At 65.8% G+C, this 52,303-nt stretch carries 62 protein-coding genes and 1 pseudogene (2 of these 63 cut by a window edge); 38 read left to right on the top strand and 25 right to left on the bottom strand.

The genetic code is table 11. The annotated features are described in order from the left end of the window. The 3 genes in view from AVHM3334_RS09155 to xrtH are tightly spaced (at most 60 nt apart) and all read right to left on the bottom strand, a layout consistent with a single transcriptional unit that may run on beyond the window. On the bottom strand, positions 1 to 1,184 hold the 5' portion of the coding sequence (locus tag AVHM3334_RS09155) for a carbohydrate porin (RefSeq protein WP_284411593.1). The gene continues 268 nt to the left of window position 1, outside the view; the window shows 1,184 of its 1,452 coding nt (coding positions 1–1,184); the start codon lies at positions 1,182 to 1,184; the stop codon falls past the left edge of the window. 60 nt (positions 1,185 to 1,244) lie between these two features. Beyond that, a complete protein-coding gene (locus AVHM3334_RS09150) occupies positions 1,245 to 2,102 on the bottom strand; it encodes an exosortase H-associated membrane protein (protein ID WP_284411591.1) in 858 nt (285 codons plus the stop codon). 13 nt (positions 2,103 to 2,115) lie between these two features. Further along, positions 2,116 to 2,679, bottom strand: coding sequence for an exosortase H (gene xrtH, locus AVHM3334_RS09145; RefSeq protein WP_284411590.1), 564 nt, complete (start codon positions 2,677 to 2,679; stop codon positions 2,116 to 2,118). A 180-nt stretch (positions 2,680 to 2,859) separates the two neighbouring features. Here xrtH and AVHM3334_RS09140 point away from each other — a divergent pair, with 180 nt between their 5' ends. Continuing rightward, positions 2,860 to 3,141, top strand: a complete 282-nt coding sequence (locus tag AVHM3334_RS09140; protein ID WP_284411588.1) for a hypothetical protein — start codon at positions 2,860 to 2,862, stop codon at positions 3,139 to 3,141. Further along, positions 3,132 to 3,602 carry a hypothetical protein gene (locus AVHM3334_RS09135; protein WP_284411586.1) on the top strand — a complete coding sequence of 157 codons (471 nt, stop codon included), beginning with the start codon at positions 3,132 to 3,134 and terminating at the stop codon, positions 3,600 to 3,602. Before AVHM3334_RS09140 ends, AVHM3334_RS09135 begins: the two co-directional genes overlap by 10 nt. Before the next feature lie 149 nt (positions 3,603 to 3,751). Here the strand turns inward: AVHM3334_RS09135 and htpG are convergent, their stop codons facing one another. Continuing rightward, positions 3,752 to 5,740 carry a molecular chaperone HtpG gene (gene htpG / locus AVHM3334_RS09130; protein WP_284411584.1) on the bottom strand — a complete coding sequence of 663 codons (1,989 nt, stop codon included), beginning with the start codon at positions 5,738 to 5,740 and terminating at the stop codon, positions 3,752 to 3,754. Between the two features lie 245 nt (positions 5,741 to 5,985). Between htpG and AVHM3334_RS09125 the strand changes: the two genes are divergently transcribed. After that, the gene (locus AVHM3334_RS09125) at positions 5,986 to 7,281 is read left to right on the top strand and encodes a polysaccharide lyase family 1 protein (protein ID WP_284411582.1); all 1,296 of its coding nucleotides are present in this window, start codon (positions 5,986 to 5,988) and stop codon (positions 7,279 to 7,281) included. A gap of 112 nt (positions 7,282 to 7,393) precedes the next feature. On the opposite strand, the gene AVHM3334_RS09120 is transcribed toward AVHM3334_RS09125, so the two are convergent. Then, a complete protein-coding gene (locus AVHM3334_RS09120; RefSeq protein ID WP_502869883.1) occupies positions 7,394 to 8,122 on the bottom strand; it encodes a pseudouridine synthase in 729 nt (242 codons plus the stop codon). A 142-nt stretch (positions 8,123 to 8,264) separates the two neighbouring features. Here AVHM3334_RS09120 and AVHM3334_RS09115 point away from each other — a divergent pair, with 142 nt between their 5' ends. Continuing rightward, positions 8,265 to 8,429, top strand: coding sequence for a hypothetical protein (locus tag AVHM3334_RS09115; RefSeq protein ID WP_284411578.1), 165 nt, complete (start codon positions 8,265 to 8,267; stop codon positions 8,427 to 8,429). 127 nt (positions 8,430 to 8,556) lie between these two features. Here the strand turns inward: AVHM3334_RS09115 and AVHM3334_RS09110 are convergent, their stop codons facing one another. Together AVHM3334_RS09110 and AVHM3334_RS09105 are read right to left on the bottom strand one after the other, a co-directional pair. Continuing rightward, positions 8,557 to 10,893 carry a putative bifunctional diguanylate cyclase/phosphodiesterase gene (locus AVHM3334_RS09110; protein WP_284411576.1) on the bottom strand — a complete coding sequence of 779 codons (2,337 nt, stop codon included), beginning with the start codon at positions 10,891 to 10,893 and terminating at the stop codon, positions 8,557 to 8,559. Further along, positions 10,890 to 11,489, bottom strand: a complete 600-nt coding sequence (locus tag AVHM3334_RS09105) for a methylamine utilization protein (protein WP_502869885.1) — start codon at positions 11,487 to 11,489, stop codon at positions 10,890 to 10,892. Before AVHM3334_RS09105 ends, AVHM3334_RS09110 begins: the two co-directional genes overlap by 4 nt. Before the next feature lie 341 nt (positions 11,490 to 11,830). Between AVHM3334_RS09105 and AVHM3334_RS09100 the strand changes: the two genes are divergently transcribed. Then, complete coding sequence (locus AVHM3334_RS09100; RefSeq protein WP_284411574.1) at positions 11,831 to 13,438, top strand: methyl-accepting chemotaxis protein; 1,608 nt, start codon at positions 11,831 to 11,833, stop codon at positions 13,436 to 13,438. Here AVHM3334_RS09100 and AVHM3334_RS09095 read toward each other — a convergent pair. Beyond that, a complete protein-coding gene (locus AVHM3334_RS09095) occupies positions 13,425 to 14,210 on the bottom strand; it encodes a Crp/Fnr family transcriptional regulator (RefSeq protein ID WP_284411572.1) in 786 nt (261 codons plus the stop codon). The two genes, AVHM3334_RS09100 and AVHM3334_RS09095, sit on opposite strands and share 14 nt — an antisense overlap. A 127-nt stretch (positions 14,211 to 14,337) precedes the next feature. Here AVHM3334_RS09095 and AVHM3334_RS09090 point away from each other — a divergent pair, with 127 nt between their 5' ends. Continuing rightward, positions 14,338 to 15,555, top strand: a complete 1,218-nt coding sequence (locus AVHM3334_RS09090) for an ABC transporter substrate-binding protein (RefSeq protein WP_284411570.1) — start codon at positions 14,338 to 14,340, stop codon at positions 15,553 to 15,555. Between the two features lie 171 nt (positions 15,556 to 15,726). Here the strand turns inward: AVHM3334_RS09090 and AVHM3334_RS09085 are convergent, their stop codons facing one another. From AVHM3334_RS09085 to AVHM3334_RS09075, 3 genes are all read right to left on the bottom strand, one after another. Continuing rightward, entirely contained in the window at positions 15,727 to 16,611 is an 885-nt protein-coding gene (locus tag AVHM3334_RS09085) for a general secretion pathway protein GspB (protein WP_284411568.1), read from the bottom strand. A 106-nt stretch (positions 16,612 to 16,717) separates the two neighbouring features. After that, positions 16,718 to 18,439, bottom strand: coding sequence for an ExeA family protein (locus AVHM3334_RS09080; protein WP_284411566.1), 1,722 nt, complete (start codon positions 18,437 to 18,439; stop codon positions 16,718 to 16,720). A 53-nt stretch (positions 18,440 to 18,492) separates the two neighbouring features. Next, positions 18,493 to 19,680, bottom strand: coding sequence for an ATP-binding protein (locus AVHM3334_RS09075; protein ID WP_284411564.1), 1,188 nt, complete (start codon positions 19,678 to 19,680; stop codon positions 18,493 to 18,495). Positions 19,681 to 19,949: 269 nt separating this feature from the next. Here AVHM3334_RS09075 and AVHM3334_RS09070 point away from each other — a divergent pair, with 269 nt between their 5' ends. The 9 genes and pseudogenes from AVHM3334_RS09070 (at position 19,950) to AVHM3334_RS09030 (ending at position 31,206) form a co-directional block, all read left to right on the top strand. Beyond that, complete coding sequence (locus AVHM3334_RS09070) at positions 19,950 to 21,896, top strand: AMP-dependent synthetase/ligase (protein WP_284411562.1); 1,947 nt, start codon at positions 19,950 to 19,952, stop codon at positions 21,894 to 21,896. A gap of 20 nt (positions 21,897 to 21,916) precedes the next feature. After that, positions 21,917 to 22,702 (top strand): ABC transporter ATP-binding protein, encoded by a 786-nt coding sequence (locus AVHM3334_RS09065; protein WP_092744920.1) that lies wholly within the window; start codon positions 21,917 to 21,919, stop codon positions 22,700 to 22,702. A 10-nt stretch (positions 22,703 to 22,712) separates the two neighbouring features. Then, entirely contained in the window at positions 22,713 to 23,642 is a 930-nt protein-coding gene (locus tag AVHM3334_RS09060) for a branched-chain amino acid ABC transporter permease (RefSeq protein WP_284411559.1), read from the top strand. Positions 23,643 to 23,679: 37 nt separating this feature from the next. Continuing rightward, a pseudogene (locus AVHM3334_RS09055) lies at positions 23,680 to 24,756 on the top strand (branched-chain amino acid ABC transporter permease). Positions 24,757 to 24,835: 79 nt separating this feature from the next. Then, the gene (locus tag AVHM3334_RS09050) at positions 24,836 to 26,161 is read left to right on the top strand and encodes an ABC transporter substrate-binding protein (protein WP_284411557.1); all 1,326 of its coding nucleotides are present in this window, start codon (positions 24,836 to 24,838) and stop codon (positions 26,159 to 26,161) included. 208 nt (positions 26,162 to 26,369) lie between these two features. Next, positions 26,370 to 27,179, top strand: coding sequence for an ABC transporter ATP-binding protein (locus tag AVHM3334_RS09045; protein WP_284411555.1), 810 nt, complete (start codon positions 26,370 to 26,372; stop codon positions 27,177 to 27,179). Between the two features lie 196 nt (positions 27,180 to 27,375). Continuing rightward, entirely contained in the window at positions 27,376 to 28,623 is a 1,248-nt protein-coding gene (locus tag AVHM3334_RS09040) for a phenylacetate--CoA ligase family protein (RefSeq protein ID WP_284411553.1), read from the top strand. Positions 28,624 to 28,908: 285 nt separating this feature from the next. Next, on the top strand, positions 28,909 to 29,898 hold the full coding sequence (locus AVHM3334_RS09035) for a tripartite tricarboxylate transporter substrate-binding protein (protein WP_284411551.1): 990 nt from the start codon (positions 28,909 to 28,911) through the stop codon (positions 29,896 to 29,898). Between the two features lie 213 nt (positions 29,899 to 30,111). Continuing rightward, the gene (locus tag AVHM3334_RS09030) at positions 30,112 to 31,206 is read left to right on the top strand and encodes a Bug family tripartite tricarboxylate transporter substrate binding protein (protein WP_284411549.1); all 1,095 of its coding nucleotides are present in this window, start codon (positions 30,112 to 30,114) and stop codon (positions 31,204 to 31,206) included. 182 nt (positions 31,207 to 31,388) lie between these two features. Here AVHM3334_RS09030 and AVHM3334_RS09025 read toward each other — a convergent pair whose 3' ends face one another. The 14 genes from AVHM3334_RS09025 to AVHM3334_RS24035 all read right to left on the bottom strand — a co-directional run bounded on the left by AVHM3334_RS09025 (position 31,389) and on the right by AVHM3334_RS24035 (position 41,359). Beyond that, on the bottom strand, positions 31,389 to 31,934 hold the full coding sequence (locus AVHM3334_RS09025; protein WP_284411547.1) for a phage virion morphogenesis protein: 546 nt from the start codon (positions 31,932 to 31,934) through the stop codon (positions 31,389 to 31,391). Between the two features lie 99 nt (positions 31,935 to 32,033). Continuing rightward, positions 32,034 to 33,239, bottom strand: a complete 1,206-nt coding sequence (locus AVHM3334_RS09020; RefSeq protein ID WP_284411545.1) for a phage minor head protein — start codon at positions 33,237 to 33,239, stop codon at positions 32,034 to 32,036. Beyond that, complete coding sequence (locus AVHM3334_RS09015; protein ID WP_284411543.1) at positions 33,232 to 34,725, bottom strand: DUF935 domain-containing protein; 1,494 nt, start codon at positions 34,723 to 34,725, stop codon at positions 33,232 to 33,234. Before AVHM3334_RS09015 ends, AVHM3334_RS09020 begins: the two co-directional genes overlap by 8 nt. Positions 34,726 to 34,730: 5 nt before the next feature. Beyond that, positions 34,731 to 36,191 carry a hypothetical protein gene (locus AVHM3334_RS09010; RefSeq protein WP_284411541.1) on the bottom strand — a complete coding sequence of 487 codons (1,461 nt, stop codon included), beginning with the start codon at positions 36,189 to 36,191 and terminating at the stop codon, positions 34,731 to 34,733. Next, positions 36,191 to 36,736: a DUF3486 family protein gene (locus AVHM3334_RS09005; protein ID WP_284411539.1), complete on the bottom strand. Its 546-nt coding sequence runs from the start codon at positions 36,734 to 36,736 to the stop codon at positions 36,191 to 36,193. Before AVHM3334_RS09005 ends, AVHM3334_RS09010 begins: the two co-directional genes overlap by 1 nt. A 3-nt stretch (positions 36,737 to 36,739) precedes the next feature. Beyond that, positions 36,740 to 37,060: a hypothetical protein gene (locus tag AVHM3334_RS09000; protein WP_272550308.1), complete on the bottom strand. Its 321-nt coding sequence runs from the start codon at positions 37,058 to 37,060 to the stop codon at positions 36,740 to 36,742. Beyond that, complete coding sequence (locus AVHM3334_RS08995) at positions 37,057 to 37,407, bottom strand: hypothetical protein (protein WP_284411537.1); 351 nt, start codon at positions 37,405 to 37,407, stop codon at positions 37,057 to 37,059. The genes AVHM3334_RS09000 and AVHM3334_RS08995 overlap by 4 nt, the downstream gene beginning before the upstream one ends. Continuing rightward, a complete protein-coding gene (locus AVHM3334_RS08990; RefSeq protein ID WP_284411535.1) occupies positions 37,404 to 37,910 on the bottom strand; it encodes a hypothetical protein in 507 nt (168 codons plus the stop codon). Before AVHM3334_RS08990 ends, AVHM3334_RS08995 begins: the two co-directional genes overlap by 4 nt. Then, a complete protein-coding gene (locus tag AVHM3334_RS08985; protein WP_284411533.1) occupies positions 37,907 to 38,410 on the bottom strand; it encodes a glycoside hydrolase family protein in 504 nt (167 codons plus the stop codon). The genes AVHM3334_RS08990 and AVHM3334_RS08985 overlap by 4 nt, the downstream gene beginning before the upstream one ends. A gap of 70 nt (positions 38,411 to 38,480) precedes the next feature. Then, positions 38,481 to 39,515 carry a hypothetical protein gene (locus AVHM3334_RS08980; protein ID WP_284411531.1) on the bottom strand — a complete coding sequence of 345 codons (1,035 nt, stop codon included), beginning with the start codon at positions 39,513 to 39,515 and terminating at the stop codon, positions 38,481 to 38,483. A 25-nt stretch (positions 39,516 to 39,540) separates the two neighbouring features. After that, positions 39,541 to 39,900, bottom strand: a complete 360-nt coding sequence (locus tag AVHM3334_RS08975; RefSeq protein WP_284411529.1) for a DUF6232 family protein — start codon at positions 39,898 to 39,900, stop codon at positions 39,541 to 39,543. A gap of 73 nt (positions 39,901 to 39,973) precedes the next feature. After that, on the bottom strand, positions 39,974 to 40,585 hold the full coding sequence (locus tag AVHM3334_RS08970; protein ID WP_284411527.1) for a hypothetical protein: 612 nt from the start codon (positions 40,583 to 40,585) through the stop codon (positions 39,974 to 39,976). After that, positions 40,582 to 40,965: a hypothetical protein gene (locus tag AVHM3334_RS08965; RefSeq protein WP_284411525.1), complete on the bottom strand. Its 384-nt coding sequence runs from the start codon at positions 40,963 to 40,965 to the stop codon at positions 40,582 to 40,584. Before AVHM3334_RS08965 ends, AVHM3334_RS08970 begins: the two co-directional genes overlap by 4 nt. Before the next feature lie 4 nt (positions 40,966 to 40,969). After that, entirely contained in the window at positions 40,970 to 41,359 is a 390-nt protein-coding gene (locus AVHM3334_RS24035) for a helix-turn-helix domain-containing protein (protein WP_284411632.1), read from the bottom strand. A 128-nt stretch (positions 41,360 to 41,487) separates the two neighbouring features. Here AVHM3334_RS24035 and AVHM3334_RS08955 point away from each other — a divergent pair, with 128 nt between their 5' ends. From AVHM3334_RS08955 to AVHM3334_RS08845, 23 genes are all read left to right on the top strand, one after another. Further along, positions 41,488 to 41,727, top strand: a complete 240-nt coding sequence (locus AVHM3334_RS08955) for a helix-turn-helix domain-containing protein (RefSeq protein ID WP_284411524.1) — start codon at positions 41,488 to 41,490, stop codon at positions 41,725 to 41,727. Next, complete coding sequence (locus AVHM3334_RS08950) at positions 41,724 to 41,930, top strand: hypothetical protein (protein ID WP_284411522.1); 207 nt, start codon at positions 41,724 to 41,726, stop codon at positions 41,928 to 41,930. Before AVHM3334_RS08955 ends, AVHM3334_RS08950 begins: the two co-directional genes overlap by 4 nt. After that, entirely contained in the window at positions 41,927 to 42,154 is a 228-nt protein-coding gene (locus AVHM3334_RS08945) for a hypothetical protein (RefSeq protein ID WP_284411520.1), read from the top strand. The genes AVHM3334_RS08950 and AVHM3334_RS08945 overlap by 4 nt, the downstream gene beginning before the upstream one ends. Further along, positions 42,154 to 42,384 (top strand): hypothetical protein, encoded by a 231-nt coding sequence (locus AVHM3334_RS08940; RefSeq protein ID WP_284411518.1) that lies wholly within the window; start codon positions 42,154 to 42,156, stop codon positions 42,382 to 42,384. Before AVHM3334_RS08945 ends, AVHM3334_RS08940 begins: the two co-directional genes overlap by 1 nt. Further along, the gene (locus tag AVHM3334_RS08935) at positions 42,381 to 42,701 is read left to right on the top strand and encodes an IclR family transcriptional regulator (RefSeq protein ID WP_284411516.1); all 321 of its coding nucleotides are present in this window, start codon (positions 42,381 to 42,383) and stop codon (positions 42,699 to 42,701) included. Before AVHM3334_RS08940 ends, AVHM3334_RS08935 begins: the two co-directional genes overlap by 4 nt. Positions 42,702 to 42,749: 48 nt before the next feature. Further along, the gene (locus tag AVHM3334_RS08930; protein ID WP_284411514.1) at positions 42,750 to 43,646 is read left to right on the top strand and encodes a hypothetical protein; all 897 of its coding nucleotides are present in this window, start codon (positions 42,750 to 42,752) and stop codon (positions 43,644 to 43,646) included. A 9-nt stretch (positions 43,647 to 43,655) separates the two neighbouring features. Beyond that, positions 43,656 to 45,428 (top strand): integrase, encoded by a 1,773-nt coding sequence (locus AVHM3334_RS08925; protein ID WP_284411513.1) that lies wholly within the window; start codon positions 43,656 to 43,658, stop codon positions 45,426 to 45,428. Next, the gene (locus tag AVHM3334_RS08920) at positions 45,425 to 46,651 is read left to right on the top strand and encodes an ExeA family protein (RefSeq protein ID WP_284411511.1); all 1,227 of its coding nucleotides are present in this window, start codon (positions 45,425 to 45,427) and stop codon (positions 46,649 to 46,651) included. The genes AVHM3334_RS08925 and AVHM3334_RS08920 overlap by 4 nt, the downstream gene beginning before the upstream one ends. A 2-nt stretch (positions 46,652 to 46,653) precedes the next feature. Then, positions 46,654 to 47,037, top strand: coding sequence for a hypothetical protein (locus AVHM3334_RS08915; RefSeq protein ID WP_284411508.1), 384 nt, complete (start codon positions 46,654 to 46,656; stop codon positions 47,035 to 47,037). After that, a complete protein-coding gene (locus AVHM3334_RS08910) occupies positions 47,034 to 47,654 on the top strand; it encodes an HI_1489 N-terminal domain-containing protein (RefSeq protein ID WP_284411506.1) in 621 nt (206 codons plus the stop codon). The genes AVHM3334_RS08915 and AVHM3334_RS08910 overlap by 4 nt, the downstream gene beginning before the upstream one ends. Continuing rightward, positions 47,651 to 47,842, top strand: a complete 192-nt coding sequence (locus AVHM3334_RS08905) for a hypothetical protein (protein ID WP_284411504.1) — start codon at positions 47,651 to 47,653, stop codon at positions 47,840 to 47,842. The genes AVHM3334_RS08910 and AVHM3334_RS08905 overlap by 4 nt, the downstream gene beginning before the upstream one ends. A gap of 12 nt (positions 47,843 to 47,854) precedes the next feature. Further along, positions 47,855 to 48,115: a hypothetical protein gene (locus tag AVHM3334_RS08900; RefSeq protein ID WP_284411502.1), complete on the top strand. Its 261-nt coding sequence runs from the start codon at positions 47,855 to 47,857 to the stop codon at positions 48,113 to 48,115. A gap of 11 nt (positions 48,116 to 48,126) precedes the next feature. Continuing rightward, on the top strand, positions 48,127 to 48,654 hold the full coding sequence (locus AVHM3334_RS08895; RefSeq protein ID WP_284411500.1) for a host-nuclease inhibitor Gam family protein: 528 nt from the start codon (positions 48,127 to 48,129) through the stop codon (positions 48,652 to 48,654). Next, entirely contained in the window at positions 48,651 to 49,040 is a 390-nt protein-coding gene (locus AVHM3334_RS08890; protein WP_284411499.1) for a hypothetical protein, read from the top strand. Before AVHM3334_RS08895 ends, AVHM3334_RS08890 begins: the two co-directional genes overlap by 4 nt. Continuing rightward, a complete protein-coding gene (locus AVHM3334_RS08885) occupies positions 49,037 to 49,234 on the top strand; it encodes a hypothetical protein (RefSeq protein WP_284411497.1) in 198 nt (65 codons plus the stop codon). The genes AVHM3334_RS08890 and AVHM3334_RS08885 overlap by 4 nt, the downstream gene beginning before the upstream one ends. Then, complete coding sequence (locus tag AVHM3334_RS08880; protein ID WP_284411495.1) at positions 49,231 to 49,953, top strand: HNH endonuclease signature motif containing protein; 723 nt, start codon at positions 49,231 to 49,233, stop codon at positions 49,951 to 49,953. The genes AVHM3334_RS08885 and AVHM3334_RS08880 overlap by 4 nt, the downstream gene beginning before the upstream one ends. Further along, entirely contained in the window at positions 49,950 to 50,246 is a 297-nt protein-coding gene (locus AVHM3334_RS08875; RefSeq protein ID WP_284411493.1) for a hypothetical protein, read from the top strand. The genes AVHM3334_RS08880 and AVHM3334_RS08875 overlap by 4 nt, the downstream gene beginning before the upstream one ends. A gap of 7 nt (positions 50,247 to 50,253) precedes the next feature. Continuing rightward, a complete protein-coding gene (gene rdgC, locus AVHM3334_RS08870) occupies positions 50,254 to 50,670 on the top strand; it encodes a recombination-associated protein RdgC (RefSeq protein ID WP_284411491.1) in 417 nt (138 codons plus the stop codon). 214 nt (positions 50,671 to 50,884) lie between these two features. Then, positions 50,885 to 51,127 carry a hypothetical protein gene (locus AVHM3334_RS08865; protein WP_284411489.1) on the top strand — a complete coding sequence of 81 codons (243 nt, stop codon included), beginning with the start codon at positions 50,885 to 50,887 and terminating at the stop codon, positions 51,125 to 51,127. 2 nt (positions 51,128 to 51,129) lie between these two features. Further along, the gene (locus AVHM3334_RS08860) at positions 51,130 to 51,372 is read left to right on the top strand and encodes a hypothetical protein (protein WP_284411488.1); all 243 of its coding nucleotides are present in this window, start codon (positions 51,130 to 51,132) and stop codon (positions 51,370 to 51,372) included. Next, the gene (locus AVHM3334_RS08855) at positions 51,369 to 51,821 is read left to right on the top strand and encodes a regulatory protein GemA (RefSeq protein ID WP_284411486.1); all 453 of its coding nucleotides are present in this window, start codon (positions 51,369 to 51,371) and stop codon (positions 51,819 to 51,821) included. Before AVHM3334_RS08860 ends, AVHM3334_RS08855 begins: the two co-directional genes overlap by 4 nt. Further along, the gene (locus AVHM3334_RS08850; protein ID WP_284411484.1) at positions 51,814 to 52,209 is read left to right on the top strand and encodes a Mor transcription activator family protein; all 396 of its coding nucleotides are present in this window, start codon (positions 51,814 to 51,816) and stop codon (positions 52,207 to 52,209) included. The genes AVHM3334_RS08855 and AVHM3334_RS08850 overlap by 8 nt, the downstream gene beginning before the upstream one ends. An 88-nt stretch (positions 52,210 to 52,297) precedes the next feature. Beyond that, a protein-coding gene (locus tag AVHM3334_RS08845) for a peptidase (protein WP_284411482.1) crosses the window boundary here: on the top strand, positions 52,298 to 52,303 show its 5' end (the start). Its footprint extends 1,173 nt past the window's final position; only the first 6 of its 1,179 coding nucleotides appear in the window; the start codon lies at positions 52,298 to 52,300; its stop codon lies beyond the right edge, outside the window.

Here is a 52,303-nt window from a genome sequence, read left to right as displayed (position 1 = left end):
GCGGCGCCCACGCGGTCGGCGGCGCGGCCCCAGGCGGTGCCGGCGATCTGGCCGCCGAAGGACAGCTGGCGGTCGATCTCGGCGAAGGCGTAGGTTTCCTGCCGGCCGCTGCTGCGGCTGGCGCGCACGAATATGCCGGCGTCTTCGGCCAGCGGGGCTTCCAGGGTCAGCGCCCAGCCGGTCTTGGTTTGCAGGCGGCGCACGGCGCCGACGTCCGGCGTGCCGCCGCCCTGGGATGCAGCCGCCAGCGCATCGGCGAAAGCGCCCATGACGGCGCGGTTGCGAAACAGCAGCACGCGCCCGCGCAGCAGGCCGGCGGGCAGGGCCACAGGCAGCTCGGATTCGGCCTCGATCTGGTCGCCGTAGTGCCTGGTCCAGGCACGGTCCAGCGGCTGGCCGTTGGATTCGCGCGGCTGCAGCGCGCGGCCACCGCGCACGGCCCACTGCGGCGTGCGGTATTCGAGGATGCCGGCCCAGGTGTAGCCACGCGCATCGGCCGCGTAGTCCCAGGCACCGGGGGTCAGGAACGACCAGTTGAAGAACTGCTCGCGTGGGTCCTTGGCGTAGGGGTTGTTGTCGAAGTAGTCGAGCAGCGAGACGTTGCCGGCCACCAGGGTCCAGCGGCGCGCGCTGGCGCTGCCGCCCAGTTCGTTGAAGTCGGGCTCGATGCGTTCGGTGCCGCCGCCCGCGTCCCAGCGCTGCAGCAGAAAGAGCCGGGCGCGATAGGCCTTGATCTGCGCGCCCGAGGTGCGCGCCAGCTCGCCGTTGGAGAGGCCGCCCGCGCCCGACAGGTGCGACAGCGGCACGCCCTGCCCCGCCTCGGGGTTGAAGTGGATCTGCCCGCCGGCCCAGGGGCGCAGCCCGAGGTCGGCGGTGGCGGTGAAGGAATACGAACGCTCGGCCGTGGGTACGAGGCTGTTGCGGCCGGTGTAGGGCGCATCGAACGAGGGCTTGTGCTGCCACACATACGTGGACTGCGCATGCAGGGCCCAGCGCGGCGGATCGCCATCCGGGGGTTCGCCGGCTGCGGCAGTGGCAGCTCCATCGGCATCGGCGGCCATGGGCGCAGCGAAAGCAGGGCAGGCAAGGAACAGCAATACCGTGGCGGCGGCGCCGAGCGCGGCTTGGAGCGCGCGCATCAGGGCCCGGCCACGGGCGAAATCAGGGAGGTGGGACGTCAGCATGCGGTGGCATTCTGGCAGTCCAATATGGCCGCCGCGTGTACACGGGGCCGCCCGCGCGGGTCAGCGTTGTTTTTTGCGCACAGGCAAGGTGGCGGCGGCGCTGCCGGAGACCTTTCCGCCCAGCGATGGGGGCAGATGGGGCAGCGGGCTGGGCATGGAATCATCCGCCGCTGCCTCCTGGGCGCGATGCGGTACGGCGGCGGGGTCGGCGGGCGAGCCTGCCGGCGCCATGCCGGCAGGCCGTGGCGCGGCGCCCACCGCATCCACGGCCCCCGTGGGTGCCGGTGCGGCCTGCGGCGCCGGCCCAGCGCCGCGTGCCGTGGGCATGGCGCGGCGCCATGCCTGGATCACGACTTCGTTGACGAACTGCCGGTCCAGCCACAGCCACAGCACCATCGGCGCGAGCGTGGGCAGCACCAGCACGCCCACCTGGTAGCCGTACACCAGCGCTTCCAGCTGCCACTGGGCGACCCGCAGAATCCGCACGTCGAGCTGCGCCGTGAGCACCACCTGCATGAGCAGGTGCATCACCAGGCTGAAGGCCTGCAACGGCACCAGCAGCGCGAAGCCCGCCAGCGCGCGCCAGGTGCGGCCGGGGCCGCGCGCGGACAGCAGCAGGGCCAGAAAGATGGGCAGGCCGTAGGCATAGCGGCCCGGGTCGGACTCGACCGTGATCTCGACCAGGCGGTTGCCGGTCTGCGGGGTCGCGACCGCCACCGAGGTATCGACCTCGATCCCGCCAGGGCGAACCCGGACCTCGCGCACCCAGCCGGGCGCGCCATGCTCCAGCGCCACGGCGGCGACTTTGCCCACGGGGTACGAGGTCCAGGGCGACACCCGGATCCACAGCAGCGTGAGCAGCACGACCCCGGCGAACAGGCCGAGGATGAAGATTTTCAGGCTGGCGGCGCGGCGCATGCGAAGCCGCGGATCAGGCCGGCACCGCAGCGGAGGCAGAGGACGAAGCGGCGGCTGGCGGCGCGGCCGGTGGATCGTTCGGGGGCGAGCCCGATGCGCCGGACCGGCTGCCTGCGCGCACCCACAGCAGCCAGACGATGAGCACGTCCACCATGATGAGGGCCTGCCAGAGGTATTCGTGGGCGAAATTGAAGACGGCGGTGTTCCACTGCCCCAGGTAGAACAGGCTGATCACGCGCACGATGTTCATGGCCTGCACGGCGACGAACCCGGCGACCAGCCCGACCAGCTTGTGGCGCCAGGTGGCGGGAAACGCCAGGACGGCCGCGAAGAGCACGATGCACGCCTCGATGCCGTTGCAGCCCGCCTCGATGGACACGCCGAAACCCGTCGTCTGGTTCCACAGCACCTTGCCGGCAGCGGCGGCCGAGCTATCGAACCAGGTAACCAGCCCCGCGCAGATGCGCGCCAGCAGCGCCGTCCAGGGCAGCACCAGGTGCTGCTGCACCCAGCCCAGCATGTTGATGCCGAACATCGAAAGCTGCAGGGTCAGGAAGATCAGGAAAAAGCGCAACATGCCGGAAAGGCTCCGCAGAGTGGGACGGGATCGGGCCGGGATCGACGCACATTATCCAGGCAGTTCGCCCCTGCGGCCCCAGGGGAAAGCCTGTGAACAGGGGACATGTCTGCGCGCAGGGCCACGCGCCTTCAGTGACATGGGGCAGCACAAGGAACCCTGAAACGCAGCAGTGACTTCATGGCTCGCAACGATCCGTCGCCAACTCGGCGGTATTCTCCGTTGGTAATGGCTATGCTGCGCTCCGTCAAAATGCCTATGGGTTTGAGCAAGGTTCAGCAGGATGCTTTCCTGGGAGAAAAAGCCGTCCATGAACCGGTCACCACAGCGCAAAACAATTCCCTGCGATGGCTCGTTGATGAACTGATCAGCACGCTCCCATTGAATTCAGCAGAGGTTCATCGGCATCCCGATGTGAGTAGAAAAAACGCGACCGAAGCGAGTACCGCAATATGGCGCTGAAACACTCCGCCATCGCGGCGCTTTGGATCGCCTTCCCTCTTTGCCCTTCCCTCGCTCAGGAGTCCAAGCCTCACACCCCTGCACGCAAGCTCTGGTCCATCGCCGCAGTGGCTTCCATCGACATCACGCGGGCCGCCGCACAAAGCGCAGCGGGAGAAACCGCGCCCTGTGCGGGCATCCGGCCGCTGGGGGAGCGCGATGTCCGGCAGTTCCTCGGCCACGCGCGGCCGATCGACCGGCGTGCCTATCTGCACGACCATTTCCTCACGGGCGATTGCTACACGGAAGCTCGGGTTCGCTTCAAGGATGGCCGCGTGGCAACGCTGGGGATTGCCAACGACGCCGGCACCGCCGTTCTCACCCCGGTCGTAAGGGGCAAGGAGCAGGCGCCTGGGCGCTATCTGCACTGCGCGCAGTGCACGGGCTTGCTGGACTTGGCGGACCGCGAGCTGCCGAAATAGCGCTCGCGCGCCAGGGCCGCAGCGTGGCAACGCCACACCAGAAGCGCGGGCGCTCGATGAAAAACCCCCGGCTTCTGCCAAAGGCCGGGCCTTGGATTGCTATTAATTACATAGCAATACTCCCTAGTGAATCATGCGCTGGAGGCCTTTCAGACCAACAGTGCATTCACCCGCTTCACATAGGCCGCCGGGTCTTCGGGCAGGCCACCTTCGGCCAGCAGCGCCTGGTCGAACAGGATGTGCGCGAGGTCGTGGAAATGCACGCTGCCGTCCAGCTTCTTGACCAGCGCGTGCTCGGGGTTCACCTCCAGCACGGGCTTCGATTCAGGCGCCTGCTGGCCGGCCTGCTTGAGCATGCGGGCCAGCTGGGTGCTCATGCCGTCGTCCTGCACGACCAGGCAGGCGGGCGAATCGACCAGGCGGGTCGTGGCGCGCACGTCGTCGGCCTTGTCCTTGAGGGCTTCCTTGAGCTTGGCCAGCAGCGGCTTGAAGGCCTCGGCGGCTTCCTCGGCGGCCTTCTTCTCGGCCTCGTCCTGCAGCTTGCCCAGATCGACCGCGCCCTTGGCCACGGACTGCAGCGGCGTGCCGTCGAAGTCCTGCAGGTAGTTCAGCGCCCACTCGTCCACGCGGTCGGTCATCAGGAGCACCTCGATGCCCTTTTTCTTGAAGACTTCGAGCTGAGGGCTGTTCTTGGCGGCGGACAGCGTGTCGGCGGTGATGTAGTAGATGGCGTCCTGGCCTTCCTTCATGCGCGCCTTGTAGTCGGCGAACGAGACGGTGACCGCATCGCTTTGCGTGGAGGCGAAGCGCAGCAGCTTGGCCAGGCGCTCGCGGTTGCCGAAGTCTTCGCCCAGCCCTTCCTTGAGCACGGCGCCGAACTCGGCGTAGAACGCCGTGTACTTGCCTTCCTTGGCCTTGTCTTCGTCGCTGACCACGTCGGTCACGCCGTCAGCGCCTTCTTCACCGGCGGTGTGCTTGTCGTGCTTGGCCAGGTCTTCCAGCATGCTCAGCACGCGCTTGGTGGAGCCTTCGCGGATGGCGCGCACGTCGCGGCTTTCCTGCAGCAGTTCGCGGCTCACGTTGAGCGGCAGGTCGCTGGAGTCGATCACGCCCTTCACGAAGCGCAGGTAGGTGGGCATCAGCGCCTCGGCGTCGTCCATGATGAACACGCGCTTGACGTACAGCTTCACGCCGGCCTTCTTGTCGCGGTTCCACAGGTCGAACGGGGCCTTGGCCGGCACGTACAGCAGTTGCGTGTATTCCGTGTTGCCTTCGACGCGGTTGTGGCTCCAGGTGAGCGGGTTCTCGTGGTCGTGGCTGATGGCCTTGTAGAAGTCCTGGTACTGCTCTTCGGTGATGTCCTTCTTGGGGCGGGTCCACAGGGCGCTGGCCTTGTTGACGGTTTCCCACTCGCCGGTATTGACCATGCCGCCGGGCTGGCGGCCGCCGTTTTCGTCGCCGGGGTTGATCAGCTCGCCCTCTTTCCACTCTTCCTTTTCCATCAGGATGGGCAGGCTGATGTGGTCGGAATACTTGCCGATGATCGACTTGATCTTCCAGGCGTTCAGGAACTCTTCGGCGTCGTCGCGCAGGTGCAGGATGATGCTGGTGCCGCGCTCGGGGCGGGTGATGGTCTCGACCTCGAAGGCGCCGGTGCCGCCGCTGATCCAGCGCACGCCTTCTTCGGCCGGCAGGCCGGCGCGGCGCGATTCCACGGTGATCTTGTCGGCCACGATGAAGCCGGAATAAAAGCCCACGCCGAACTGCCCGATCAGCTGGCCCTGCTCGGAGGCAGTGGCCTTCTGGTCGCCCGAGAGCTTGCCCATGAAGTCCTTGGTGCCGCTCTTGGCGATGGTGCCCAGGTGGTCGATGGCCTCCTGCTGGCTCATGCCGATGCCGTTGTCGGTGATGGTCAGCGTCTTGGCGTCCTTGTCGAAGGCCACGCGCACTTCGAGGTTGGGCGCGTCCTCATACAGCGCGTTGTTGTTGAGGGCCTCGAAACGCAGCTTGTCGCAGGCGTCGGACGCATTGGAGATCAGCTCGCGCAGGAAGATTTCCTGGTTGGAGTACAGCGAATGCGTGACCAGGTGCAGCAGTTGCGCCACTTCGGCCTGGAAGGAATGGGTCTGTTTGCTCATGGTGTGGATTCGGAGGTCTGGGTCATTCACAAAAAGAGGGATGCCCCGCTAATTAGGGGCAGGCGCCGCATTATCAAGGCTGAAAGATACGGGCCCGGGCAGCGCCCCGCGCCACGGCGGCACGGGCGGCCTGAAAGATGGCGCGAGGGCTCGCCCCCCGGCGGGCGCCGGGCAGTGAACTCCAGCGCCGCGCGGCGTTCCAACCGGCCACCCCTCTCAACCACCGGTCACCCCGAACTGGACCCATGCGCAAACTCCGAACCCTTCTGCTCCGACCGGTGCTGCACGCGGTGCTGGTCATGCTGCTCTGGCCCGTCGCGCCCTTGTGGGCCCAGGTCGTGGGCCGCCCGGAAGGATTTGCGGCGCAGGTCACCGGCGGCGGCCAGGCCCAGGCCGTTCGGCCCGAGTCGCTGCAGGCCTTGGAACGCGCCCTGTGCGATCGCTTTGCCGGCCACCGGTGCACCGACCAGACTCCGCGCGTGGTGGTGCTGGACAAACTCTTCGACTTCAGGGGCTCCCTGCCGGCCAACGGCGCGACCAGCACCACCGAGGCGGGCTGCATCGCCTTCGCCTGCAAGGACGACGCGCCGAGCCGGGGCCAGCAGGCGCTGAACGTCGCCCACTTCTGCGACGGCCGCCCGGCAGCGCCGGTGACCTATGACAACGCGGGCCGGGCGCCGCTGCAGGTGGGCTCCAACAAGACGATCGTCGGCATGGGCGGCAACGCAGGCATCCAGGGGCGCGGCCTGCGCATCGGCGATGGCAACCGCAACGTGATCGTGCAGAACCTGCGCATCACCGACATCAACCCGGACGTGATCTGGGGCGGCGATGCACTGACCCTCGACGACGCCGATGGCGTGTGGGTGGACCACGACCTGTTCGCCCGCATCGGGCGCCAGATGGTGGTGACGGGCTTCGGCAGCGCCACGCACGTCACGCTGTCGCACAACGAATTCGACGGCCGCACGCGCCATTCGGCCACCTGCGATGGCCGCCACTACTGGCTGTGGCTGTTCCTGGGCGCACAGGACACGATCACCGTGGCCCGCAACTACGTTCACGACACGTCGGGCCGCGGCCCCCATGCGGGCGGCATGAAAAACGCCACCGTGGCCGCGCACCTGGTGAACAACTATTTCGAGAACATCGGCGGCGAAGGCGCGGCCATGCCGCTGACGGCCACGGCCCGCCTGCTGATGGAGGGCAACTACTTCGACCATGTGAGTCAGCCCGTGTACAGCTACGCGCGGGCACCCGGCCCCGGGCAGGCCTATGCCCCGTTCGCCGGGCCCGGCGATGCGGACGGCGGCCGGTGCCGGCGGGCCATCGGGCGCGATTGCGTGCCCAACGGCCAGATGGCGAGCGGCACGGCCTACCAGCCGCTGGATGAAGCGGCGATCAGCGCTTTCAGCGCCCTGCGCGCATCGCTCGTGGTGCCCGCACCGTTTGCCGAAACGGCACGGACGGTGCGCAGCCAGGCCGGCGTGGGCGTGGTGGGGGCCACCACCGGCAACAAGCCGCCAGCGGCGCTGAATTGACCGCCCGACACAGAACTCGGATCTTTTCTCCCAGATGCTATTTATTTAATAGCACTCACCGCATGATTACCTAGGGCGCTAGGCCGAAAACACTCAAACCCCGGCGCAGCCCCTAGAACTTCTCGTTCGCCCCCAGGTAGCGCCACTGCCCCACGGGCAGGTTGCCCAGCGTCACCCGCCCGATGCGGATGCGCTTCAAGCCCACCACCTTCAGGCCGACCAGCTCGCACATGCGGCGGATCTGGCGCTTCTTGCCCTCGTTGAGCACGAAGCGCAACTGCTCGGGGTTTTGCCAGTCCACGCGGGCGGGCTTGAGCGGCTGGCCGTCCAGCGACAGGCCGTGGCACAGGCGGGCCAGCTGCTCGGCGGGGAAGGCGTCCTGCACGTTCAGTGCCACGTCGCCGTACTGCACGCGCACCAGGTATTCCTTGTCCACCTCGGAGTCTTCGCCGATCAGGTGGCGCGCCACGCGGCCGTCCTGCGTGAGCACGAGCAGGCCGACCGAGTCGATGTCCAGCCGCCCGCAGGGCGCCAGGCCGCGCAGCTGCGGCGGCGAAAAGCGCATGCGGCTCGGGTCCTCGCGCCAGTGGGTGCGCGGGTTGATGAGGGCCACGGCGGGCGTGTGGCCGTCCTCGGCCTGGCCGCTCACGTAGCCCATGGGCTTGTGCATCAGGATGGTGACCTTCTGCTCCTGAAAGCCCTGTGCCACGCGCTCGACCTCGATGCGGTCGGTGGGCAGCACCTGCAGACCCATGGGCGCGACTTCGCCGTTGACCTTCACCCAGCCCTGCGCGATCCAGTCGTCGGCCTCGCGGCGCGAGCACAGGCCCAGCTCGGCCATGCGCTTGTTCAGGCGCGAGGTGCCGCCCTCCCCTGCGGCCCCTGGTCCCGGCCCTGCCGGCGACCGGCGTGGGGCACCTGTTACAGCACCTGTGCCCGCACCCGGACCTGCACGGCTGGCGGCGGGCCGGCCCGGTGCCGGCATGGCCCCTGCAGACGCGCGCTGCGGGCCAGCGGCGGGCAGCGGCGGGCGCGGCCACTCGGGTGCCCGGGGCGCGGAGCGCGAGCCCGGCGGGGAGCTGGGCTGGTATGCGGACTGGGATGGGGATGCGGCCGGCCGCGCGCCGGAGGCCGGCTTGCCGCGGTAGCCCGGCTGCGCTGGCGCAGCGCGTGGGCCGGCGGGCGCAGCGCGTGGTGTGGCGGGCGGGGCTGCTGCAGGCGGTGCGGCGGGGGGAAGGGAAAGGCGTCGGCGGGGCGGCAATTCAGGCATGGGCGCTATTTTCTCTCGGCAGCCGAGGCATGCCAGGCGAGAAAGTCGTCCATGGGCAGCGGCCGGCTGATGTAGTAGCCCTGTGCGTCGTCGCAATGCAGCGCCCGCAAGCGCTCCAGGATGGCAACGGTTTCCACGCCCTCGGCCACCACGCTCAGCCCCAGGTTGTGGGCCAGATCGATGGTGGAGCGCACGATCTGCTCGTCGCCGTCGTCGGCGGCCATGCCGATGACGAAGGATTTGTCGATCTTCAGCTCGTCCACCGGCAGCCGCTTGAGGTAGGCCAGCGACGAATAGCCCGTGCCGAAGTCGTCGATGGACAGCTTGAAGCCTTGTTCCGACAGCCGGTTGAGCATGGCCTCGGCGCGCAGGGGCTCGTCCATGATCGCGCTCTCGGTGATCTCCAGGCAGAAGGCCGAGGCGCCCACGCCATGGCGCTCCAGCAGCGCGCCGAAGCGGTTGCTCAGCTCCGGATCGAGCAGGTCGCGCGTGGAAAGGTTGATCGAGATCTGCAGCGACAGCGCCTGCACCTGCGGCTGCGCGAGGAACACCACGGCCTGCTCGAACATCCACAGCGTGAGCTGACGCACGAAGCCGGTCTGCTCGGCGAACGGAATGAACTGCATCGGCGGCACCATGCCGCGCTCGGGGTGCTGCCAGCGCACCAGGGCCTCGGCGGCGTTGCCGGGCTGGCCGGTGAGCGTGACCTTGGGCTGCAGGAACAGGCGCAGTTCGTTGCGGTCCACCGCGCGGCGCAGCTCGGTCAGCAGCGAGAGCGACACCGCGCTGGACAAATCCATGGACGGCTCGTACAGCAGCGCGCCGCTGAGCCGCTGCTTGGCCGCGTACATGGCGATCTCGGCGTGGCTGAGCAGGGTGTCGGCGTCCTGCGCCGGGCCGGGCCAGCAGGCGATTCCCATGCCCGCGCTGAGGTCCACCGTGCGGTCGCCGAAGGCCATCGGCGTTTCGAAGGCGCGGATGATGCGCTGGGCCATCTCGCGCGCGGACGCGGCATCGGCGCCCAACAGCATCATGGCGAACTGGTTGCCGCCCAGGCGCGCGACGATGTCCTGCGACGAGCGGGCCTGCATGCCGATGCGCTCGGCCACCGCCTGCAGCAGGCGGTCGCCCAGCGCGTAGCCGAGCACGCCGTTCACGTGCTTGAAGCGGTCCAGGTCCAGCGCGATCACGGCCACGGGGCGCCCGCCGCCTTCCGGGCCCATGGCCTCCATCAGCGCGCGGCGAAAGCGCTCCCGGTTGGGCACGCCGGTCAGCCGGTCGATGTCGGCCAGGCGCCGGATCTGGTTCTGCTGGCCGGAGATGTCAAGCCGCATGCGGTCGAAAGACCGGGCGAGGTTGCCGATCTCGTCGTGGCGCGTGGTGTGCTCGATGGGTGCGGCATAGTCGCCCTGCGACAGGCGGTGCGTGGCATCGACCAGCGAGTGCAGCGGCATGGTCAAGCGGCGCGCCATGAAGGCGCTGCCGATCGCGAACAGCACCAGGCCGACCACGGTGATCACGCCGAGCAAGACCTGCAGCTGCCGGTAGGGGGAGACCACGTCGTCGAGCGAGCGCAGCAGCAGCGCGCGGGCGCTGGTGGCGCCGCTGTCCAGCCGCACGGCGCGCACCAGCAGCGTTTCGCCGCCGACATCGCGCTCGCCCCCCATGCGAAAGTCGCGCAGATCGGACATCGCCCGGTCGGGCAGCGAACTCACCGGCACCGACACCGCCCCGGCAGGGTCGCGGATCTGGATGGCCACGTCCACCGACAGCAACTGCTGCATCTCGGACACCAGCGTCTCGTTGACCGGAAAGCCCATGAGCACCCAGCCCACCACCAGCGGCGCCCGCATGGGCACCATCACGAACTGGTACGGCATGCCTTGCACCACGGCGATCTGGCTGCCCAGCGGCTGCGCCACCAGCGCCGGCACGGCCTGATCGATCGCGCTCTGGTAGTCGGCAGGCGAGCGCGAAGGGCTGGTCGCCTGCAGGTGCATGCGGGCGTCCAGCAGCGCCGTCATCGCCGCGCCGATGCGTGCGCCGTGGTTCTCCAGCACCGACTGGATCGTGTCGGCATCGCCCGAGTTCACGGCGGAGCGAAAGCCGTAATCGGAGGCCAGCAGGGTCGAGGCCTCTTTGAGCCGCACGGCGTTCTGGTCGAGCAGCCAGCGCCAGACGCGCTCGTCCACATCCAGGCTGCGCTCGATCTGCGCGCGGGCATTGCGCACGATGAAGGTCTGCACCACCACGACCCCCGCCGCCTGCACGATGAGCAGCAGCAGCAGCGAAATGCCGACGAGGCGCAGGATGAGGCTGCGGCGCAGCGCGCGCAGGTTCAAGGGGTCACTCCCGCCAGCCGCACGACCACGGGCGCGGCGCCCTCGGCCACCGTGAGCGGCTGCGAATAGGCCAGCGCGCCGACCGCCAGGCCCGCGTGCCACACGCGCAGGGTGTAGGCACCGGCAGGCACCTTGTCGATGCGGGCGCTGCCGAAGGGCGAACCGCCCTGCGCGAAGAACGGGGTTTCCAGCACCAGAATCCAGGCCACCATCTGGTCATGGATGTTGCAGCCCAGCACCACGACGCCGGGCCGGTCGAAGAGGACCGGATTGGCAGGGGTGCCGGAATACAGCTGCAATTCGAACTTCTTGGCGGGCGAGAACGAATACACATGGTGGCGCACCGTGTCGCGGTTGGGAAACTGCACCTCGGTGCCCACCGTGACCACCAGCACCTCGGGCACGAAACGGCGTTTTTGCTGCGCCATGTCCTGCACCGACAGGGGCCGTGCCAGCTTGCGTGCCTCGGCCGATTCCAAAAACACCACCGCGCCCGGCAGCGGCTTGCCGGCGCTGTCCTGCACGGTCACCTGCACCTCCACGGCGCCCGCCTGAAACGCCCATGCGCAGAGCATGGCGGCCATGCCCAGGCGCATTGGCGAGCGGAGTCGGTTCATGGTGGCGGATCCTTCCAAAAATGTAACAACGCCACGATGCATCGGACCGCTGCGCACTGGAATGCGCAAAAATAAAAGCCCCATGGCGCTACCAAATAAATAGCATCATATCAATGCATTTAATAAGAAATCGACCATTAAATCAATTGATTCCTGCAGGAATGCCTTTTCGGACTTTAGAAAGAGACCATCAATAATGGCCCGTTAATATGTAACATCAGTGGCATTGCCGGACACTGCGGGAGCGGCCCCCCCTTGCCGACCATTGGCATTCCTTTTGCTGTGCAGTTCGTCAGAGGCCATCGGCCACGGAAAACACCATGCAGACCCCTTCGTTCTTCAAGACCCTCTCCATCTCGCGCCGGCTCTTTCTGGGGTTCGGCTGCATGCTGGCCCTGCTGATCGCCGTCGCCGCCGTGGCGCATGCCTCGCTGGGCGAGGTGAACCGCCAGATGCAGCAGATGACCGGCGCCAGCGCCAGCAAGATGCGGCTGGTCAACGCCATGCTGGAGAACGTGAGCGCCATCGGCATCCAGGGCCGCTCGGCCGCCATGCTCGGTGAGATCGACCCCAAGAGCGCCGACGAGCAGACCCGCCGGGTCGGCCAGGCCCTGCAGCGCTACGCGGCGCAAGAGTCCGAACTGGCCACGCTGCTGGACGCCGGCGCCACGGCGGCCGAACGCCAGCTGCAGACCGAGATCCAGGCGCTGGCCCGCAAGAACCGGCCCGAGCTGGACACCGCGCTCAAGGCGATCGCCGATGGCGACACCGTGAGCGCCACCCTCTCGCTCATGACGCGCGTGGCACCCATCGAATCCGCCTGGCGCGAAAAGTTGGCCGAACTGGTGCAGCTGCAGAACACCCTCAACACCGAAGCCGCCGCCGAAACGAGCCGCATGCAAAACCGGGCCCGCGCCATCGGCGGCAGCCTGGTGGCGCTGGCCATCGTGCTGGGCGCGCTGATCGCCTGGCGCACCACCGCCAGCATCACCCAGCCGATCGGGCGGGCCGTGGTGGTGGCCGAGCGCATCGCCAACGGCGACCTCACCTCGCGCGTGGAAGTGCGCATCCAGGACGAGACCGGCCGGCTGCTGGACGCCATCGCCGCCATGCAGGAGCAACTGCGCTCGCTGGTCGGCAACATCGGCACCACGGCGGATTCGATCCTGCTGGCCAGCTCGGAGGTCGCCTCGGGCAACCTCGACCTGAGCCAGCGCACCGAGCAGACCTCGGGCAACCTGCAGCAGGCCGCCTCGGCGCTGGAAGACCTGACCCACACGGTGCAGCAGAGCGCCGACGCCGCGCGCCAGGCCAACCAGATGACGGCCGCGGCCTCGCAGGTCGCCGAACGCGGCGGCGAAGTCGTCTCGCAGGTGGTGAAGACGATGGACGTGATCAGCGCCAGCTCGCGCAAGATCGCCGACATCATCAGCGTGATCGACGGCATCGCCTTCCAGACCAACATCCTCGCGCTCAATGCCGCGGTGGAGGCGGCCCGCGCGGGCGAGCAGGGCCGCGGCTTCGCCGTGGTGGCCGGCGAAGTGCGCGCGCTGGCCGGGCGGTCGGCCGACGCGGCACGCGAGATCAAGGCACTGATCCTGGCCAGCGCCAATCAGGTGCAGGAAGGCACCACGCTGGTGGGCCATGCGGGTGCGACCATCGGCGAACTGGTGCAGTCGGTGCAGCAGGTGTCGGGCATCATGGCCGAGATCACGGCCGCCGCGCGCGAGCAGAGCGACCGCATCGGCCAAGTGAGCCAGTCGGTGGGCGCGCTGGAAACCATGACGCAGCAGAACGCCGCACTGGTGGAAGAAAGCAGTGCGGCGGCCGGCAGCCTGAAGGACCAGGCCGGCCGCCTGACGCACATGGTGGGCGCCTTCCGCCTCACCCGCACGCCGGAACTGGCAGCGCCCGTCAACCGCGCATGACGGCTTGCGCACCGGGGGCTCCCGCCCCGGGCCGGTAGCGCCTGGGGGGCGATTCGGCCTGGGCGATAAACACGCTCTCGCGCAGCGCGGCCAGGTCCAGCACCCGCAGCCCGCCGTACTCCACGCAGATCGCCCCCTGGGCCTGCAGCTCGGCCAGTGCCTCGTTCACGCGCTGGCGCGACAGCCCCACGAGGTAGGCCAGTTCCTGCTGCGTGATGCGCAGCACCTCGCCCACCCCGGGGTAGAGCACCGGATTGAAGAGCGACGCAAGGCTGCGCGCCACCCGCACATCGGGGTTGCCCAGCCGGTCGATCTCGCGCGCGGCGATGAACTGGCCCAGCCGCTCGTTGAGCTGGTTCATCACGAACCGGTTGAAGCCGATGGAGTGGTCCAGCAGCCAGTGGAAGGTGTCGATCGGCAGGCCGGCCACCACGCTCTTGCGCAGCGCCTGGATGTTGTAGCGGTAGGGTTCGCGCTTGACGGCCATGCCCTCGCCGAACCAGCCGCCCGGGGGCACGCCGGTGAACGTCATCGTCTGGCCCTGGGCGTTGTCGGTGCTCATCTTGAGCAGCCCCTCGACCACGCCGAACCAGTAGGTCACCGGCCGGCCCACGCGGCACACGTAGTCGCCCACCTTCGCGTCGCCCACCAGCAGGGCGGCCACGGCGCGCTCGCGCTCGGCCTGCGACAGCAGCGGCAGCCAGGGAATGCCGTCCAGCTCCACCTGGGACGGCAGGCGGCGGCGCTGGTGCAGCGAAAGGTCGTCGTTCATGGCCCGAGCATGGCGCAGGACGGCAGCGGCGCAATTGCGGGAATACCACGAGGCGGATTGCTGCCAAGGCGACAAAGAATCGGCCCGCGCCCATCCATGATCCGCACCACCAGGCCACGGAGACACCATGCCCCAGACATTCCCAGCGGCCCCCCCTGCGCGCGAACGCGCCCTCTCCCGCTCACCGGATCGCACCGCTCCCCCGGCCTCGCTGCGCCGCCGCGGACTGCTGGCGGGCGCCGCTGCCCTGGCCCTGCCGTGGGCTGCCACCCGCCCGGCCCGGGCGCAGGGCACGGTGCTGCGCATCGCGCAGTCCACCGCGCTCACCGGCCCGCTGGGCGATCTCGGCTCGGCCATGCACCTGGGGGCGAAGGCCGCTTTCGCGTCCATCAATGCCCAGGGCGGCGTGCAGGGCCAGACCATCGAGCTGACCACGCTGGACGACGGCTACGACATTCCCCGCGCGCTCGCCAACGTGGACAAGTTCATGGCCGACCGCGAGCAGTTCGCGCTCTTCAACTGCATGGGCACACCCATGGTGGAAGCCATGCTGCCCAAGGTGCTGCCGTCCGGCATGCCGTTCTTCGCGCCCTTCACCGGCGCCATGCTCAGCCGGGTGAAAGGCGCTCGCAGCGTGTTCAACGTGCGCGCCACCTATGCCGACGAGGCAGAAAAACTGGTCCAGCACTTCTCGACGCTGGGCATTCGCCGCATCGGCGTGATCTACCAGAACAACACCTTCGGCAAGGAAGTGTTCACCGCCGCCCGCGATGCCATGGCCCGCCTGAAGCTGGGCGAGCCGCTGTCCGGCACGGTGGAAAGCGATACGTCTGACGCGGGCGCCGCGGCGCGCAAGCTGGCCGATGGCAATCCCGAAGCCGTGCTGATCGGCCTGGCGGGCAAGCCGGCCCTGGAGTTCGTGAAGGCCTTCCGGCCGCTGCGGCGCGGCGTCACGCTGTACGCCACCTCCGTCATGGGCACCTCGGCCACGGTCAAGGCGCTGGGGCCGGACGGGGTCGGCATCACGATCTCGCAAGTCGTGCCGCTGCCCACCAACGTGGTGGTGCCGATCGTGCGGGAGTTCCAGGCCGCATGGAAAGCCGTGGGCGCCACGGCCGAGCCCTCGCACCTGGCGCTGGAGGGCTACATCAACGCCCGCGTGTTCGCCCAGGCCTTGCAGCGCGCCGGCCGCAGCCCGTCGCGCGCGGCCTTCGTGGACGCGACCTGGAGCCTCAGGAACTGGGACCTGGGCGGCTTCGAGGTGAACGCCACCGGCCCCGAACGCAGCGCCTCGCGCTTCGTCGAGCTGACCCTGGTGGGACGGGACGGGCGGTTCATCCGCTGAGCGGCTTCCGAGGGCCGCAGCGGGCCAGTCAACGCCCTATCGCGGCCTGGACCGGGTCAATCGCCAAATTGCTATTAAAAACATAGCATCAGAACCATTGGATACGGCGGCGCTGGCCGTTTCAGGCCAAACCACCCTCCAGCCGCTGCCTCCGACGGCCCCTGGCCGCCCTCACTGCGACGGCACGGCGTAGCGGTAGCCCCGGAACGCCCACACCGTGCGGGACGGCTCGATCTTCTCCAGCACCACGCCCGGCGCGGCCTGGTCGCCCTCGTGCAGCACCTGTCCGTTGACGATGGCCATGCGATAGGCCGGGTTGGCCGAATACGTGGCGCCACTGAACTGCATGGCCGGCAACTGCTCGCGCACGCTGGGCGGCAGGTCCCGCTGCGCCACCACGGGCGGGGCGGTGGCTTCGGCAGGGCTGGGGGCGTTGACCGTCGCCGGGGGCAGCAGGCGCGCGGTCGCGGCGGCAGCGGCCGAGGCGCGTGACTGCGGCGTGGCGGCAGCCCGCTCGGCCGATTTTTCAGCCGCCGTTGCCGAAGGCGATGCCGCCTGCGCAGCGGGTGCCACAGTCGCAGGGGCATCAGCAGAGGATGCGGCACGCGGCACCGCCACCGGGGCCACGCGATCCGGCCGCACGGCAGGCGCTGGCGATGGTGCCGGCAAAGGCGCCGGCGCGCTTCGGGTCGGCTCGGCCACCTTGGGAGCGGGAGCCGGAACGGGCGCAGGGGCCGGCGCTGGCGCGGGGACCGGGGCAGGCAACGTCACTGCAGCGGGCCCCACGGCAGGAGCGCTGGCAGGGGCCGCCGCCAGGCGCACCGATTCGGCAGGCGCTGCCGTGCGGTGCGCAAACCACCAGGCGGCCCCCGCCGCCGCGCCAGCCACGGCCACGCCGGCCGCCAGCACGGGCAGCCACGGCAGCGCGCCGAAGCGGGCCGGCTCGGCGGGCGAGGCGGCGCCCGGCGCGGGCACGGCCGGCGTGTGCAGGCCGGGTACGGCGCCGCGGCCCCGTTCGGCTTCGGCGCGCCGCAGGGCATCAAGGATGTAGGACATAGGAAGGCAGCATGGACGTGGAACCTGCGCAGGCACGGCGACAGGGACAGAAGGCACCGGACACACTGCGGTGCGGGCGCCTGGAAAAATCTGGCACGCGGTTCATTCAAGCTCCGGCGCGCAGGCGCGGCTCGTCCACGCCCGCAGCGCGATTGAGCAGCATGAGGGTCATCGGCCCGGCACGCCCATCGGGCTTCAGGCCCTGGGCGAGCTGAAAGCGCTGAATGCGGGCACGCCGCTGCGCGGCAGCCGCCGGCCGCTGGTTGGCGGTGCGCGCCGCAGCCGCGCCTTCGGCGACGGGCGGCAGCTGGGCATCGAGCCATGCCAGCGTGGCAGGCTGGTCAGCCAGATCGCTGCCGTCCAGCAAACCGGGCGGAGCACGCCACAGCGTGGCGAACTCCCCGTGCCACGCCTGGCTCAGATCGGCCACGGGCACCTTCAGCGTGCGGCCATTGCCCTCCAGCGTGGCCACGCCGTCCTCCAGCCGCGACAGCACCACCGGCACGGGGCGATCGTCGGCGGTGAAAAGCGTCATCACGCCGGGACGGTCGAGCTGGCGCAGCAGGCTCAGGCCCGCGCGGCGCTGCCGAAAGCAGCGCAGGCCCTGGCGGGCCAGCGCCGCGCAGGCGTCGGCATCGGCGGCAGGCGGTGCGGTGCCCCAGGCGGCGGCCAGCGAGCGCCATGCGGCCTCGTCGCCTTCGGTCTGCGCCGCCAGAAATCCCTGCAGCGCCGAGACGGCAGCCGGCGCGGCAGCGGCGGCAGAAGCCGTGATGGAAGCGGCGGCCATGGCCGCGGATGCCCTCTGGGCCGGCACGGAAGCGGATGTGGATGCCGATGCCGGCGCTGCAGCCATTCCCGTGCCCATACCCGCACCGGCGCCGGCCGGCGGCCACCAGCCCAGCGCCCACCCCGCGCAGGCCACGGCTGCTGCGCCGGCCAGCGCCCCCGCGCCTGCCACGGCCCAGCGCGGCGCACGGCCAATGCCCGGCTTCGCGCGGGCCACCGGCGCGGCATCGAACACCTCGCGCGCGGCCTGGTCCACGATGGCCTCGTTCACCTCGCGCACGCCGCCCGCATAGGCGCCCAGCAGGGCCCGGTCGCACAGCAGGTTGATGCGCCGCGGTATGCCCCGCGCCAACGCATGCACGCGCTGCAGCGCGCGTGCGGTGAACGGCAGCGCGCCCTGCAGCCCGGCCACGGCCATGCGGTGGGCGATGTACTGGCGGGTTTCCTCGGCGCTCAGGGCATCGAGGTGAAAGCGGGCGATCACGCGCTGGGCCAGTTGCTCCAGCGACGGGCCGGCGATCATGCCGCGCAGCTCGGGCTGGCCGATCAGGATGATCTGCAAGAGCTTGCGCTCGCTGGTTTCCAGGTTGGTGAGCAGGCGCAATTGCTCCAGCACGTCGGTGGAGAGGTTCTGCGCCTCGTCGATGATGAGCACGTTGTTGCGCCCCGCCGCATGGGCCTGCAGCAGAAAGGCGTTCAGCGGGTCGATGCAATCCTTGACCGTCTCGGAGCCCGGCACGGCCGGCGTGTGCGCCACGCCGAATTCGTCGCAGATGGAACGCAGCAGCTCGCCCACCGTGAGCCGCGGATTGAAGATGTAGGCCACATTGCAGTGCGCCGGAATCTGCTCCAGAAAGCAGCGGCACACCGTGGTCTTGCCGGTGCCGATCTCGCCGGTCAGCAGCACGAAGCCGCCCCCGGCGTCGAGGCCATACAGCAGATGCGCCAACGCCTCGCGGTGGCGGTCGCTCATGAACAGATAGCGGGGGTCGGGGGCAATGGAAAACGGCGCGTGCTCCAGGCCGAAAAACGGGGCGTACATGGCGGCAAGGATACCGCCCTGCCGTGGCGGCAGCCCTGCGGCCGGAGCGCGGTTCAATCGTCTTGCAACGGCGGCAGACCCGGCAGTGCCGCGGGCGGCCAGCGGCCCGCGGCGTCCCGGGCTTCGAACCAGCGGTGCATGGCCGCGTCTTCGAGCGCGTATTCGCCGCGTGCCGACTTCCACACCAGCGCGGGCATGCGCTGGCGCAGCGCCTCCAGCGCTTTCTGGGCCTGCGGCACGGTCACCGGGTGGCCAGCGTTGTTGTCCCGGTAAAAGCGCAGGGCCTCGGCGTCGTAGGGGCGAAATCGCGGGCCCTGCTCCAGCATGCGCCACAGCACGGCCTGTTCGGTCGGCTTGAGGCCAAGGTAGTCGGACTCCATCTGCGCTTCGTCCTGCGCCTGCTGCTGCCGGGCCGCCTGCAGCAGCGCGGGCTCGAAGCGCCCTGTCAGCGCCGCCAGGGGGCTCAGCACCTGCCCCAACGCGGCCATGAAGAACTGGGGGCGGTCGCCGAAAACCTCGAAGGCCTGCTGCAGCGAAGCCTGATCGACCGGCTTCAGTTCGGGCCGCTGGGCTTCGATCAAGGCAGCCACATGGGCGATGAAGTCGGGCCCCAGGGGCGGCATGCGCTGGATCTGAGAGCCGTAGAAAGGCGCCGCAGCCGTATTCACCAGACGCAGCAGCTTGTCGCGGTCCGAGCCCGACATGACGAGCATCAGGTTCACTGCCCCAGGCCGGTTGAGCTGGTCGCGGGCCGATTTCAGGGCGGTCATCGCGGCCTCGCCCGCCTCGCTGGTCAAAGCGTGCTGCGCTTCATCGACGATCAGCGCCACGGGCTGGCCCGCCTTTTCATGCAGAAGACGCAAGGCTTCGGTCAAGGTCAGGCCATCCACCTTGCCGATCTTGCTGGTGTCCACCTCCAGCCCGCCGACCTTCACCTTGTCCAGGCCGGCCTTTCTGGCGGACCGTGCAACCAGGCCCAGCCGCGGCTCCAGTGCGCGGGCGATGGATTCCGCGATCAACCCGCCCGGATCGCGCCGCGCATCGGCCCAAAGGTCCACATAGACCACCACCACACCCGCAGCCTCCAGGGCGGGACGCAGGTCCCCTTGAAGAAAGGTGGATTTGCCGGTGCGCCGTGGGGCGGCGAGAAAGAGTCCGTTGTGGGCATCGCCCAGCAACGCCTTGCCCTGCAGCGCGGACACCAGCGCCTCGGCCAAGGCGGTACGTTGGAAGGCGATCATCGCAAATATCCTTTTTTATCTTCGAAAAGATAGTTTATACAAATGTAGATAAATCGAGATATTTCTGGGTGGTGCCCCGGCGGGACACGGTCTGATCCGTATGCCATCAGCGGCTGCACGGGCAGGGTTACACCCGTCAGGAGTTTCCCGCAAACTGTCGTCGGCAAGACAAGATGGCGTCAAAGCGGTTCCTACCATCCGTTGCATCTCCATTGCATGGCTGCGCGCCCCGCCAGCAGCCTCGGCGGACACCACCGGTAGGAACAGGCATGACGACCACCTTCCCCCAACTGCTGCTGCAGCACGCCGCCGAACGGCCCACCGCTGCGGCGCTGCGCGACAAGGAATACGGCATCTGGCAGACCCACACGTGGGCGGGCCTGGCCGCGATGGTGGAAGCGCTGTGCGCCGGGCTTCACCAGGCCGGCCTGCAGGCCGGTGAGCACCTGGTGGTGGTGGGCGCCAACCGCCCACGGCTCTACGCCACCATGCTCGCGGCGCAATCGCTGGGTGCCATTCCCGTGCCGCTGTACCAGGATGCGGTGGCGGCCGAATGCATTTACCCGCTCAACAACGCCGAAGTGCGCTTTTGCGTGGTGGAGGACCAGGAGCAGGTGGACAAGCTGCTGGAGATCCGCACGCAGTGCCCTGCCCTGTCGCACCTGTACTTCGACGATCCGCGCGGCCTGCGCAACTACGGCGAGCCGGGCCTGGCATCGCTCGACGCACTGGCCGAGGCCGGCGCGGCCTTCGTGGCGCAGAACGCCGGCTGGTTCCGTGCCCAGGTCGCCAAAGTGCAGCCGGGCGACGTGGCGGCCATGTTCTTCACCTCGGGCACCACGGGCAACCCCAAGGGCGTGGTGCACACGCACGCCACCTTGCTCGACCGCGCGCAGGCCGGCGCCGAGTTCGACCACCTCACCCATTCCGAGGAAGTGCTGGCCTACCTGCCGCCCGCATGGATCGGGCAGAACATCTTCAGCTATTCGCAGTGGCTGGCCTGCGGCTACGTGGTGAACTGCCCCGAGTCGGCCAGCACCGTGTCGATCGACCTCAAGGAGGTGGGGCCGACCTACTACTTCGCGCCGCCGCGCATCTTCGAAGGCCTGCTGACCAGCGTGATGATCCGCATGGAAGACGCAGGCACGCTCAAGCGCAAGATGTTCCACGCCTGCATGGCCGTGGCCCGCCGCGTGGGCCCGGCGCGCATGGACGGGCAGCCGGTGGGGCTGCTCGACCGCATCAAGTACGCGCTCGGCGATCTGCTGGTGTATGGCCCGCTGCGCAACAACCTGGGCTTTTCACGCGTGCGGGTGGCCTATACGGCGGGCGAGGCCATCGGGCCGGACCTGTTCACCTTCTACCGCTCGATCGGCATCAACCTGAAGCAGCTGTACGGCTCCACCGAGACCGCCGTGTTCGTGTGCCTGCAGCCCGACCACCAGGCCCGCGCCGACACCGTGGGCGTGCCGATCCGCGGCGTGCAGATCCAGGTGGCCGACAACGGCGAGATCCTCGTCAAGTCGGCCGGCCTGCTCAAGGAGTACTACAAGAACCCCGCCGCCACGGCCGAGGTGCTGACGGCGGACGGCTGGTATCGCACGAGCGATGCGGGCTTTCTCGACGCGCATGGCCATCTCAAGATCATCGACCGCGTGAAGGACGTGGGCCGCATCCAGGGCGGCGCCAACGACGGCGCCATGTTCGCGCCCAAGTACGTGGAGAACAAGCTCAAGTTCTTTCCGTACATCAAGGAGGCCGTGGCCCTGGGCGACCGGCGCGAGAAGGTGTGCGCCATGGTCAACATCGACTTCGACGCGGTGGGCAACTGGGCCGAGCGGCGCAACCTGCCGTATGCGGGCTACACCGATCTGGCGCAAAAGCCCGAGGTGTACGAGCTGATCCGCGACTGCGTGGAAAAGGTCAACGCCGATCTGGCGAGCGATGCGCTGCTGGCGGGCAGCCAGGTCAGCCGCTTTCTCGTGCTGCACAAGGAGCTGGATGCCGACGACGGCGAACTCACGCGTACCAACAAGGTCCGGCGCGGCTTCATCGCCGACAAGTACGGCACGCTGGTGGAGGCGCTGTACGCCGGCCGCACCGAACAGTTCATCGAGACGCAGGTCAAGTTCGAGGACGGCCGCACGGGCAGCGTGAGCGCCACCCTGAAGCTGGCCGACGCCAAGACGTTCGCCCCGACGAAGCAGGCCGCCTGACCGCAACGCCGCAAGACACCATGACCACCAAGAAAATCGGCGACGTCATCCTGGACGTCCAGAACATCAGCCTGCGGTTCGGCGGCGTGAAGGCGCTCACCGACATCTCGTTCAACGTGCGCGAGCACGAGATCCGCTCCATCATCGGCCCCAACGGCGCGGGCAAGAGCTCCATGCTCAACTGCATCAACGGCGTGTATGCACCGCAGGACGGCTCCATCACCTTCCGCGGCAAGACGTTCTCGCACATGAACTCGCGCCAGGTGGCCGAGATGGGCGTGGCGCGCACCTTCCAGAACCTGGCGCTGTTCAAGGGCATGAGCGTGATCGACAACATCATGTCGGGCCGCAACCTGAAGATCAAAAGCAACCTCTTCCTGCAGGCGCTGCGCATCGGCCCGGCCGAGCGCGAGGAGATGCGCCACCGCGCGTTCGTCGAACGCATCATCGACTTCCTGGAGATCCAGGCCTACCGCAAGACCCCCGTGGGCCAGCTGCCCTACGGCCTGCAAAAGCGCGTGGACCTGGGCCGCGCCCTGGCCATGGAGCCCCAGGTGCTGCTGCTGGACGAGCCCATGGCCGGCATGAACGTGGAGGAAAAGCAGGACATGTGCCGCTTCATCCTCGATGTGAATGACGAGTTCGGCACCACCATCGTGCTGATCGAGCACGACATGGGCGTGGTGATGGACATCTCCGACCGCGTGGTCGTGCTCGACTACGGCAAGAAGATCGGCGACGGCACGCCCGACGAAGTGCGCAACAACGACGACGTGATCAGCGCCTATCTCGGCACATCGCACTGAGGCCCCACCCATGGCATTCTTTCTGGAAACCCTCATCGGCGGCCTCATGGCCGGCATGCTGTATTCGCTGGTGGCACTGGGCTTCGTGCTGATCTACAAGGCATCGGGCGTCTTCAACTTCGCGCAGGGCGCGATGGTGCTGTTCGCGGCGCTCGCGATGGCGCGGCTGTCCGAATGGATTCCGAAGTGGACGGGCATCGAGAGCGCGCTGTTCGCCGGCGTGGCGGCCTTCATCCTGGCGGGCGCGCTCATGTTCGTGGTGGCCTGGTGCATCGAGCGCCTCGTGCTGCGCCACCTGGTCAACCAGGAAGGCGCCACGCTGCTGATGGCCACGCTGGGCATCACCTATTTTCTCGAAGGCCTGGGCCAGACGATATTCGGCAGCGACATCTACAAGATCGACATTGGCATGCCCAAGGAGCCGATCTTCGCGTTCGAATCGCTGTTCGAAGGCGGCGTGCTGATCAACAAGGAAGACGTGATCGCCGCCGCCATCGCAGCGGGCCTGGTGATCCTCCTGAGCATCTTCTTTCAAAAGACCTCCACCGGCCGCGCGCTGCGCGCCGTGGCCGACGACCACCAGGCGGCGCAGTCCATCGGCATTCCGCTCAACCGCATCTGGGTGATCGTGTGGTGCGTGGCCGGCGTGGTGGCCCTGGTGGCCGGAATGATCTGGGGCAGCAAGCTGGGCGTGCAGTTCTCGCTCACCACGGTGGCGCTGCGCGCGCTGCCGGTGGTGATCCTGGGCGGCCTCACCTCGGTGCCTGGCGCCATCCTCGGCGGGCTGATCATCGGCGTGGGCGAGAAGCTCTCCGAGGTGTACCTGGGCCCGTTCGTGGGCGGGGGCATCGAAATCTGGTTCGCGTATGTGCTGGCGCTGGTGTTCCTGCTGTTCCGTCCGCAGGGGTTGTTTGGCGAGAAGATCATTGATCGCGTCTGAACGGCTCTGACAACAACTACAAGCACAGGAGACCACCATGCTCTACCGCGAAAACGGCCAGTTCAAGACCACCTACCGCGCCGACCAGCAGATATTCCCGATCGCGCAGGACCGCATCGCCATCGCCTTGCTGCTGGCCGTGGCGTTCATCGCCGTGCCGATGCTGGCGAGCGACTATTTCTTTCGCGCCATCCTGATTCCGCTGGTCATCATGTCCATGGCCGCGCTGGGCGTGAACATTCTGGTGGGCTACTGCGGGCAGATCTCGCTGGGCTCGGGGGCCTTCATGGCGGTGGGGGCCTACGGGGCCTACAACTTCTTCGTGCGCGTGCCGGGCCTGCCGCTGATTCCGGCCATCGTGCTGGGCGGGCTGTGCGCCACGTTCTTCGGCATCCTCTTCGGGCTGCCCAGCCTGCGGGTGAAGGGGCTGTACCTGGCCGTGGCCACGCTGGCCGCGCAGTTCTTCAGCGACTGGATGTTCCTGCGCATCAAGTGGTTCACCAACAATTCCGACTCGGGCTCGGTATCGGTCAACGGGCTGCAGGTGTTCGGTATGCCGATCGAAAGCGCGCAATCCAAATACCTGTTCTGCCTGGGCCTGCTGGTGGTGGTCGCGCTCCTGGCCAAGAACCTGGTGCGTGGGGCCATCGGCCGCGAATAGATGGCCATCCGCGACATGGACGTGGCCGCCGCCGTGATCGGCATCCGCCCCATGTACGCCAAGCTCAGCGCGTTCGCCGTCAGCTCCTTCATCGTCGGCATGGCCGGGGCGCTTTGGGCCTTCGTGCACCTGGGTGCATGGGAGCCGGCCGCGTTCTCGGTCGAGGTGTCGTTCCGGCTGCTGTTCATGGTGATCATCGGCGGGCTGGGCTCGATCATGGGCGGCTTCTTCGGCGCGGCCTTCATCGTGGTGCTGCCCATCGTGCTCAACCAGTTCCTGCCCGCGCTGATGGGAATGTTCGGCATCGGCATCTCCACGGCCGGCGTGTCGCACGCCGAGCTGATGATCTTCGGCGCGCTCATCGTGTGGTTCCTGATCGTCGAGCCGCACGGGCTGGCCAAGCTGTGGTCCACCGCCAAGCAGAAGCTGCGGCTGTGGCCCTTCCCCCACTAGGGCGCGCGCACCGCTTCGCCCCGCCCTTTTTCCGGTTTCCCCCCGCGCTTCAATCCATTCAATTTCCAAGGAGAGACAAATGAAGCTTTCGAAACTCGTGATCGCTGCCCTCGTGGCGGCAGGCAGTGCGTCCGTGGCGACCAGCGCCTTCGCGCAGGCCAAGGAGCAGTTCTTTCCGCTGCTGTCGTACCGCACGGGCCCGTATGCGCCCAATGGCGTGCCGTGGGCCAACGGCAAGCAGGACTACATCAAGATGATCAACGCCCGCGACGGCGGCGTGAACGGCGTCAAGCTCACCTTCGAGGAGTGCGAGACCGGCTACGCCACCGACCGCGGCGTGGAGTGCTACGAGCGCCTGAAGGGCCGTCCGGGCGTGGCGCTGTTCGATCCGCAGGCCACCGGCATCACCTTCGCGCTGACCGAAAAAGCCCCCGTGGACAAGATTCCGCTGATGACGCTGGGTTACGGCCTGTCGGTCGCGCAGGACGGCATGGCCTTCAAGTGGAACTTCCCCTTCATGGGCAGCTACTGGACGGGCGCCGACATCCTGATCCAGCACATCGGCAAGCAGGCCGGCGGGCTGGACAAGCTCAAGGGCAAGAAGATCGCGCTGGTGTACCACGACAGCCCGTTCGGCAAGGAGCCCATCCCCGTGCTGCAGGAGCGCGCCAAGATGCACGGTTTCGAGCTGCAGATGCTGCCGGTGACCGCTCCCGGCGTGGAGCAGAAGGCCACCTGGCTGCAGGTGCGCCAGAGCCGGCCGGACTACGTGCTGCTGTGGGGCTGGGGCGTGATGAACTCCACCGCGTTGAAAGAGGCACAGGCCACGGGCTTCCCGCGCGACAAGCTCTATGGCGTGTGGTGGGCGGGTGCCGAGCCCGACGTGCGCGACGTGGGCGAAGGCGCCAAGGGCTACCACGCGCTGGCGCTGAACGGCTACGGCACGCAGTCGAAGGTGATCCAGGACATCCTGAAGAACGTGCACGACAAGGGCCAGGGCACGGGGCCGAAGGAAGAAGTGGGCTCGGTGCTGTACACGCGCGGCGTGATCATCCAGATGCTGGCCGTGGAGGCCGTGCGCCGCGCGCAGGAGCGCTTCGGCAAGGGCAAGGTCATGACCGGCGAGCAGGTGCGCTGGGGCATGGAAAACCTGGCGCTGGACCAGAAAAAGCTCGACGCCATGGGCTTCAGCGGGATCATGCGTCCGCTGTCCACGAGCTGCTCGGACCACATGGGATCGACCTGGTCGCGCATGCACACCTGGGACGGCAAGAAGTGGGATTTCTCCTCCGACTGGTACCAGGCGGACGAGCAGATCCTGAAGCCCATGATCAAGGCGGGCTCCGACAAGTACCTGGCCGACAAGAAGATGACGCGGCGCGAGGCTGCGGACTGCCAGTCTTGAGGACATCCCCCTGAGGCGCTGCGCGCCTTCCCCCTTCTCTCTTGGCGCTGCGCGCCGCGGGAAGGGGGACGACACCAGTGGCCGGGCGAAGCCCGTTCCACGGTGTCCCTGGCGATGTCACGGCGCCAGTATCAACGGCTGTTTTACAGCCGCCATCCGAGAGGGCTGCACCCGCAACCCTGCCGATTGGCACAGCGAAGGCAACACCATGGAACCTAAAAACATCGTCCTGAACGTCAACGGCATCGAGGTCATCTACAACCATGTGATCCTCGTGCTCAAGGGCGTTTCGCTGCAGGTGCCCGAGGGCGGCATCGTCGCCATCCTGGGCGGCAACGGCGCGGGCAAGACCACCACGCTGCGCGCCATCTCCAACCTGCTGCAGGGCGAGCGCGGCGCGGTCACCAAGGGCAGCATCGAGCTGCGCGGCGAGCGCATCGAGAACCTCTCGCCTGCCGACCTGGTGCAGCGCGGCGTGGTGCAGGTGATGGAGGGGCGCCACTGCTTCGCCCACCTGACCATCGAGGAGAACCTGATGACGGGCTCGTACACCCGCACCAGCCGCGCCGAGATCGCGGCCAATCTGGAGAAGGTGTACGCCTACTTTCCGCGCCTGAAGACCCGGCGAACCTCGCAGGCCGCCTACACCTCGGGCGGCGAGCAGCAGATGTGCGCCATCGGCCGCGCGCTGATGGCCAACCCCAGCATGGTGCTGCTGGACGAACCTTCGATGGGCCTGGCGCCGCAGATCGTGGAGGAGGTCTTCAACATCGTGAAGGACCTCAACGCGAAGGAGAAGGTCACCTTTTTGCTGGCCGAGCAGAACACCAAAATGGCCCTCAAATACTCGGACTACGGCTACATCATGGAAAGCGGCCGCGTGGTGATGGACGGCGCCGCGAGCGACCTGGCCAACAACGAGGACGTGAAGGAGTTCTACCTCGGCGTTGGCGGCGGCGAGCGCAAGAGCTTCAAGGACGTCAAGAGCTACAAGCGCCGCAAGCGCTGGCTCGCATGATGGATATGGCCCCCACGCTCCGCCACTGCGTGTGGTCGCTGCCCCCCGAGGGGGCCCAGCCCGCCTTGGGGCGGCCCGGCGGCGGGCTGAACATGGCCCCCACGCTCCACCACTGCGTTGGCCCGGCACGCCTCGAACACGACCGGTCTTCTCACATCAACAGCACGCCCAGAACGTGCACCCCGGAGGTATTGGCATGAGTGTTTTCTACGACGACCTCGAAACCCGCCCGGCCGACGCCCGCGAGAGCGCGCTGATGGCGGCGCTGCCCGCGCAGGTGGCGCATGCACAGCGCGCCTCGCCGGCATTCACGGGCATCCTGCAGGGCATCGATGCCGCCCGCATCGATTCCCGCCAGGCGCTGGCCACGCTGCCGGTCACGCGCAAGCATGAATTGCTCGCGCGCCAGCAGGCCGGCCGCGCCACCAATGTGTTCGGCGGATTCAGCGCGCTGTCGTTCGGCGCGGCCATGCCGCGCGTGTTCGCCAGCCCCGGCACGCTGTACGAGCCCGAGGGCACGCGGCGCGACTACTGGCGCATGGCGCGCGCCATCCACGCCGCGGGGTTTCGGCCGGGGGAGCTGATCCACAACAGCTTCAGCTACCACTTCGTGCCGGCGGGCTCGATGATGGAATCCGGCGCCCATGCGCTGGGCTGCACCGTGTTTCCGGGCGGCACGGGCCAGACCGAGCAGCAGGTACAGGCCATGGCGGAACTCAAGCCCGCGGGCTATATCGGCACGCCGAGCTTTCTCAAGATCGTGCTGGACAAGGCGGCCGAACTGGGCACGCCGCTGCCCAGCGTGACCAAGGCGCTCGTCTCGGGCGAAGCGTTTCCGCCCTCGCTGCGCGACTGGCTGGCCGAGCGCGGCGTGGCCGGCTACCAGTGCTACGCCACGGCCGACCTGGGCCTGATCGCCTACGAAACCACGGCCCGCGAAGGCCTGGTGCTGGACGAAGGCGTGATCGTGGAGATCGTGCGGCCCGGCACCGGCGACCCCGTGCCCGACGGCGAAGTGGGCGAACTGGTGGTGACCACGCTCAACCCCGACTACCCGCTGGTGCGCTTCGGCACGGGCGACCTCTCGGCCGTGCTGCCCGGCGACTGCCCCACCGGCCGCACCCACACCCGCATCAAGGGCTGGATGGGCCGGGCCGACCAGACCACCAAGGTGCGCGGCATGTTCGTACACCCCGGCCAGGTGGCCGACATCGTGCGGCGCTTTCCGCAGGTGCTGCGAGCGCGCCTGGTGGTCAGCGGCGAGATGGCCAGCGACCAGATGCTGCTGCGCGTGGAGACCACCGAAACCGCCGCCGGGCTGGCGGTGCAACTGGCCGAGGCGATGCGCGACCAGACCAAGCTGCGTGGCGAGGTCGAGATGGTGGCGCCCGGCACCCTGCCCAACGATGGCTGCGTGATCGAGGATGCGCGCAGCTACCGATGAGCCACCCGGCGCAACCGGCCCGAAAGGCACACCTGCCGCCACTGATACATCTGCCGCGCCACACCGTCCAGCCGATGGAAAGGCGCGCCATCCTGCCGGACGGTGAGCAGGAGAGTGGCAGCATCCAAAATCGATATGCTACTTAATAAGTAGCAAATAAACCAATACAGACAAGCGCTGCAGGCCCATAAACCTTTAAACCCCTACACGTTACTGCTAAGTAATTACCTTGATGCTGGTGTAAAAACCCGTGGCTATCATGGCGCGTATTTTCAAAGGAACCTCATGAAAACCATATTCAAGACCGCATTGGTGGCCGCAGCCGTGGCCGTTGCTTTCGGCGCGCAGGCGCAGGGCTATCCCTCCAAGGACAAGACGGTCACGATCGTCGTGCCGTTCGCGGCCGGCGGCCCGACCGATCGCGTGGCGCGCGATCTGGCCGAGGCGCTGCGCAAGCCTCTGGGCGGGGTGAGCGTGGTCATCGACAACGCCGCGGGTGCGGGGAGCACCATCGGCACGGCCAAGGTGGCGCGCGCCAACCCCGACGGCTACACGCTGCTGCTCAACCACATCGGCATGGCCACCATGCCTGCGCTGTACCGCAAGCTGCCGTTCAGCGTGCCGAACGACTTCGAATACCTGGGCATGGTGAACGACGTGCCGATGACGCTCATCGCGCGTCCCTCGATGCCCGCCAACAACTACAAGGAACTGGCGACCTGGATCGACCAGAACAAGGGCAAGATCAACCTCGGCCACGCCGGCCTGGGCGCCGCCTCGCACCTGTGCGGCCTGCTGTTCCAGAGCGCGCTGAAGGTCGAGATGACCCCCGTTCCCTACAAGGGCACGGCCCCCGCCATCACCGACCTGATCGGTGGGCAGATCGACCTGCTGTGCGACCAGACGACCAACACCACCTCGCAGATCGAGGCCAAGAAGGTCAAGGCCTACGCCGTCACCACCGACAAGCGCCTGACCACGCCCTCGCTGAAAGACCTGCCCACGCTGTCCGAGTCCGGCCTGAAGGACTTCCAGGTCACGATCTGGCACGGCCTGTACGCCCCCAAGGGCACGCCGGCCGACGTGCTCAAGAAGATCAACGACGCCCTCAAGGTCGCCTTGAAAGACCCCGACTTCATCAAGAAGCAGGAAGGCCTGGGCGCCGTGGTCGCCGCCGACAAGCGCATCGAACCCGCCGCACACAAGAAGTTCGTGCAGGCCGAGATCGACAAGTGGGGCCCGATCATCAAAGCCGCCGGCACCTACGCCGACTGACCGCATCGGCACGGGCCCCGCGCTGCGCAGTCATCCAGCGCCCGGCCTGGCCCTCGACCGCCCCGTGGCCCCGTGCCGCCGGGCGGTTTTTCTTTGGCGCGCCGTCTTTGCGCGGCGTGGAACTCGCTGCGGCCTACGGGTCATCCCTCTGCCCTGCCCGCGCTGCGGTGCCTAAAACGGGGAATTGACTGCCAGCCCCAAGGATCGAACCCCATGCGCTTTTCCGCTTCCTCGTCCCCGCGCCCTTCAGCCCCCGCGCGTTCCGCCTTCGCCCGCTCCACCGTTTCCGAGGCGTTCACGCCGCGCCGCCGCGCCGTGGCGTTCGCCTGCGTGCTGCTGGCCGCGTGCCTGTGGAACGCGCTGCCCAGCGCCCACGCCCAGGCCGGCGGGTGGCCGAACAAGCCGGTGCGCATCGTCGTGCCGTTCGCACCCGGCGGCACGACCGACATCCTGGCGCGCGCCGTGGCGCCCGAGCTGGGCCGCGTGTTCGGGCAGCAGTTCATCGTGGACAACCGGGGCGGCGCGGGAGGCAACATCGGTGCCGAGATCGTCGCCAAATCGCCGGCCGACGGCTACACCCTGCTCATGGGCACCGTGGGCACGCACGGCATCAACCGCGCGCTGTACAGCAAGCTGCCGTACGACCCCATCAAGGACTTCGTGCCGATCACGCTCGTGGCGGCCGTGCCCAACGTGATGGAGATCAACGCCGACAAGGCGCGCACCCTGGGCATCAACTCGGTGGCCGACTTCATCCGCTACGCCAAGGCGCACCCGGGCCAGCTGAACATGGCATCGAGCGGCAACGGCACCTCGATCCACCTGGCCGGGGAACTCTTCAAGAGCATGACCGGCACCTACATGCTGCACATGCCCTATCGCGGCTCCGGCCCCGCGCTGCTGGACATGGTGGGCGGCAACATGGACGTGATGTTCGACAACCTGCCGTCCTCCATGGCGCAGATCAAGGCCGGCAAGCTCAAGGCACTGGCCGTGACCAGCGCCCACCGCTCGCCCGCATTGCCCGACGTGCCCACGGTCGAGGAGGTCGGCGGCCCCGAACTGAAGGGCTATGAGGCCAGTTCGTGGTTCGGCCTGCTCGCACCCGCCGGCACCCCGCCCGACATCGTCGCCCGCATCCAGCAGGAAACCGCCAAGGCCCTGGCCACCCCCGCCGTGAAGGAGCGCCTTCTCGCGCAGGGAGCGATTCCCGGCGGCAACTCCCCCGCCGACTTCGCCAAGCACATCGACAACGAGCAGAGGAAGTGGGCGCAGGTGGTGAAGGCGTCGGGCGCCAAGGTGGATTGACGCCTGACCGAGGTGAACGGGAGTGAGATAAAGGAAGAGAGGGAGGTGCGATAAATGGGAAGTTCCGGGAAGAACTGGGGCGAGGTGGGCTCGGAACTCTGCAATTCTCTTTCCTGACGGGAAATAGTGGAGCTCAAGAAAAAAAGGCGCTGGATTGGCGCCTTTTTCAATTCGGACCGGATTCAGCCTTCCATTAGGTAGCTCTGCACCAGGCTGACGATGTTTGCCTTGTCTGAATCCGATGCGCCCAAAAATGGCCGGGCGGGGATGTCGCCCCACGGGATCGGGAAGCTCCCCACGCGGGTGGCGTACAGCCCGAAGCCGAACTCACCCGACTTCGCACCGTGCTGGTGTGTGGCCGCATAGACCATGGGACTGCCGATGCCTACCGCGCCAACATCGCGGACCTGGTAGTTGATCGTCGTGGCCAGCGCTCTGGTCTCCCCGGTCAATGGCTTCTTGCCGGCCAGCTTCTGCGCGCTCCTCTTTGTCAGCTCGCCATCCTTCTTGCGTGCAAACATCGAGCTGTACCGGGCCAGGGTGAGCCCGCTGTTCGGTGCCCAGGCAGTGCCATCCGGGCCCGTGGCCGAGGAAAACCGCTGCTTGGTGGATTCGGTCAAGTCTTCGCCGATCTCCAGCAGCAAAGGCTGCATGTCCTGCCCCCTCTCCAGCAGGCCATGCAGGTAATCCAGCCCGTTGCGGCTGGTCAATTCAATGATTTGCGCCATCGAAGCACTCCTCGTAAGATCGGCACTGCCTTGTGCATCGACCTCCGGTAGTCAACACCGGTTTCGTCTTGAACGTTGTGGTCGGAGCGCGAGGCCTTGTCATTTCTGAGCCGTTTTGATCACCAGCGAGCTCAGTTGCAGCGACCGATTGCGTTTGCCTGCCAGCACCTCCCACACCGCCCTGAACGTTTCTCCGTTGATCACCTTGGTGGCCACCACCGTGGGATTACCGTTGCGCGATTTCTCGCCTGCGCGCAGCGCATCGGGATCATTGAGCACCGACTCAAGCTGTCCATAGTCCTGCGGCGTGGCCGGGCGTTGGCCTGAGCCATCAAAGCCGTGCGAGGCATCGACATGCCGAGGTGCCTCGGCAGGAAGAAGGATCGTGTAGCCGCGCACGTCGGCACCAGCTGCGGAGCCGACCCAGTCGGCACGCTCCACAAACCCCAGCCAAAGCGGGTCGCGCCGCTGTCGATCTGCAAGCACATCACGCACGAAGTCGGGCACCAGGTCCTCGGCATTGATATAGCGATTGACATCGGCCGACAGTGCCTTGCCGATGGCTGGGGGGTAGTCGATCAGCTTGTCCTGTACGAACGATCGCAGATCGTCGTCAGCCCGCGCGCCTGGTGCGTAGTCCCAGCCTTCGCCAACCCCTGCAGGCGTGCCCGTGCGCGGATCGACGGCGTCCCACCCGTCCGGGGGCTCGCTGGAGTCCCCCTCGCGAGGCGCCGCTACTGCCACTACGCGGCATTCGCATCCAAAGTCATTCGGTGGGAAGTGGCTTTGCCAGAAAGGGTGGTCGTGGCGCAGAGTCAGCCGCATGTCGCCCCACTGCTTATGGAGTGGTCTGGGGTGCACCACGCTGTCGCTGTGCACGTAGCGCCAAAACGGACGGCGCTTAAGCAATGCAGGGTCCAGCAACTGCGTACGGCGCCCGGCCGCGTAGGAAGTGGCCAGGTTGGTTTTGTAGATCACCCGAGTGCGCCATGCTTCGCCAGCTTGGCTTCCTTCGCCTGTCCAGCCAGTCCAACCGCGCTTTGCAACGATGTCGGCAAACTGCTTGCGGAACTCCCCGATGCTGCCGCCTTGGACAGCTTGGTCTACCGCTTTGCGCAAATCCGCCAGCAGGTCTGCCTTGGCGGCACCGGCCACCATGAAAGCGCGGTCGTGGGCCGCACGTTGAATGTCACGCCAAGACTCGCTAGGCAGATTCAGCTTGCGCCGAAGGAACCCGATCTGTTCCTGGAACTGCTGGCGCGCGCCTTCCACTGTGCTCCGGGCCACAGATCCGAGTTCAGCCACGGCCAGCCTCCTGCGCCGCTTGATCGCGCCCACGTAAATGAGCCAGCTCGAAAGCCATCGCCATTAGCTCGGTCAGGTCGGCCGTGGACAGATCGGCATAGGCATCCAACAATGCGTCCTGCAGCGCCTGGGGTTCGTCGTACGTGTCCACGAGGTCACGCAGTTGCTTGACCCAGTTGTCCACCACCGGCGCGCCTGCCGTGCCAAGCGCTGCCAAAGTGTCGCTGGTGGCCTGCGTCACGTCGCGCTCGGCAAAGGCCACGGGTGGCTCGCCAGTCGCTGGCTCGAGCGGCATAGCCACTTCGAGGTCGCCAGCTTCCAGCTTGTAAACACGCTGCCAGTAAGCCGGCGTGAAGCGCACCCCTGCGCGGCTCAGCGTCTCATCGCGCGTGGCCTGCTCCGTGTTGACGTCTTCCTCCTCGAACAGCTCGAAGGTGGGGGCTGGTGATTGCTCGCCTTCGTTCACGTCGGTCACCCACCGCAGCAATTGGTTGATGGTGGCCGCCGCCAGAGTGGCATCACCATCGCGGATCGTCTTGGCCACCTCCAATCCTGCCTCCGCGCTGGCGCGATTGCTTTTGGATTCCGTGCTTTGGTTCTGGCCCAACAGCGCGATGCTGATCTCGGAGCGGCAGAACATCAGCAGCCGTTCGTAGAGGTCAGCACTGGCCCCCTTGTCGCCGGCCTCCAGGATGTCGATGCTCGAATCGTCAGGAATCGCCGCCACCGCGTCCTGAATCATGGCCTCCAACTTATCCAGCAGCGCATCCACCTCGGTCCCAGGCGTGCCACGTGGCTGCTTGCCCACCAACCAGGGCGTACCGTATTTCTCGGTGAACGTCACCCAGAACTTGAGCCCGCCACGCTTGAAAATCGCCGGCCAAAAGCACATGGACAGATCCGCATGTCCGTAGGGATTGGCGTAGCTGGCCTCTTGGCGTGCGAGTAGGAATTTCCGCGGCTCCAGCGGCTCGCCAAGCATAGGCTGCTCGCGGCTGCGAAAACGCAGTTGCGCCTGGGTGTCAAAGAAGAACCACTCCGGTGGCTTGCCGATTACCTGCAGCGGTACGTTCGCCCCATTGCGCGTGCCCCACACAAGTTCGAGGGGTTGCCAGCCAAACAGCACCGCCTCGGTGATTTCGTTGATCAGCGTGTCCATGTCATAGGTGGCGAGCAGATCGTTCGCCAGACGCGTTGCACGTGCGCTGGCCCTGCCACGCTGCACCCGCCACTCCAGCGCCTTCACGGCGGCCTTGCGTCGACGAATGCAGCCGCCCACATGCGCATCACTGCGCAGATCGCGGTATACGCTGATGTCTTTACCCTGGCGCTTCAGGATCGGGTCGGGGTTGGGCAACAGGAAGCCGAAGCCTGCCAAGTCGGTGCTGCGCTCGCGCGTTGCGATCTGCTTTGACAGGGTCGAACCCTGCCGAGCCTCGGCGAACGAGACGAACTCGGTGGGGGACACATAGATGCCTCGGGACATGGTGCTCAATACCCTTCAAGAGATAGCGCGCTGCTGCGGGGACGGCTCGCGGCGTGCACCGGGCCAAAATTCATGCGTGTCGCCGCGTGCGCGTATACGCAGGCCATTGCGTTGTCGCCGTGACCGCCATCGGTCGTCTTGCCCTCAGGCATGCGTGGCACCCCGCGGACCAGCCGGATGGCCCGGTGGGATTGCAGCAGGCCGTCATGTTTGGGGATCTCCACGGTGTCGTCTTCAAAGGCCGCTTTGTAAGGCGGCATGTTGTCGCGGTACCAGCCTTCGGTGGGCATGAGCCGCTGGACCACCGAGCCGTATTTGTCGTGCGCGGCTTCCCCCACATAGCTGCCATTACCCCGGCTGTCGATCACCATGCCTGATCGCCTCGGCAGTGCATCGGCAATGGCGTACAACACCTGCAACTGCTGGTTGTAAGGGACGTTCTTGAGCTCCACCAGAAATGGGATGCGCACCCGCAGGTTGGAGGCGATCTCGGCCGGGGCGATGCAAGACAAGTCGCCGCTGCGCCCGAAGTCCATGCCCAGTGCGTGCCGCAACTCGGGAACGAATCGCAGCAGCGGCATCAGGTGCTCATCAATCCAATCCTGCATTTCGCGCTCGCGCAGATCGGGCCGAGCGTTGTTGAAATCTGCGGTGCCCGTGAAGCGAATCACCGGTGCGGCGCGCATTCGATCCTCGATCAGTGCGCGGCTCAGCCAGGCGCCGCCGCCCTTGGACGGAATGCAGAAAAGCTCCTCGTCCTCGTTGGGCTTGTAGCGGTTGATCATGGTCTGGCGCCACTCCACCTCGCGCTCCAGGGACCACTCCTGGCCGGTGACCGCACAGATCTTGCGGTAGAGCCCGTCGCGCAGCGCATCGTCCAGATCGACGCGGTGGACGCTGTAGGGGAACTTGCCGGCCCGCACGTCGTTGATCAGCTCATTGAAAGGGTTGTCGTCGCCGTCGTGGGTGCCGATGATGCGGATCTGCCCGCCCCACATGGTCATGGCCATGGCAGCTTTGAGCACCTCCTTGATGTCATCCAGGAATGCTCCTTCGTCCACGACCAGGCGCTCACCAGGCCGGCCCTTGGAGCGCAAGTTGCGCGGGCTGCTGGTGAACGCCTGGATCATGTGGCCGCTGTCGAACTTGATCGTGTATGTGAGGATCTGCTTGTCCTCTTCTTCGATCACCGACTCTTCGATCTGGCCCGCAGCCGCGTTGAAAGCCCGGGCCCATGTGGCGCAGTCCTGGATGAAGCCCGCCGTCATCTCTTTGTTGTACGAGATGTAATAGACGTTGGCGCCCTCGGCGCTGGCTGCGTAGAGCACGTCGTCGGCCGCCTCGGCATAGCTGATACCGATGCGGCGCGACTTCTCCATGATCTTGACCTGCGACTTGTCCGCGATCCAGTCCACCTGGTACTGCATCAGGATGCGCGTGGCCTGCGCAATTTTGGTAGGTTGCATCACAGCTGCCCCATGATCGCCGCGCGCAGGGCCTCGACGCCGCTGGTGGAAAGTCCCTGCTGCCGGCCGGTTTCACCGGCCTGCTGCGCGGCGTCTTCCAGGGCCTTCTTGCGGGCCGCTTCTTCGATCTCCTTGCGCACGGCCTGGCTGAACTTCTTCTGGGTCACCGACGCCTTGCCGATCTCGGCCGCGTTCTTGAACAGCTTGTTCACGTCCACGCTCTCGGGGTCGATGTCCAGTTCCATCAACAGTCCGAAGATGCGCTCCTGCGTCATGCGCACGACGGCCGCGCCCAGCTTGTCCTCGTCGTCCGGCGCCGCGTCAACCAGGGCACGTGCCTGTTCCGTGCTCATCTTCAGTTGCGCCATGCGCTTTTCGAACTGTGAGCCGTAACGGTGCAGCGTGGACTTGGAAACGCTCTCGCCCTGGCTTTGCAGGTCCGCCGCCAACTGCACGTAGTCGCTGAATCCGCGCTTGACGAGCTCGGCATCCAGCCACTCCTTGAGCTGTGGCGGCAACGTGTGTACCTTGCTACGCGGCGCCATCGGTCAACCCTGCGTGATGCGGGGGCGCGCCACTCCCGGCTGCGCATCGATCGTGTACTCCACGAAGTCGATACCCGTGCGCGTCAGATCAACCGACCAGCGGTCCAGCGGATCGCGCACGATGGCGCACATCTCGCGGGCCTCGAGGTAGTCCAGCTCGCGCCGAATTTCTTGGTGAGTGGCATCCACATACACCGACTGCACGATGGGCAGCAAGGCCTCGGTGTAGATGCCCACCGGGCGCGAAAGATTGATGGCCGACAGCAAATGCCAGCGGATGGCCTCGCGGCGCACCTTAAGAATGTCAGGCGAATAGTGGCTCACAGATGCTCCCCCCTGCGGTTGTTGTCCAGCGCACGCTCCATGCGGAGCGCGAAGTTATCGATACGGGTATTGATGCCGCCCACGGCCTGCACGAAGTCATCGCGGCGCACATAGTCGCGGGGCAGCTCGGCCTGGAATCGAAGAAAAGATGTCTCCAGTTGCCTAGCCGCATCTGCCTCCCGGCGCAAATCGTCGCCCAGCTTGCCGATGGACACGTGCAGTGCCTCAAACTTCTCATTCGCCCGCTTCTCCGCCTGCAGCCCGATCACCTTGAGCAGCGCCCACAGCGCCCCCAGGAACAGGCCAGCCAAAGAGATGAGGTTAGTCATCGTCAGCTCAAAAATCATCGGGCGATCTCGGTGGTGGGCGCACGGCAGACGCTGCGCGCAAAGTCCTGCAACCCAGTCACTTGGTCGCGGAGTCCGTCAGCTGCTGCTGCCAGGTCTGAATACGCTTGCGCGCTGTGTCCGAAAAGCTCCCGGGCGGTGGCGGCTTCGCGAGTGCAGGCGGCAATGCCGGCATCACCTGCTGGGTAGGGATCGGTGCGCTTGTTGAGGCGTGAAATTTCGTGGTGCAGGCCGCGAACAGCAGCGGCAGCAGCAGCGTCGCGTGCCATGCGCGCGGCCTCGCGTGTGGCGTCTTCATTGGCAACCCTTTCGGAGTTTCTGAACTTGGTGGCGTTGTCACGCGCCGTGGCCGCGCTGCGCTCGGCCTCTTGTTTGTCCCAGGCCGCCTGCACTCGGGCAGAGCCCTGCGAATCCCCCTGCTGGAGCAGATGTGCATTCCAGGTCCGCACGCCCAGGACAGCGGCCAGGGTTAGCGCCATGGCTGCAGCGATGCGCAGCTTCATGGCGCATCCCCGATGCAAGTGCGGTACTCCAACTCGCGGCGGTTGGTGAGCCCACGCAGCGGCTCCAACTGCCCGGTCTTGGGGTTCCGATACTTGTTGAAATCCTTGATTCGGGCGCAGGCTTCGGCGTAGCGCTGCGCGTTGATCAAGTCGATCAAGGCCGGCGGCGCGGCCGGTTTGGCAGGGTTGCAGAAGGCGCCTGCGCCGATGTTGTAGGCCAGGCTCAGATACGCATCGAATTCGTATTGAAATAGCGGTGCCTTGATGCACCGCTGAATGGCCCGGGCGTGCTCGGAAACGTCGCCGTGCAGCCTGATCAGGGCTCGTGCCGGCGTGGTTGTGTCGCCGAGCTTGACGCCCGACGTAGCACCGTAGCCGATGGTGGCGACATTGCCCGAATCGAGGTATGCATTGCCCCGATAAGACTCATAGCCCGCGATGCCCACCAGCGAAGCGGCGGAGACGACCAGAGCAGCGACGGTGGTGCGGTTTTTATCCATGCACGGCAGGATGCCGCGCGCGCGAAGGTGCGGAAAGTAAAGCGCTTAAAAGTCCAGAAGGGTCGTGAATCTATGCCACCTCGTCAGGTGGTACGAACTTTTCGGCACTGATGACCACAGCGTTCCGGTAGGATTCTTCGCCAAAGGTTTTTGCGTTGATCTTCAGAGAAACAGGCGAACGGCTCCACTCCGCCTCACGTAACGCTTCTTTGTATTTCCCCGTCAAAGAATCGTCCTGAACTTCGGCATCCAGGTAGATACCGGACTTGGTGTTGAATACCCGAACCTTGAATTTACTGGTGTCTGACCAGTCCAACTTGATAAGCCTGTACACACCGTCAAGGCGGACCTCTTCAGACTTGCGCCGGGCGTTTTGCGTCAGGGCTTCTGCAATTCCAGGAGCCAAAGCAATACCTTCAACTTCCGAACTACTGCCTGCTGCCATCGCCTTGACCACCTCGGTCTGTGCGTCAAAAGCGATTTGAGCAATGTTGTCCACCTTGTTATTTTCTCGGGCCAAGTCCGCAAGGATCTGAGCGCGTTTGGTTTCTTGCTCACTTGTGTATTTCAATGTGGCAAGAGTTTCGCGTTGCGTTTCGTCAGACACTTCCTTGATGCGGGTTTCTTTGCGATTCTCAAGGAAGCTTCGATACGCTGAAGTGCCGAAGTACAGAACAGCAATCGTCACGATAGTGATCACGATGTCCTGAGAATCCATTTTGCCCACCATTCGTTCAAAGAGTTTCTCCGCAAGCTCTTGAAAATTGATTTCAAGATCAGAAGAACCATCGTTGACATCGACCCGAATTTCTAGATCTTCGCGTTCCTTGTCACTCAGGCGTTTAGCCGGGTGGTCGTACTTGGCAGCGGCGTAAGAACGGTAAATTCCTTTTTGGAACTCAAGCAGCCCCTTCATGACCGTGGGCGTAATGCTCTGGTGAAACTTATCGCCCTGGAGATACAGATTCAGGGTGGGCCAGCCGTCAAATATGATCGAATTGTATGGGCCAAGCTCTCCGTCGCGCGCTTTCCGAAGAACCTCGTATGCCTCTTCTTCGCTGCGAATAACGATGTCAGGCAGGTTTCGCTCAGTGGTTGGCTTCATATCAGTGATTGCCTTTGCGCTCTAATCAACCGCGATGGACGATGGCCTGGTTCAGCGCGCCGACCACCTGGTTGAAATACTCCCGCTCATCGGTGCTCAGAGCTTTGGTCTCACCGCCAGCAGTACGCAGCATCACGTGGTACTTGGTCTTTTGCAGGTACAAGAACAGTGCGCAGATCGCGGCCAGGATGATGCCGAAAACCGGGGATGCGAAAGCGATCAGCACGCCGATGATCAAGCCCAAGATGAGAGCGAAGCGGCTCGGCGGCTCGGTCACCGGATTGACCGAGGTGACGTTGCTCATAGCGAAGGTTTGCGCATCCACGACGAACCTCGCGTTCGTGACCTTGACGCCGTTGTGCTCAAAGAAAACTTGCTCTTCCATCTTCCATTTCCTCCCTGTTGTGAATTCTGTTTTTATGGTGGCGTTTATGGCCCCTAATTGGATTCGGTCAATTTCAGCCCTTAGCGGCACACTCCCTTGCCTGCTTGAGCGCTGAGCTGAATCCGTTCGATGGGATTGGCGCCATGTCATACAGTTGCTCGAAAGGCCAAAATCGCGCCCTCACCATCAAGTACTTTGAGTTGGAGACAGCATCAATCAACGCCGCACTGTCACTGAACCCAACGACATGACTACCCGCCTTAACTGACATCGGAATAAATGGACCGTTGTCAGTTTTCACACCCATTCCATTCAAGTCGTTATGAAAGAGATTGCTGTTATCACTCGTTCTCAAGCCGATAAGTTCTGACTTTGGTGTCACCGCCACCACCATATGGACAGGTATAAATCTCGGTGCGCTCGGAGCCTTCGGGAACGAGATTGGTGACATTGCCAAGCAAGAAACCTTGCCTGTCATTTCGTCGTTCTTTCTCTCGAACGACCAACTACTCGACCTCGACTCAGCGCCACTTGATTGAATCTTTAGCTCTTTGTTAGCCGTGGCGCTAGAGGGGCATGACGCCTCCTGATAGGTCACCTTTCCGTCTTGTCCAGTGCATTTGTTAATGGCCCATACCGGCGCAACAACGAGAGCGGCCAAAACTACCGCTGCGTGTTTTTTCATGCCCGCTCCCTTTTTTCAACTTTGCGCCTAACTGTCTCAACGTAACGTCGAACTCTGTATAGCTGCCCGGGCATCAGTTCAATAACCATCGCAGTTTTGAACTCCCGCCTCATGAACTCCAGCACCGTGATACGCATCGGCCTATCAAGTTGCTTCAGCAACGCCAGCACTTCCTTCTGCGCATCAGTTACCTGACGAGGCTGTTCGCTTGCAGCCTGTGAATGAGAAGCGGGCGATGCATAGAAATGCTGATGCACCTGGGTGACGTTTTGCACTGGGCCTGCAACGTTTCCCATCTGCACAGCACCGCTGCCACTGTTCTTTTGCTTTGGTCCGAGATTGGCGATCCATTCTCGTAGCCACTTTGGAACCAACTCCACTGTCCTACCTCCTGCGTTTAATTGGCGATTCTCCGATGCTGCCGATTTGAATCGCACCCATGCCGCTGTTGTGCTGGCTGTGCGTTCCTCCTATCTGCCCAGGTGCAGATGCGCCAAATAGCGCTCCCAGTGCTGCACGTCGCACATCTTTAGACGCTTCACGAAAGTACTCAAGTAGTAGCGCTTCCTCGGCTGTCAAGGTGACTTGCGGACTGTGCTCCTTACTCCCCGTGAGGATGTAGTTCACGTCTGCTCCAGCGCCCGCAATAGCCGCCAGAACCCTTGCTCCGGGTTCTGCGCCTGACTCGTACTTGGACCACATCTCACGACTCACCCCTGCAGCGCTTGCAGCGTTCGCCTGGGACCACCCGAGACGCTTGCGCTCTTCACGCACACGCTCTCCAAAATTCTCATAAGAGTTCACAAAAAATACCTTGACGTTGTGAATTCAAGTTCACATAATTCATTCAACGCAGCAAATCCCTGCTGCACCTAAACAAGTTAAGTGAAGGGTACCAGACCATGCACCCAGAAGAAATCAAAGCGGCCATCAGGATGATGGGCACCACGCCTGCGGCCCTGGCGGATGAGTTGCACGTGTCGCGCTCCATGGTGTCGCACGTCATCAACGGCAAGGCCAAGAGCGCCCGGATCGCAAGCCGAATCGTGGAGGTCACCGGGCACCCCGCAGACAAGCTCTGGCCACCCAAAGTGGCAGCGCCCAAGCTGCGCCGCGCGCGCACTGCTGGGGTGTCGGCATGAAGTCGTCCCAGCACATCTACAACGCGGAAATCCGCCGTTGCCCACGCAGCCCGGAGTGGAAGACAGGCGCCCTGCGCGGCCTGGAAAAAGCGATCGACGGCACCGAGCCGCAGCCCAGTAATTACCCGGCTGGCAGCGCACAAGACGACGCTTGGCGCGCCGGCTACGACTACGGCCTGGCCGAAGGCAAGGTGCAGCCATGACCCACACCCCCGAAATCGTTCGCCAGCCGGCAGGCCATGCCATCACGGGCCACCCCCGCGCGCTCAGCGTGCTGGTGGGCCGCGAAGACTGGCCTTGGCGCGATGACTTCGCGCCTTTGGATGCGCCATGCAACCTGCCCCAGGGTTCACACGAAGCCTGGGCTAACACCACCATGAACCACATCTACGTCGGCTTCACGGTGAGCCGGGACGGGACGTACTGATGCCGCGCGTTTCTGACTTTGATCGCGAGAAGGATCACCTTCTGTATTTCATGCGCACGCTACAGAAGGCGCAAAGCGCCGCTGAACTCCGTGCGCTGCTCATGGCAGACATGGGCTCGCTCTGGCATTCGTTCGACCCGATGACCATCGCCGCTTCCGTCGAAAACATGGGAGTTGGCTTGGCCCAACTGATGGATGACGATTTGGATTCAGAGGAGGCTCTGGCATGAGCGAAGCCCAAACCTCTCGTCTAGCGGCCAACGTGCGTAAAACCTGCGAGTTGCTGCGCCTGCTGGCTGGTCACGAACTGCTGGGCCTGGCACCGGGCGAAATCGCCAAGGGCCTGAGCGTGTCGCCCTCTTGGGTCTCCATCAACCTGCCCGCGCTGGAGGCCGAGACTGGCTTCGTCGAGCGCGTGAGCGGCGCCAACCGTTGGCGGCTGGGCGTTCCTTTTGTTCGCATCTCCTTCACCGTTTCCACAAATCTCAACCAAGCAAGGCGCCGGCTCGATGAGCTTGACCAGCGTTATGCCATTCCAAAAGACTGATTCATGGCCAAGAAACCTACCCCCGCGCCTGAGAGCAAAGAGCCGCCTATGAACGATGCGTTGATCCACCAAGACTTCCAAGCGCTGGATGCTGGTCGGGCCCTGCTGCAGGCCGATGCGCAGGAAGACTTGGCTGAATTGTGCGAGCTGGCAGGTGACGTGAAAGCCGTTCAGATGGCAGATATCACAGGCAAGTTCTGCGCCGCGGCGCAGATTCAAATCTTCAAAAAAATTAGGGAGTCCAAAAGAATCAAAGACTTACCGTTGCGTGATGCTGCGGGAGGTCTGCGCCGTGCGCAGACATTAGAGGAGTTCTGCCCCCTGGCGTTTGGTCGGAGTTACCGGGCGATGATGGAAGCGGAAGAACGATTCGACATCCTGGGGCAGGAAGCATACGAATCCGCGAGCCGCCTGGGCCTTAACCGCAATGCCCTGCGAGCCGCGCGCGCACTTGCCCCCGAAAAACTCGAAGTCGTCCGCGCTGCCATCGGCAACGGCAGCACAAAAGCTGAAGTGCTATCGGTGATCGAAGACCTCGCCGAAAAAGTTGAGCTGGCAGAAGCGGCCACCGCAGAGGCCAAAGCCGAGCTGAAGGCCAGTGAGGAAGTGCTGGCCTCCAAGAACAAGACCATCGACAAACTTCACCGCGACCTAAAGCGCATCGAGAAGCTGCCACCCAACGAAGCGTTAGCCGCTCTCAAAAAGGAAGCCTCCGCCATCGCAGCCGATGCCGAAGGCGCGATCCTGGGCGGACTGCGCCAAGCACTCGTCAAGCTCAGTGAGCACAGCGACACGGCGACCCAGCACGAGGTGTTCATGGCCGGGCTCGTCGGCCAGGTGCAAGCCCAGCTGAACGCCTTGCGCAGCGAGTTCAGCCTGCCCGACGTCAGCAATGCAGCCGACCAGCGCCTGGCCGCTGAAATGAGCGAGTGGGACAAGCCGTAAGAGCCTCCCATGCCACCTGTCACCCCACCCATCAACGAAGCGCTGGTGGCCGCACGTGTCGCCGACGCGGAGCGCGGCCGCAAAGGCGAGTTGATTGATGAACTGTGCGCCGCGACAGGCAAGTCGCGCGCCACGGTTTACCGGCAGCTCAAGGCCGCCACGGTCCGACCGCAGCGCCGCCAGCGCAGCGATGCCGGCGAGGTATCGCTGACACGGGACGAAGCCAAGCTGATCGCCGTCATGGTGATGGAGAGCATGCGCAAGAACGGCAAGCGCCTTTACACCATCGGCCATGCCGTGGAGACGCTCCGGGCCAACGGGGAAATCCGTGCCGACCGTACCAACCCGGAGACGGGCGAATGCAAGCCTCTTTCTGTCAGTGCCATTGCCCGTGCCATGCGGGTCTACGGCCTGCACCCCGATCAGCTGCTGCAGCCCGCCCCGGCGCGGGAGCTGCGCAGCCTGCACCCGAACCACGTCTGGCAGATCGACGCCAGCCTGTGCGTTCTGTACTACCTGGAAACTAGCAACCCGCTGGAAATGGGCCTGCAGGTGATGGAAGCGGCGAAGTTCAACAAGAACAAGCCGAAGAACCTCAAGCGCGTGGAAGACCGGCGTGTCTGGAGCTACGAGGTCACCGACCACAACAGTGGCGCCCTTTTTGCCACCTATGTCCATGACGGTGAGAGCGCAGCCAACATCGCGGAGAGTTTCATCGCCGCCATCCAGCAACGCCAGGACGACCCTTTCTATGGAGTGCCCTTCATCCTGATGATGGACATGGGCAGCGCCAACATGAGCGGACTGTTCAAGAACCTCCTGCAGCGGCTGCAGGTGCATCCCGAACCCCATGCGCCCGAGAACGCCCGCGCCACCGGCCAGGTCGAGAACGCCCGGAACATCCTAGAGCGCGACTTCGAAAGCGGCCTGCGCCTAAAGCCTGTCCACAGCCTGGAGGAACTGAACGCTCGCGTGCGCCGCTGGGTGCGCTGGTTCAACGCAACCCGCGTCCACTCACGCCACGGCAAAGCCCGTGCGCAACAGTGGATGACCATCCAGCCCGAGCAACTGCGCATCGCCCCCTCGCCCCAGCTGTGCCGCGAACTGCTCACGCACACGCCGGTATCCCGCAAGGTCTCTGACTTCCTGCGCGTGGAATTCAAGGGCGCCGAGTACGACGTGAGTGCCGTGCCCCGCGTCATGGTCGGCGAAAAGCTCATGGTCACCTTCAGCCCTTACCAGGCCAACGCGGTCCTGGTGGTGGATGCCGATGCCGAAGGCAAGGAAGTTCTGCACCCCGCGCCGCTGGTGGCCAAAGGGGAAGACGGATTCAGCCTGGGCGGTCACAGCAACGTCATCGGCGAGGACTACCGCCGCCATGCCGATACGCAGGCCGACGCGCACCGCAAAGAAATCGAGCTGCTGGCCATGGGCGCGACCACGCTTGAGGAGGCAGCAGCCAAAAGAAAAGCCAAGGCACTACCGCTCGGCGGCCGTGTCGATCCGGAGAAGCACATCGTGGACGCAACCCTGCCCAACTTCCTACCCCGCCGTGGCACCGAGCTCACCACCAACACCCGCATGGCCCAGGCCGAGCCCGAACTGCTCACCCATTTCGAAGCCGCCAAGGCACTGGTGGCCAAGGGCGTGGCCATGTCGCCCGAGCTCGTCGGCACGCTCAAGAGCCTGCACCCCGAAGGCGTGCCGGAAACCGAGCTCGACGCCTTGGTGGCGCGGCTCACGGTGCGCGCTGGTCTGCGCGTGGTGGGAGGTGCTCAGTGATCCCCGCATCCCTGTCCGTCCCCGTGATGCCGCCCCTGCAGCCGGTTCTGGCCGAGCTGGGCATCCAAAGCCGCGACCTCGCGCGCGCCGCCAACCTGTCGCGCAGCGCCGCCAGCCGATTGGTGGCCCATGGGCTGCTGCCCGCGCGCCGGGCCGGCGAAGTTCGCCAGCGCGTGGTGGATTACCTCAAGTCCCGCGGTGCGTCCATGGCGCATCTGCGCGAGATCGTCCTGCCCCAAAAGAAGTTGGCCCCGGAGTGCTTGCAACACGCCGAGGCCGCCCCCGTGAACCCAGAACCAACCGAACCCCTGGAGGAAGCACCGATGCTACTGCGAAACGAAACCCTCACCCCCGCCGCCCGCAAGCACTTCAAGCTGCTGCGCAGCCCCTTTGTGGACGACGTCCAGAGCCGCGAAGACGTGTTCGCCAGCCAGCATGGGCGTTACGTGCGCGCCGCGCTGCTGGACGCGGCCGTCAACCATGGTTTCATCGCCGTCGTGGGCGAGAGCGGTAGCGGCAAGAGCACCTTGCGCGAAGACCTGGAAGAGCGCATCCGCGAGGAGCGCCGCCCGATCATCGTGATCAAGCCCTACGTGCTGGCCATGGAACCCAACGACACGCGCGGCAAGCCCATGAAGGCCGGCCAGATCGCCGAGAGCATCGCCCGCACCCTGGCGCCGAACGTCGCGCTCAAGAGCAGCCCGGACGCCCGCTACCGGCAGGTCCACGATCTCCTCAAGTCCAGTCGCGCGGCCGGTTACTCGCATCTGCTGATGATCGAGGAAGCGCATCGCATGCCGCTGCCCACGCTCAAGCACCTGAAGAATTTCATGGAGCTCAAGGACGGCCTGCGCCGGCTGCTCGGTGTGTGCCTGGTGGGCCAGCCCGAACTGCGCGTCCTGCTGTCCGAGCAGAACCCCGAGGTGCGCGAGATCGTCCAGCGCTGCGAGCAGATCGTGATGGAGCCGCTGGACAACGACCTGGAGGGCTACCTCGCGCACAAGTTCGAACGCGCGGGCGCCAGGCTGTCCGACATGGTGGAGCCTGATGCGCTGGACGCGATGCGCGCGCGCCTCATCAGCATGCCGCGCGGCGGCCGTGCGAGCGATGCCGTGAGCATGTGCTTCCCCCTGGTGGTCAACAACCTCATGTGCCGCGCCCTCAACGCGGCGGCCATGACGGGCTGGCCCAAGGTGGACGCCCAGGTGATCGCGGGGTGCTGACCATGCCTGCCTATCTGACCACCATCACCCACACAGGTGGTGCGCAAGATCGCCACCTCGGCGTCTTCGATGACGCCGTGATCGCCGCCCAGCAGATGGCCCGCCAGTGCCCGGCAGCGCAACGCATCTGCGTAGAGACGTACAGCAGCTGGAAGGCGCGCCAGCAGGCTGCGCCATCGGTTCGCAATACCGAATCGGTGCAGCACAACACCCATTCCCTGCCCAGCGATGGGCTAGTGTTTGCGCCGGGCGTAGTCGAAGCCTTCGAGCCGGCCGCCAGTCGCTCCTGGGGCTGCTATGCCGCGGTGCTGGCCGCCGTACTGGCCCTGACGATTGGCCTGGCGATGCTGCTGGGCTACGTCAATGTGCGAGGGCTGCCCCTGTGACCAAGGCCCCCGAAAAGCTCGCCTGCCCGGTGTGCTCCGCCGAACTCACGTTCGAGCAGCTCCTGGGGCGGATGGAGTCGGACCGCACGTTCGACCGATTGACCAGCATCAGCGTGCCATTGGGCAACCTGGTCATGCAGTACCTGACCCTGTTCACGCCGCCCTCGCAAAGGTTGACCAACACGAAGAAGCTCCGCCTGATCGGCCAGCTGCTGCCCGGACTGGAGGCCAAGTCGATCACGCACAAGGGCCGTGAGTGGGCAGCACCTCTGGCGCACTGGGCACAGGCCATCGAGCAGATGCTGACGGCCCGCTCCATGGATCGCCTGACGCTGCCCATGACGAACCACAGCTACCTCTACACGATCCTGGCCGGCATGGCGGACAAGCTGGAGGGCCAGGCCGAGCAGCAGCACGAGCAAGAACTGCGCACCGGCCCACGTCGCGCCGCCACCCATGGCCCGGCCGCGGTGGGCGATGTACTGCAGCAGGCCGCGCCATCCGCAGCGCCGGCTCCGCGGCCTGCAGCTGCTGCGCCAGCACCGGCCGGCCTATCCCCCACGGTCCGCGCGATGCGGGCGCAAATCGACGCACGCAAGAAAGGCGAGCAGCCATGAACAAGTCCATCAACACCAAGGGCCGACCGCGCGGCAAGGTCCAAGCCCCACCCCGTCCGGAGGATGCCGTGCCGCCCGCCCAGTACGACCGCATGCGTGCGCCGGCATGGACCCGTAACCCCGCGCCAGCAGCCCGTGCAGGTGCTGACGATCACCGCCGAATCGAAAGCCGCGGCTACCGCTGCTGAGAGGACGTACCCATGCACCAACCACCATTGAGCAAGAGCGAGTTTTCGGAGCGCGCGGAGGTCATCGCGCGCCGAATCATCCAAGCGCTGGAAGGCGAGCAAGACGCCTTCCTGGTCCTGGAAGGACTTTCCCGTGTGCATCGTTTCGTCTGCATGCAGCTGCCAGCCGACGCGCTTGGTGCTGCCGGTTTCGCCATGGGTATTTATGCCGGCGAACTCATGAAAGCCAGTGCGACAGGCAAGGGCCTGGGCGCCAACAACCCCATCCACTGAAAGGAGCCGCCATGGCAACCCGAATCAAATCCAAGACCCTGGCCGCAGTCCCCCAGAGCAAGAACGACTGCGCCGAATCCATCCGCCTGATCGGCGACCTGCAGCGCCAGTTTGAGCGCGAACGCGCCACCATGAACGACGCGATCGCGGCGATCACTCAGCAACACCAGCCCGCGCTCTCTGATCTGGCGCAGCGGATCGAATCCCTGCAGGCGGGCGTCCAGGCCTGGTGCGAAGCGCACCGGGTCGAGCTGTGCGGCGAGGCCGACAAGCTGGGTAAGACGGCCAACCTGGTCACCGGCGAAGTGAGCTGGCGGCAACGCCCGCCCAGCGTCTCCATCCGGGGCGTCGAGCCGGTGCTTGATACCCTGCTGCGCATGGGCCTTGGCCGCTTCGTGCGCGTTAAGAACGAGCCCAACAAGGAAGCGATGCTGAACGAGCCCGATGCGGTGCGGGGCATTGCTGGGATCAACATCGTGACGGGCGTCGAGGATTTCATCGTCACGCCATTTGAGGCTTCGGCCGAGGTGACGCAATGAGCATGACAACTTTTTCCTCAGTCCAACTTGCTGCCTCTGCTGAGCTCGTGCGACTTGCAGCCGTAATCGCAGACAAAGTAGAAGATGGCACTCTCTTCGAGGCTGGCATCTACAGTCGCAAAGAGCTCGCCGAGGTGCTGCGCCGCGTTACAGCGGTCGTCAGCGCACCGGCCTCTAAGACATTCGATGATTTGCCTCTCGCTACGTGCTCTTTATCCATCGAAGAGCGCGCCAAGTGGATCAACGTGCTTGACCCGCTGCTCAAGTACGCGGGCCGCCCGGGCGACTGGGGCCGCGAGTCCAAACTGGGCCTACTCACGCAACGCCTGCTGCAGGTGCGGCAGGAGCTCACCCAAGGCGAGGTCAAGGAAGGCGGCACGGCATGAGCGCACCTACCAAGAAGCAACTCGCGGCGCGACACATCCGCCGCTTGAGAACCATGCGCGAAAGCGTTATGCAGATGGCTGAGCAGTGGGAGGATCTGGACCAGTACTGTGTCAACGAACTCGGTGGCTTGGCTGACTCCATCGAGACGGTTGCCCTTGCCCTGAAGGATGACGAGTCGGTGGAGGCTCCATGACCAAGTCACAAGACATACTGCCGCCGCGCCGCGCCTGGACGCCACACGAAGTGCGCCGGCTGCGCGAGCTGTATCCCGATCTGTTGGCGAGCACCCTTGCCCGCGAACTCGGGCGGCCGGTCGAGGCGGTGTACCGCAAGGCGCATCAGCTGGGTCTGTGCAAATCTGACGCCTTCATGGCTTCGGATATGTCCAGGCGCATCAATCGAGGGCACCAGTTGCCATCGATGGTCGCATCTCGATTCCAGCCAGGCTCGAGGCCGTGGAACAAGGGCGTCAAAGGGGTGACGGGCACTCACCCCAACACCCGCGCGACCCAGTTCAAGAAGGGCCAGTTGCGAGGTGCCGCGCGTCATAACTACGTGCCCATCGGCAGCGAGCGGATCTGCGCCGACGGCTACCTGGAACGCAAGATGACGGATGACCCGTCGATCTACCCGGCGCGACGCTGGGTGGCCGTGCATCGCCTGGTGTGGATCAAAGCCCATGGCGCCATCCCGGCCGGCCACATCGTGGTGTTCCGGCCTGGCAAGAAAACCGTGAAGTCTCAAGAGATCACGGTGGACCGGCTCGAATGCATCACGCGGGCCGAGAACGCTCGCCGCAACCACCCACGCAACAAGAGCCCTGAGCTTGCGCGTCTGGTCCAGCTCAAAGGGGCCATCACCCGCCAAGTCAATCGCATCGCCAGGGAGTCTGGCGAAGGAGCAAAAGCATGAGCACCGCAGCCGCCTCGCCGCACATCAGCCAATTGCGCCAGCACCTGCTGGACACGCTCGCCGACCTGCGCGACCGGGACAAGCCCATGGAGCCTGACCGCGCCCGTGCCGTTGCCCAGGTCGCTTCCGTGCTTGTGGACACAGCCAAGGTCGAAGTGGAGTACCTCAAGGCCACCGGGCAAGAGCGGGCCGGGTTCCTTGAAGAGCCGCCGACCGCCACCACCGCGGCGCTGCCCGATGGCTCGCCGTTTCCGAACGGCATCACTGCCGTGACCCGTCACGCGCTCAAGTGAGGAATCCATGATCAAGAACGCCATCATTTACCGCGTCACCAGCCTGCCCGCTAGGCTTGACCAGGTCGAGCAAGCCCTCGCCAAGGTGCCATTCGTCGAGTGCGGCGCCACGCAAGAAAAGTCCATCGGCTGGGTGCCGCCCCGCGGCGCTGAGCACGGCGCCATGGTGGACGACGAAGTGCGCGAGCACATCGCCGCCGGCAAGCTGCCCACCAAGCTCGCGATGACCTGGGACGACCGCGTGTCGTTCCTGCTGACCGACTGCCTGCAGGTGCGCAAGATCGCCTTCCTCGACTGCGTGTTCGACGGCACCAAGACCGACGAAGGCGGCTTCGATACCGACGTGGCCATCGCCACGGGCGAATTGGCGAAGCTGATTCCCGATCTGATCGAAGCGCTCGGCGGCGCAGGGAGCCGCGCATGACGATCCGTGTACGTCAGACCTCGCGCAGCACGACGATCCGCTTCACCGGGGCAGACGCTGACCGGGCTTTACTCGTACTCGCCGCCGCCATCGGGGCCAGAGGCACCGCCGACGCGCCAGAACCCGTCCCAAATCGTCCCAAAGCCGGCGCCGGGGCACCGGGTGCGGAAATGCCGCAAAGCGTCTCCGTGGCCTTCAAAACGAGGGGCCGCTGATGCGAGGTGCACTTGCCCTTGAAACGGCTGCTGCCGTGTTCGGAATGCTGGGGGCGATGCTCCTGGCCACGGCCTATCCGCCCGGGCTCGGATTCGGTGCGTTTCTGGTCAGCAATGTGGGCTGGCTGATCTTCAGCTTCAACAATCGCCACTGGCGCATGTTTGCCCAGCAGGCGGTGTTTCTGCTGACCAGCATTGTCGGTCTCTGGAACTGGTGGCTGGGGCCACTGTTACTGGGGTGAGCATGGCGCGACCGAAAAGTGAGATCGTCAACGGCGAAAAGCTGTGCCGCAAGTGTGGCGAGTCGTGGCCGGCCGACACGGAGTTCTTTTTCGGCGATCCCCGCGGCACGGGCGGGCTCTATCACTGCTGCAAAGCCTGCTACTACGAGTCCTATGCGCCCGACCGCCGCAGGCAGGTCGCGCCCATGACTGGCCCGCACCAGACGGATGGCATCGCATCGTTTTTGCACGGAGGGCTTGCATGATGACCGCGAACCACATCGCAGCCATCCACGTGCTCAAGGGCAAGCTGGCCCAAAGCGATGACGACTACCGCGTGCTCCTGCAGCAACTCACCGGCAAGACCAGCAGCAAGGCCATGACCGCAGCGGAGCAGCAGCGCGTGCGCGACCACATGCAGGGCCTGGCCGAGCGCCAGGGCCTGGTGCCGGCCACCACGCGCCGCCGCCCGCTGACCCGCGAGCAGTTCGACCAGGCCAAGAAGGCGGCCAGCCCGCGCGAGCGCAAGGTGTGGGCGCTGTGGCACCAGCTACACCGCGACGGCCTGGTCAACAACAAGAGCCAGGCCGCACTCGACACCTGGGTGCACCGCCAGGTCGGCGTGTCGGCACTGCGCTTCGCCACCGGGCCGCAGCTGGACACGCTGATCGAGGCGCTCAAGGCGTGGGTGGCACGGGGCGACGGCGATGCTTGATCTGGCCCAACTCGCCCCGTTGCACGAGCAGCTCGATCCAGGGTATCCGGAGAACCTCCGCACCGTGGCCAAGTGGCTGTTCGTGCAACTGGTGGAAGACGAGGAGACGGAGCCAACCCCGCAGCGCCTGCACAAGCTCGCCACCCTGGCGCTGCGGCAGACCGAGCGCCTGAGCGCGGAAGAAGGCGGCCGCAACTTCTACCTGGGCAAGGGCCTGCGCTACCGGGCCAGCCTGCGCGACCGCGAAATGTACGAGCGCTTCACCGGGCGCAACTACAACGAGCTGGCCCGTGAGTACCATCTGACCCCAACCCGCGTGCGCCAGATCATGGATGCCATGCTGCAGGACGATCTGGGCCGCCGGCAGGGCCGCCTCGTCTTGGAATAGTCCGCCTCGCCCGCGCGCGAGGCCACCCCTCGAAACGTTCAAGCGCTTGATTTAGGCGCAGCGGGCCTGCCGCGCGACATTGCGGTCCATGCCC

The organism is Acidovorax sp. SUPP3334, assembly GCF_030159055.1.
Classification (GTDB): domain Bacteria; phylum Pseudomonadota; class Gammaproteobacteria; order Burkholderiales; family Burkholderiaceae_C; genus Paracidovorax.
Note: the sequence above shows the minus strand (reverse complement) of the source record. Positions and strands in the feature narration are given on the sequence as shown.

What these genes read in the sequence shown, in the direction of transcription:
- AVHM3334_RS09105 (WP_502869885.1), bottom strand. Translation starts at nt 11,489, where the DNA reads ATGCGCCTGGGCATGGCCGCCATGCTCTGCGCATGGGCGTTTCAGGCG.
- AVHM3334_RS09035 (WP_284411551.1), top strand. Translation starts at nt 28,909, where the DNA reads ATGAAAACCATATTCAAGACCGCATTGGTGGCCGCAGCCGTGGCCGTT.
- AVHM3334_RS09135 (WP_284411586.1), top strand. Translation starts at nt 3,132, where the DNA reads ATGGCGCTGAAACACTCCGCCATCGCGGCGCTTTGGATCGCCTTCCCT.
- AVHM3334_RS09010 (WP_284411541.1), bottom strand. Translation starts at nt 36,191, where the DNA reads ATGCAACCTACCAAAATTGCGCAGGCCACGCGCATCCTGATGCAGTAC.
- AVHM3334_RS08935 (WP_284411516.1), top strand. Translation starts at nt 42,381, where the DNA reads ATGAGCGAAGCCCAAACCTCTCGTCTAGCGGCCAACGTGCGTAAAACC.
- AVHM3334_RS08895 (WP_284411500.1), top strand. Translation starts at nt 48,127, where the DNA reads ATGGCAACCCGAATCAAATCCAAGACCCTGGCCGCAGTCCCCCAGAGC.
- xrtH (WP_284411590.1), bottom strand. Translation starts at nt 2,679, where the DNA reads ATGTTGCGCTTTTTCCTGATCTTCCTGACCCTGCAGCTTTCGATGTTC.
- AVHM3334_RS09040 (WP_284411553.1), top strand. Translation starts at nt 27,376, where the DNA reads ATGAGTGTTTTCTACGACGACCTCGAAACCCGCCCGGCCGACGCCCGC.
- AVHM3334_RS08850 (WP_284411484.1), top strand. Translation starts at nt 51,814, where the DNA reads ATGCTTGATCTGGCCCAACTCGCCCCGTTGCACGAGCAGCTCGATCCA.
- AVHM3334_RS08955 (WP_284411524.1), top strand. Translation starts at nt 41,488, where the DNA reads ATGCACCCAGAAGAAATCAAAGCGGCCATCAGGATGATGGGCACCACG.
- AVHM3334_RS08860 (WP_284411488.1), top strand. Translation starts at nt 51,130, where the DNA reads ATGGCGCGACCGAAAAGTGAGATCGTCAACGGCGAAAAGCTGTGCCGC.
- AVHM3334_RS09015 (WP_284411543.1), bottom strand. Translation starts at nt 34,725, where the DNA reads ATGTCCCGAGGCATCTATGTGTCCCCCACCGAGTTCGTCTCGTTCGCC.
- AVHM3334_RS08995 (WP_284411537.1), bottom strand. Translation starts at nt 37,407, where the DNA reads ATGATTTTTGAGCTGACGATGACTAACCTCATCTCTTTGGCTGGCCTG.
- htpG (WP_284411584.1), bottom strand. Translation starts at nt 5,740, where the DNA reads ATGAGCAAACAGACCCATTCCTTCCAGGCCGAAGTGGCGCAACTGCTG.
- AVHM3334_RS08890 (WP_284411499.1), top strand. Translation starts at nt 48,651, where the DNA reads ATGAGCATGACAACTTTTTCCTCAGTCCAACTTGCTGCCTCTGCTGAG.
- AVHM3334_RS09065 (WP_092744920.1), top strand. Translation starts at nt 21,917, where the DNA reads ATGACCACCAAGAAAATCGGCGACGTCATCCTGGACGTCCAGAACATC.
- AVHM3334_RS08875 (WP_284411493.1), top strand. Translation starts at nt 49,950, where the DNA reads ATGAGCACCGCAGCCGCCTCGCCGCACATCAGCCAATTGCGCCAGCAC.
- AVHM3334_RS08865 (WP_284411489.1), top strand. Translation starts at nt 50,885, where the DNA reads ATGCGAGGTGCACTTGCCCTTGAAACGGCTGCTGCCGTGTTCGGAATG.
- AVHM3334_RS09045 (WP_284411555.1), top strand. Translation starts at nt 26,370, where the DNA reads ATGGAACCTAAAAACATCGTCCTGAACGTCAACGGCATCGAGGTCATC.
- AVHM3334_RS08990 (WP_284411535.1), bottom strand. Translation starts at nt 37,910, where the DNA reads ATGAAGCTGCGCATCGCTGCAGCCATGGCGCTAACCCTGGCCGCTGTC.
- AVHM3334_RS09120 (WP_502869883.1), bottom strand. Translation starts at nt 8,122, where the DNA reads ATGGCCGAGCTGGGCCTGTGCTCGCGCCGCGAGGCCGACGACTGGATC.
- AVHM3334_RS09100 (WP_284411574.1), top strand. Translation starts at nt 11,831, where the DNA reads ATGCAGACCCCTTCGTTCTTCAAGACCCTCTCCATCTCGCGCCGGCTC.
- AVHM3334_RS09090 (WP_284411570.1), top strand. Translation starts at nt 14,338, where the DNA reads ATGCCCCAGACATTCCCAGCGGCCCCCCCTGCGCGCGAACGCGCCCTC.
- AVHM3334_RS09115 (WP_284411578.1), top strand. Translation starts at nt 8,265, where the DNA reads ATGGCCCCTGCAGACGCGCGCTGCGGGCCAGCGGCGGGCAGCGGCGGG.
- AVHM3334_RS09140 (WP_284411588.1), top strand. Translation starts at nt 2,860, where the DNA reads ATGGCTCGCAACGATCCGTCGCCAACTCGGCGGTATTCTCCGTTGGTA.
- AVHM3334_RS08915 (WP_284411508.1), top strand. Translation starts at nt 46,654, where the DNA reads ATGCCTGCCTATCTGACCACCATCACCCACACAGGTGGTGCGCAAGAT.
- AVHM3334_RS08925 (WP_284411513.1), top strand. Translation starts at nt 43,656, where the DNA reads ATGCCACCTGTCACCCCACCCATCAACGAAGCGCTGGTGGCCGCACGT.
- AVHM3334_RS09060 (WP_284411559.1), top strand. Translation starts at nt 22,713, where the DNA reads ATGGCATTCTTTCTGGAAACCCTCATCGGCGGCCTCATGGCCGGCATG.
- AVHM3334_RS09025 (WP_284411547.1), bottom strand. Translation starts at nt 31,934, where the DNA reads ATGGCGCAAATCATTGAATTGACCAGCCGCAACGGGCTGGATTACCTG.
- AVHM3334_RS08930 (WP_284411514.1), top strand. Translation starts at nt 42,750, where the DNA reads ATGAACGATGCGTTGATCCACCAAGACTTCCAAGCGCTGGATGCTGGT.
- AVHM3334_RS08885 (WP_284411497.1), top strand. Translation starts at nt 49,037, where the DNA reads ATGAGCGCACCTACCAAGAAGCAACTCGCGGCGCGACACATCCGCCGC.
- AVHM3334_RS09095 (WP_284411572.1), bottom strand. Translation starts at nt 14,210, where the DNA reads ATGAACGACGACCTTTCGCTGCACCAGCGCCGCCGCCTGCCGTCCCAG.
- AVHM3334_RS08940 (WP_284411518.1), top strand. Translation starts at nt 42,154, where the DNA reads ATGCCGCGCGTTTCTGACTTTGATCGCGAGAAGGATCACCTTCTGTAT.
- AVHM3334_RS09150 (WP_284411591.1), bottom strand. Translation starts at nt 2,102, where the DNA reads ATGCGCCGCGCCGCCAGCCTGAAAATCTTCATCCTCGGCCTGTTCGCC.
- AVHM3334_RS08880 (WP_284411495.1), top strand. Translation starts at nt 49,231, where the DNA reads ATGACCAAGTCACAAGACATACTGCCGCCGCGCCGCGCCTGGACGCCA.
- AVHM3334_RS08855 (WP_284411486.1), top strand. Translation starts at nt 51,369, where the DNA reads ATGATGACCGCGAACCACATCGCAGCCATCCACGTGCTCAAGGGCAAG.
- AVHM3334_RS08980 (WP_284411531.1), bottom strand. Translation starts at nt 39,515, where the DNA reads ATGAAGCCAACCACTGAGCGAAACCTGCCTGACATCGTTATTCGCAGC.
- AVHM3334_RS09030 (WP_284411549.1), top strand. Translation starts at nt 30,112, where the DNA reads ATGCGCTTTTCCGCTTCCTCGTCCCCGCGCCCTTCAGCCCCCGCGCGT.
- AVHM3334_RS09075 (WP_284411564.1), bottom strand. Translation starts at nt 19,680, where the DNA reads ATGATCGCCTTCCAACGTACCGCCTTGGCCGAGGCGCTGGTGTCCGCG.
- AVHM3334_RS09050 (WP_284411557.1), top strand. Translation starts at nt 24,836, where the DNA reads ATGAAGCTTTCGAAACTCGTGATCGCTGCCCTCGTGGCGGCAGGCAGT.
- AVHM3334_RS09085 (WP_284411568.1), bottom strand. Translation starts at nt 16,611, where the DNA reads ATGTCCTACATCCTTGATGCCCTGCGGCGCGCCGAAGCCGAACGGGGC.
- AVHM3334_RS08905 (WP_284411504.1), top strand. Translation starts at nt 47,651, where the DNA reads ATGAACAAGTCCATCAACACCAAGGGCCGACCGCGCGGCAAGGTCCAA.
- AVHM3334_RS08945 (WP_284411520.1), top strand. Translation starts at nt 41,927, where the DNA reads ATGACCCACACCCCCGAAATCGTTCGCCAGCCGGCAGGCCATGCCATC.
- AVHM3334_RS09080 (WP_284411566.1), bottom strand. Translation starts at nt 18,439, where the DNA reads ATGTACGCCCCGTTTTTCGGCCTGGAGCACGCGCCGTTTTCCATTGCC.
- AVHM3334_RS08985 (WP_284411533.1), bottom strand. Translation starts at nt 38,410, where the DNA reads ATGGATAAAAACCGCACCACCGTCGCTGCTCTGGTCGTCTCCGCCGCT.
- AVHM3334_RS09125 (WP_284411582.1), top strand. Translation starts at nt 5,986, where the DNA reads ATGCGCAAACTCCGAACCCTTCTGCTCCGACCGGTGCTGCACGCGGTG.
- AVHM3334_RS08950 (WP_284411522.1), top strand. Translation starts at nt 41,724, where the DNA reads ATGAAGTCGTCCCAGCACATCTACAACGCGGAAATCCGCCGTTGCCCA.
- AVHM3334_RS09005 (WP_284411539.1), bottom strand. Translation starts at nt 36,736, where the DNA reads ATGGCGCCGCGTAGCAAGGTACACACGTTGCCGCCACAGCTCAAGGAG.
- rdgC (WP_284411491.1), top strand. Translation starts at nt 50,254, where the DNA reads ATGATCAAGAACGCCATCATTTACCGCGTCACCAGCCTGCCCGCTAGG.
- AVHM3334_RS08970 (WP_284411527.1), bottom strand. Translation starts at nt 40,585, where the DNA reads ATGAAAAAACACGCAGCGGTAGTTTTGGCCGCTCTCGTTGTTGCGCCG.
- AVHM3334_RS08900 (WP_284411502.1), top strand. Translation starts at nt 47,855, where the DNA reads ATGCACCAACCACCATTGAGCAAGAGCGAGTTTTCGGAGCGCGCGGAG.
- AVHM3334_RS09070 (WP_284411562.1), top strand. Translation starts at nt 19,950, where the DNA reads ATGACGACCACCTTCCCCCAACTGCTGCTGCAGCACGCCGCCGAACGG.
- AVHM3334_RS08975 (WP_284411529.1), bottom strand. Translation starts at nt 39,900, where the DNA reads ATGGAAGAGCAAGTTTTCTTTGAGCACAACGGCGTCAAGGTCACGAAC.